Source organism: Paenibacillus sp. GXUN7292, from assembly GCF_050864975.1.
Taxonomy (GTDB): domain Bacteria; phylum Bacillota; class Bacilli; order Paenibacillales; family Paenibacillaceae; genus Pristimantibacillus.
On sequence record NZ_JBOZWO010000008.1, the window covers coordinates 57,672 to 115,342 of the forward strand.

At 45.7% G+C, this 57,671-nt stretch carries 40 protein-coding genes and 1 riboswitch (2 of these 41 cut by a window edge); of the genes, 35 read left to right on the forward strand and 5 right to left on the reverse strand.

Annotated elements, in window-relative coordinates; genetic code table 11:
- The 10 genes from ACRRU2_RS09505 to ACRRU2_RS09550 all read left to right on the forward strand — a co-directional run.
- Window positions 1–208, forward strand: the 3' end of a protein-coding gene (locus tag ACRRU2_RS09505; protein WP_432501035.1) for a LacI family DNA-binding transcriptional regulator. The gene continues 833 nt to the left of window position 1, outside the view; 208 of the gene's 1,041 nt are visible here — the last part of the coding sequence; its start codon lies off the left edge, out of view; its stop codon occupies window positions 206–208.
- A gap of 274 nt (window positions 209–482) precedes the next feature.
- Entirely contained in the window at window positions 483–1,838 is a 1,356-nt protein-coding gene (locus tag ACRRU2_RS09510) for an ABC transporter substrate-binding protein (protein WP_331700118.1), read from the forward strand.
- A 78-nt stretch (window positions 1,839–1,916) separates the two neighbouring features.
- A complete protein-coding gene (locus ACRRU2_RS09515; RefSeq protein ID WP_331700119.1) occupies window positions 1,917–2,798 on the forward strand; it encodes a carbohydrate ABC transporter permease in 882 nt (293 codons plus the stop codon).
- Entirely contained in the window at window positions 2,791–3,621 is an 831-nt protein-coding gene (locus tag ACRRU2_RS09520; RefSeq protein ID WP_331700121.1) for a carbohydrate ABC transporter permease, read from the forward strand. The genes ACRRU2_RS09515 and ACRRU2_RS09520 overlap by 8 nt, the downstream gene beginning before the upstream one ends.
- Window positions 3,622–3,639: 18 nt before the next feature.
- Window positions 3,640–4,869, forward strand: a complete 1,230-nt coding sequence (locus ACRRU2_RS09525) for a Gfo/Idh/MocA family protein (protein ID WP_432501038.1) — start codon at window positions 3,640–3,642, stop codon at window positions 4,867–4,869.
- A gap of 18 nt (window positions 4,870–4,887) precedes the next feature.
- Window positions 4,888–6,870 carry an alpha/beta hydrolase family protein gene (locus ACRRU2_RS09530; RefSeq protein ID WP_432501040.1) on the forward strand — a complete coding sequence of 661 codons (1,983 nt, stop codon included), beginning with the start codon at window positions 4,888–4,890 and terminating at the stop codon, window positions 6,868–6,870.
- Window positions 6,871–6,895: 25 nt separating this feature from the next.
- The gene (locus ACRRU2_RS09535) at window positions 6,896–8,188 is read left to right on the forward strand and encodes a Gfo/Idh/MocA family protein (RefSeq protein WP_331700124.1); all 1,293 of its coding nucleotides are present in this window, start codon (window positions 6,896–6,898) and stop codon (window positions 8,186–8,188) included.
- The gene (locus ACRRU2_RS09540) at window positions 8,169–8,906 is read left to right on the forward strand and encodes a glucosamine-6-phosphate deaminase (protein WP_432501043.1); all 738 of its coding nucleotides are present in this window, start codon (window positions 8,169–8,171) and stop codon (window positions 8,904–8,906) included. Before ACRRU2_RS09535 ends, ACRRU2_RS09540 begins: the two co-directional genes overlap by 20 nt.
- A 115-nt stretch (window positions 8,907–9,021) precedes the next feature.
- Entirely contained in the window at window positions 9,022–10,203 is a 1,182-nt protein-coding gene (gene nagA, locus ACRRU2_RS09545; protein ID WP_432501045.1) for an N-acetylglucosamine-6-phosphate deacetylase, read from the forward strand.
- A 714-nt stretch (window positions 10,204–10,917) separates the two neighbouring features.
- Window positions 10,918–15,585, forward strand: a complete 4,668-nt coding sequence (locus tag ACRRU2_RS09550; protein WP_432501047.1) for a DUF4838 domain-containing protein — start codon at window positions 10,918–10,920, stop codon at window positions 15,583–15,585.
- Between the two features lie 342 nt (window positions 15,586–15,927).
- On the opposite strand, the gene ACRRU2_RS09555 is transcribed toward ACRRU2_RS09550, so the two are convergent.
- Window positions 15,928–16,695 (reverse strand): class I SAM-dependent methyltransferase, encoded by a 768-nt coding sequence (locus ACRRU2_RS09555; protein ID WP_432501049.1) that lies wholly within the window; start codon window positions 16,693–16,695, stop codon window positions 15,928–15,930.
- Window positions 16,696–17,117: 422 nt separating this feature from the next.
- On the opposite strand from ACRRU2_RS09555, the gene ACRRU2_RS09560 reads away from it, so the two are divergent.
- Window positions 17,118–18,212 carry an alcohol dehydrogenase catalytic domain-containing protein gene (locus ACRRU2_RS09560; RefSeq protein ID WP_432501052.1) on the forward strand — a complete coding sequence of 365 codons (1,095 nt, stop codon included), beginning with the start codon at window positions 17,118–17,120 and terminating at the stop codon, window positions 18,210–18,212.
- Between the two features lie 82 nt (window positions 18,213–18,294).
- Here ACRRU2_RS09560 and ACRRU2_RS09565 read toward each other — a convergent pair whose 3' ends face one another.
- Together ACRRU2_RS09565 and ACRRU2_RS09570 are read right to left on the reverse strand one after the other, a co-directional pair.
- Window positions 18,295–18,930 carry a cyclodeaminase/cyclohydrolase family protein gene (locus tag ACRRU2_RS09565; protein ID WP_432501054.1) on the reverse strand — a complete coding sequence of 212 codons (636 nt, stop codon included), beginning with the start codon at window positions 18,928–18,930 and terminating at the stop codon, window positions 18,295–18,297.
- Window positions 18,923–19,786, reverse strand: coding sequence for a bifunctional 5,10-methylenetetrahydrofolate dehydrogenase/5,10-methenyltetrahydrofolate cyclohydrolase (locus tag ACRRU2_RS09570; RefSeq protein WP_432501056.1), 864 nt, complete (start codon window positions 19,784–19,786; stop codon window positions 18,923–18,925). The genes ACRRU2_RS09565 and ACRRU2_RS09570 overlap by 8 nt, the downstream gene beginning before the upstream one ends.
- A gap of 74 nt (window positions 19,787–19,860) precedes the next feature.
- Window positions 19,861–19,944: riboswitch (ZMP/ZTP riboswitch) on the reverse strand.
- 757 nt (window positions 19,945–20,701) lie between these two features.
- On the opposite strand from ACRRU2_RS09570, the gene ACRRU2_RS09575 reads away from it, so the two are divergent.
- From ACRRU2_RS09575 to ACRRU2_RS09690, 24 genes are all read left to right on the forward strand, one after another.
- Window positions 20,702–21,463: a DeoR/GlpR family DNA-binding transcription regulator gene (locus tag ACRRU2_RS09575; RefSeq protein ID WP_331700132.1), complete on the forward strand. Its 762-nt coding sequence runs from the start codon at window positions 20,702–20,704 to the stop codon at window positions 21,461–21,463.
- Between the two features lie 137 nt (window positions 21,464–21,600).
- Window positions 21,601–22,695: an alcohol dehydrogenase catalytic domain-containing protein gene (locus ACRRU2_RS09580; RefSeq protein WP_432501058.1), complete on the forward strand. Its 1,095-nt coding sequence runs from the start codon at window positions 21,601–21,603 to the stop codon at window positions 22,693–22,695.
- Between the two features lie 360 nt (window positions 22,696–23,055).
- Window positions 23,056–24,108, forward strand: a complete 1,053-nt coding sequence (locus ACRRU2_RS09585) for an ABC transporter ATP-binding protein (protein ID WP_432501062.1) — start codon at window positions 23,056–23,058, stop codon at window positions 24,106–24,108.
- 34 nt (window positions 24,109–24,142) lie between these two features.
- Complete coding sequence (locus tag ACRRU2_RS09590; protein ID WP_432501202.1) at window positions 24,143–24,979, forward strand: carbohydrate ABC transporter permease; 837 nt, start codon at window positions 24,143–24,145, stop codon at window positions 24,977–24,979.
- 17 nt (window positions 24,980–24,996) lie between these two features.
- Window positions 24,997–25,818: a carbohydrate ABC transporter permease gene (locus tag ACRRU2_RS09595; protein ID WP_432501064.1), complete on the forward strand. Its 822-nt coding sequence runs from the start codon at window positions 24,997–24,999 to the stop codon at window positions 25,816–25,818.
- A 45-nt stretch (window positions 25,819–25,863) separates the two neighbouring features.
- Window positions 25,864–27,183, forward strand: coding sequence for an ABC transporter substrate-binding protein (locus ACRRU2_RS09600; protein WP_331698078.1), 1,320 nt, complete (start codon window positions 25,864–25,866; stop codon window positions 27,181–27,183).
- A gap of 18 nt (window positions 27,184–27,201) precedes the next feature.
- Window positions 27,202–27,963: a glycerophosphodiester phosphodiesterase family protein gene (locus ACRRU2_RS09605; protein WP_331698077.1), complete on the forward strand. Its 762-nt coding sequence runs from the start codon at window positions 27,202–27,204 to the stop codon at window positions 27,961–27,963.
- Window positions 27,964–28,199: 236 nt separating this feature from the next.
- Window positions 28,200–30,962, forward strand: coding sequence for an FG-GAP-like repeat-containing protein (locus tag ACRRU2_RS09610; RefSeq protein ID WP_432501067.1), 2,763 nt, complete (start codon window positions 28,200–28,202; stop codon window positions 30,960–30,962).
- A complete protein-coding gene (locus tag ACRRU2_RS09615; RefSeq protein WP_432501069.1) occupies window positions 30,959–31,948 on the forward strand; it encodes an ABC transporter permease in 990 nt (329 codons plus the stop codon). Before ACRRU2_RS09610 ends, ACRRU2_RS09615 begins: the two co-directional genes overlap by 4 nt.
- Before the next feature lie 15 nt (window positions 31,949–31,963).
- Complete coding sequence (locus ACRRU2_RS09620; protein ID WP_432501071.1) at window positions 31,964–32,854, forward strand: carbohydrate ABC transporter permease; 891 nt, start codon at window positions 31,964–31,966, stop codon at window positions 32,852–32,854.
- 56 nt (window positions 32,855–32,910) lie between these two features.
- Window positions 32,911–34,602 (forward strand): extracellular solute-binding protein, encoded by a 1,692-nt coding sequence (locus tag ACRRU2_RS09625; protein ID WP_432501073.1) that lies wholly within the window; start codon window positions 32,911–32,913, stop codon window positions 34,600–34,602.
- Between the two features lie 23 nt (window positions 34,603–34,625).
- Window positions 34,626–36,401, forward strand: a complete 1,776-nt coding sequence (locus ACRRU2_RS09630) for a sensor histidine kinase (protein WP_432501075.1) — start codon at window positions 34,626–34,628, stop codon at window positions 36,399–36,401.
- A 5-nt stretch (window positions 36,402–36,406) separates the two neighbouring features.
- Window positions 36,407–37,993 (forward strand): response regulator, encoded by a 1,587-nt coding sequence (locus tag ACRRU2_RS09635; protein WP_432501077.1) that lies wholly within the window; start codon window positions 36,407–36,409, stop codon window positions 37,991–37,993.
- 104 nt (window positions 37,994–38,097) lie between these two features.
- Window positions 38,098–42,486 carry a DUF2341 domain-containing protein gene (locus ACRRU2_RS09640; RefSeq protein WP_432501079.1) on the forward strand — a complete coding sequence of 1,463 codons (4,389 nt, stop codon included), beginning with the start codon at window positions 38,098–38,100 and terminating at the stop codon, window positions 42,484–42,486.
- Between the two features lie 178 nt (window positions 42,487–42,664).
- Window positions 42,665–43,465: an SDR family NAD(P)-dependent oxidoreductase gene (locus tag ACRRU2_RS09645; RefSeq protein ID WP_432501081.1), complete on the forward strand. Its 801-nt coding sequence runs from the start codon at window positions 42,665–42,667 to the stop codon at window positions 43,463–43,465.
- A gap of 19 nt (window positions 43,466–43,484) precedes the next feature.
- Window positions 43,485–44,429: an aldo/keto reductase gene (locus ACRRU2_RS09650; RefSeq protein ID WP_331698071.1), complete on the forward strand. Its 945-nt coding sequence runs from the start codon at window positions 43,485–43,487 to the stop codon at window positions 44,427–44,429.
- Window positions 44,430–44,486: 57 nt separating this feature from the next.
- Window positions 44,487–45,146, forward strand: coding sequence for an SGNH/GDSL hydrolase family protein (locus ACRRU2_RS09655; protein WP_432501085.1), 660 nt, complete (start codon window positions 44,487–44,489; stop codon window positions 45,144–45,146).
- A 35-nt stretch (window positions 45,147–45,181) separates the two neighbouring features.
- Window positions 45,182–45,631, forward strand: coding sequence for a YhcH/YjgK/YiaL family protein (locus ACRRU2_RS09660; RefSeq protein WP_432501087.1), 450 nt, complete (start codon window positions 45,182–45,184; stop codon window positions 45,629–45,631).
- Between the two features lie 372 nt (window positions 45,632–46,003).
- Window positions 46,004–47,179 (forward strand): transposase, encoded by a 1,176-nt coding sequence (locus ACRRU2_RS09665; protein WP_432501089.1) that lies wholly within the window; start codon window positions 46,004–46,006, stop codon window positions 47,177–47,179.
- A 540-nt stretch (window positions 47,180–47,719) separates the two neighbouring features.
- Window positions 47,720–50,005 (forward strand): helix-turn-helix domain-containing protein, encoded by a 2,286-nt coding sequence (locus tag ACRRU2_RS09670; RefSeq protein WP_432501091.1) that lies wholly within the window; start codon window positions 47,720–47,722, stop codon window positions 50,003–50,005.
- Between the two features lie 122 nt (window positions 50,006–50,127).
- A complete protein-coding gene (locus tag ACRRU2_RS09675) occupies window positions 50,128–51,555 on the forward strand; it encodes an ABC transporter substrate-binding protein (RefSeq protein ID WP_432501094.1) in 1,428 nt (475 codons plus the stop codon).
- Window positions 51,556–51,589: 34 nt separating this feature from the next.
- Window positions 51,590–52,471 (forward strand): carbohydrate ABC transporter permease, encoded by an 882-nt coding sequence (locus ACRRU2_RS09680; RefSeq protein WP_432501096.1) that lies wholly within the window; start codon window positions 51,590–51,592, stop codon window positions 52,469–52,471.
- Window positions 52,472–52,483: 12 nt separating this feature from the next.
- On the forward strand, window positions 52,484–53,308 hold the full coding sequence (locus ACRRU2_RS09685; RefSeq protein WP_432501098.1) for a carbohydrate ABC transporter permease: 825 nt from the start codon (window positions 52,484–52,486) through the stop codon (window positions 53,306–53,308).
- Between the two features lie 193 nt (window positions 53,309–53,501).
- Window positions 53,502–56,198: an FG-GAP repeat domain-containing protein gene (locus tag ACRRU2_RS09690; RefSeq protein ID WP_432501100.1), complete on the forward strand. Its 2,697-nt coding sequence runs from the start codon at window positions 53,502–53,504 to the stop codon at window positions 56,196–56,198.
- A gap of 75 nt (window positions 56,199–56,273) precedes the next feature.
- Here the strand turns inward: ACRRU2_RS09690 and ACRRU2_RS09695 are convergent, their stop codons facing one another.
- Both ACRRU2_RS09695 and ACRRU2_RS09700 read right to left on the reverse strand, forming a co-directional pair.
- Window positions 56,274–56,957 (reverse strand): FadR/GntR family transcriptional regulator, encoded by a 684-nt coding sequence (locus tag ACRRU2_RS09695; RefSeq protein ID WP_432501102.1) that lies wholly within the window; start codon window positions 56,955–56,957, stop codon window positions 56,274–56,276.
- A 59-nt stretch (window positions 56,958–57,016) separates the two neighbouring features.
- Window positions 57,017–57,671 carry the 3' portion of a FadR/GntR family transcriptional regulator gene (locus tag ACRRU2_RS09700; protein WP_432501104.1) on the reverse strand. Its footprint extends 32 nt past the window's final position, so the window shows 655 of its 687 coding nt (coding positions 33–687); its start codon lies off the right edge, out of view — the gene reads right to left on this strand; the stop codon is at window positions 57,017–57,019.

A 57,671-nucleotide genomic window follows, 5' to 3' on the forward strand; every position in this document is an offset into this window, starting at 1 on the left:
AATGGGTTTTGACGGAATCGACTTTGGCCAGATGATGAATCCGCAGCTGACAACAATTAAACAACCGGATTATGAGATGGGAAAGCTGGCTTGTAAAATGTTGCTTGATAAAATGAATGAAGCAGACGTTCCGTCGTTTGATATTATTCTTCAGCCTGAGTTGGTAGAACGAAGTTCTGTTGCAGAGTGCCAGTTGCAGTTAACTTAAGAATATGAGGATGATAGCGATTTAAAAGCTAAAGTCCCGTACTAAAAAGTACTCGATTACAGTATTTTGTAATAAAAAATCGAATAAAAGAAGAAAATCAGCAGATAAACCTTGAATAATTAATAAGTTATTGCCGTGTAAGGGGTTTCATGTTATAATTTTTATAGAAATCGATTACCAACAACGTATTCTTAAAGCGCTCCTAAGTTGTAACGATTTCTGAATGAATTTTGAATGAAAAAGCAATTAATTCAAAAAAGGGAGTTGGTATGTTTTGAAAAAAAGATCTGGTTTATGGATTATGATGTTGGCTTTGGTTCTGGTCTTCACAGCTTGTTCGTCTGGCGGCGGTGGCTCCAACAATACACCATCTACTTCGCCGTCGAGCGCTCCTTCGTCAGGAACTGAATCTGCTGCACCGTCAGAGAAGCCCCCTAAGCAATTGTCACTGACGATTGGTTTGCCGGGCAGTTATGAAGTTACAAAGAAAGAAATCATTGACAAGTTCATAGAAACTCATCCGCATATTACGGTAAAGATTGAAGATGCTCCTTGGGGTGATTTCACGTCCAAGATCGCAACGCAAATTGCGGGAAACACGATGCCTGATGTGTGGTTCCAGGAGAATGCCACCATTCTTGGCTATGGCAAACGCGGCGTCGCTGAAGATTTGAAACCTTACATTGAGCGCGATCTGAATGCTTCGGATTATGTCGATGCTCTATTCTCGGCACAGACGTCTGATGGCAAGGTGTGGGGGATTCCTCATGGCATTAACTCCGTAGCATTGGCCTACAATAAGAGTGCGTTCGAAGCGGCCGATGTTGATTTGCCGACAGATGATTGGACATATGCTGATTTGATAGAAGCGGCGAAGAAGCTGACGATTAAAGAAGGCAATAATGTGAAGCAATTCGGTTTTATTGGAACGGCTTCTATTACAACTGGCTGGTTCCCTTGGATAAAGCAAGCAGGTGGTATGGTTCTTGACGATACAAAAACCAAGTCGATGCTAGATGATCCGAAAACACTTGAAGGCTTGAGCCAATTGCGCCAAGGTATTGAAGAAGGTTATTTCACAAATAACGATTTTTTGAAAGCCAATGGCGGCGCACTGGAAGTGTTCGCAACAGGCAAATCAGCAATGTATATGATGCAATATAGCGAGCAAGTGTCTATGAATTCGAATTTCCCAGATGCGGATTGGGATATAGTGAAAGCGCCGAAAGCTGTAGATGGCAAACGTTATGTGCCGTTTGTTACGAATTCCTGGCTGGTTTCATCCAGAGCATCGGATGACAGCAAGGAAGCGGCATGGCAGTTCTTGAAGTTCTATCTGGGGGATGAAGCGCAAACTATTCTTGCTGAAAGTGGCTCATCACTGCCAGTAAAACAATCCGCTTATACTATTTTTGACAACAGCACGACTAAACCGTTGAATAAGAAAGGCTTCACCGAAGGTGTAGCCGAGGGCGGTGTAACACTGGATGAGAACGCTAGCTGGGCAGAGTGGAGATTGCTTGTTCAGCAAGAGGTGAATGAGGCGATTGTACAAGGAAATAAAAGTGTAGCAGATGCTTTGGCGGCCGCTCATAAAGGTGTGCAGCAAGTATTGGATGAAAATCAATAATTAATAGTTCATATCATGTTGAAAGGTGCGGCCTCGCTGGGACCAGCACCTTTCAATGCATAGAAAGGCAGGTCTTTCATGCGTAAGCAAAATTACTGGGGTTATATATTTACACTGCCATTTGTCATTAATGTTGTTGTATTTCTGATATTCCCTGTTGTTTTCTCCGCCTATATTTCGTTTACGCAGTATGATTTATTCAACGCTCCCAAGTGGACGGGGTTAACGAACTGGATCAATATGTTCAAAAAAGATGAATTTTGGATTTCCATGCGAAATGTTTTCGCATTTGCGCTTATATTCGTTCCTTTACAAACGTTATTTGCTTTTTTGATCGCCTTCCTGCTAAACCAGGCGCTTCGTGCCAAATCTTTGTTTCGACTATTATATTTCATGCCGGTCGTGACGCCGTGGCTTGCGGGCGGGGTTGTTTGGGCCTGGATGTTTAACCATCAATATGGTGTTATAAACTGGTTTCTTGGACTGTTAAATATTGATCCGGTGCGCTGGATAGATAATAAATCATGGATCGTCGTTATGGCCAGCATTGCAATTGTGAATGTGTGGAAAGGCGTGGGACAATCGATGATTATACTGCTGGCGGGCATGCAGAATGTTCCGAAGGAAGTGCTGGAAGCAGGTCAGATTGACGGTGCCTCCGGCTGGAAGCAGCTTACTCATATCGTCTTCCCGATTGTGACGCCAATGGTTTATATGGTTGTGATTCTATCTACGATATCTGCATTTCAAGCGTTTGATATATTTCTTGGTTTATTCGGGGGCATTCAGGCGGGCATTCCGCAACAGAGTGTGGTGCCAAATCTGGTTGTTTATCGAGACTCGTTCGTACTATTCAAGATGGGTCCTGCATCAGCGATGGCCTGGATATTATTCTTTGTTATTCTTGTTGTGACGCTGTTCCAACGTTACTTTGAGAAAAGGTGGGTGCATTATGACTAAGTCGACTCCCCTGCCGATTAAAATAATCATTTATCTGTTTTTAATAGTTGGTGCTGTCGCCATGTTTTTTCCGTTCCTCTGGATGATTTCAACATCACTCAAGACAAGCGGTGCAGTGGCAGCGATGCCGCCGCAGCTTATACCCAATCCTATTGATTTTGGGAATTTTGCGGAAGTATGGAATAAAGTTAATTTTGCTCGTTACACGTTTAACAGCTTCTTTATTGTAACCTTGGATATGATTGGGGCATTATTGTCCTGTGCGGTTGTGGCTTTCGGTTTAGCCATGTTCGAGTTCAAGGGGCGCGCTACTATTTTCATTATAATGTTGGCGACTTTGATGATCCCGGGTCAAGTAACAATGATTCCGACTTATTTTATCTGGAAACAGTTTGGTATGCTGAACACTTATTCTCCGCTTATTATTCCAAGCTTCCTGGCGGGCGCGTTCGGAATTTTCCTGATGCATCAGTTCATCAAGTCGTTGCCCAAGGAGCTTTACGAATCTGCGGTCATAGACGGCTGCAGTCCTCCGGGCATTTTCGCAAGAATTTATTTGCCGCTATGCAAACCGGCACTTGCAGCGCTTGGTGTATTTACCTTTATGGGCGCCTGGAATAATACGCTGGGACCGCTTATTTATTTGCAATCGAATCATTTATATACGCTGCCGCTGGGGATGTTGTATTTGAAATCAGAAAATGTTAATCAGGCACTGCTTATGGCTGGTGCGGTGATTACGACAATGCCGGTAGTAGCTGTGTATCTTATTGCGCAGAAGCAGTTCGTGCAAGGAATCGCATCTACAGGTATGAAGGGTTAGGACAAGGAGAGAGCAACCATGACAAAGAAAAAGTATGTAATTGTCGGTGCCGGCGGAAGATCGCTATACATGTTCGCCAAACCGATGGCGACAGAATTGCAGGATTATGTAGATTTCAGAGGCGTGTTTGATACGAATCAGACGCGAGCGAAGTTGCTTAGTGAAGAATGCGGGCAGGTGCCGGTGTATGCTGATTTTCATCAAATGCTTGCTGAGGTGCAGCCGGATGTGGTTGTAGTCGCCAGTACGGACTATACCCATCATTTCTATATTATTGAATCGCTTGAGGCAGGATGTGATGTCATATCCGAGAAGCCGATGACGATTGACGAAGAAAAGACACGAGCCATTCTTGAAGCTGAGCGGAAAAGCGGCAAGAAAGTAACCGTGACATTTAACTTGCGGTTTGCTCCTTATTTTGCCAAGGTAAAAGAATTAATTCAATCCGGAGCAATTGGCGACGTTTATCATATTCAGTTTGAATGGTTTCTTGACCGTGACCATGGCGCGGATTATTTCAGAAGATGGCATGCGGAGATGAAGAACAGCGGCGGGTTGCTAGTGCATAAATCGACCCATCATTTTGACATTATTAATTGGTGGCTGGCTAGCAGACCTAAGCAATTGCAGGCATTCGGCGCCCGGCGAGTATATGGCGATCAAGGCCAGCCCAAAGGCGAGCGCTGCATGACTTGCGAATATACAACAACTTGCGAGTTCTATAAGGATATTACGCAAGACCCGTTCATGGATCAATATTATGTGGGCGCTGAGCATGAAGACGGTTATTGGAGAGACCGGTGTGTGTTCGACGAGCGAATTGATATTTATGACACGATGAGTGTCAATCTGGAATACACGAGTGGGGCATTGCTCAATTATTCTTTAGTTGCCTATAGTCCGTATGAAGGCTGGAAAGCTGTTATTAATGGAAGCAACGGAAGGCTGGAGGTTGGTAATGTGCATCGCAGCGCTGATATGAGTGCGATCGAGGCTAGCACAATTACGCACCATAGGCTGGATGGTACTACAGAGCTTATTCAAGTATCCACACAAATGGGCGGACATGGCGGCGGTGACGAAAAGCTGCGCAAGGCAATATTCATAGGTGATGTCGAGGATCCTCTTGGTCAACAGGCAAACAGTTTGGCGGGAGCGGACTCTTGCTTGATCGGGGCAACAGCCAACCGTTCGATTGCAGAAGGGAAATTGCTGCAAGTGCCTGATTTGCGGTCATTATGCCAATAATGAGGAGTGGAATTTGGGATGATGGAACGTATCAAGGAACTTGAACATTATATATGTACGTTATATGAGACGAAGGATCAATTGCGACGGCACATCTACAAACGCGCTGATCAAGCTTTCGAAGCCGGCGATGAGCAGCGGGATCGGATCGATAACTGCGAGCTGTTGGAAGAACGCCGCCAAGCGATGAAGCGGGCGTTTGTCAAGTCGATTGGCGGCTTGCCGCCGAGTGATACACCTTTGAATGCTGCCGTTGTGAATGTGGTAGCTGCTGAAGGCTATAGGATAGAGAACATTGTTTTCGAATCCAGACCCGGGGAATATGTGACAGGCAATCTATATTTGCCTAGGCAGCTAGTGGAAGTTGCGCCTGCTGTCTTGTTTCTTAGCGGTCACGACGCGCAAGCCAAGCACAGCATTCGTTATCATGAAGTGTGTTTGCGCATGGTACAGGCGGGGCTGGTCGTTTTCGCTATTGACCCAATCGGTCAAGGAGAGCGGTTATCGCTGCTGCGTAATAGCGAAGGAGAAGAAGTATGGGGGACGGCGGAGCATCAGCGTCTGGGTATTCAGTGTCATGCGCTTGGACAAAGCGTTGCCCGATATTTTGTCCACGATGCCATGCGGGCGGTAGATTATTTGGCAATGCGTCCGGAGGTCGATCCTACTCGCATCGGAGTAACAGGCAATTCCGGCGGCGGGACGCAGACGGCTATGATGATGGTTTGCGATGATCGGATCGCTGCTGCCGCGCCTGCCACTTTCATTATGAATAGACAACAGTATATGCATGCTGGCGGTGTGCAGGATGCGGAGCAAATATGGCCGGGATTGAGCGGGCTTGGCTTTGATCATGAGGATTTGTTGCTGGCATTTGCGCCCAAACCGTTGCTCGTTTGCGCTGTGAAATACGATTTTTTCCCAATCGAAGCGACACGCCGCACTGTTCAGCGCTGCCGCCGATTCTGGGAAATGTCTGGGCAGGGTGAAGGCTTGCGCTTGGTCGAAGATGAATTCACACATAGCTATACGGATGTGCTGGCAATCGCGGCGGCGGATTTCTTCACTGAGCATTTGCTGGAGCAGGGAGATGCGGAGCGGGATGCTTATCGGAGCAAGGCGCAGCGAAGCAAGCTTGCGCCGCTTGCATCTGAACAATTGCAATGTACAAGAAGCGGGCAAGTTATGAGGGAATATGCAGATGCTAAAGCGCCAAGCGATACATTCAGTATTCTGGCTGCCGAGCTTGCAGAAGCTCGTACTGCTGCCAGGGATGAGCAGTCCGCTGCCGCGAGTGAGTGGTTGAAGCGAATCGTGCTGACGGATCGTGAACGCTGTGAGTTGAATCCGCGTTTCATCCAGATGCCATCGCTCGCTGGTCTTAATATCAAGTATGCGCTGTGGTGGTCGCAGCCTGAAGTGATGAACAGCGGATACTTGTTCAGCCCAGACTGTGGCACAGACGATGCGAGCGGCAGTGATCTTTCACGGGCAACGATAGCAATCGCGCTTTGGCAGGACGGTACAAAAAATTTGGTGCAGTGGTGGAACTGGATTCAGTCGATGTGCGCTTCTGGTCGCACAGTGCTTGTGCTGAATGTTTCCGCTGTTGGACCGCATGAACCGCATTTGCTATACGGCAAGCCAAATGATCGTTTCTTCGGGATGACGCATAAGCTTGCTGATGAATTGATATGGCTTGGCGACAGCTTGGCTGCGCTGCGCATCTACGATGTGCTGCGGGCAGCGGATTTTGCAGCGTCTTTGTGTAAACCGGATGATTGTCAAATAGAGTTGTATGCTGCGGGTTTATTTCGGATTTATGCTGAACTGGCCATTAAATTGGACGAAAGATTACAGGCGGGAAAGTTGCCGGGCGATGCAGGATCTATCCGCTTGTCAGAGTGGCTGGCGCAAGGCGTTGCTGATGAGCGCGATGTGATGAGCGTAATTATACCGGGAATATTGCAATATTACGATTTACAAATAGACAAGAGATAAGCAGGATAGGGAAGGTGAAATTGTGATGAAGCCAATTACAATTGCATTAATCGGCGCAGGTCTTAGAGGGATGAGATATAGTGAGTATGCCAGCAAGCGACCGCGAGAGATGAAAATTGTAGCTGTCGCGGAACCGAATGATTTCAAGCGGGAGCGTGCCAAAGCGGCATTTAATATTCCCGAGGAGAAATGTTTCAAAAGCTGGGATGAGTTGTTTGCCGCCGGCAAGCAAGCTGATGCTGTATTTGTTTGTACGCAGGATCGGGATCATTATGTGCCGGCTATGAAAGCGATGGAAGCCGGTTATCATGTGATGCTGGAGAAGCCAATGTCGCCAAGCTGGAAAGAATGTATCGAGCTTGAGAGGACGGCGGAAAAGCATAATCGCATTCTGACGATTTGTCATGTGCTGCGCTACGCTCCTTTCTTCCAGACTATTAAACAATTGCTGGATGATGGGAGAATCGGCCGCTTGATGTCCATTCAGCATAATGAGAATGTCGGCTACTGGCATCAGGCGCACAGCTTCGTTCGCGGCTATTTTAACAATACGGAGAAGTCCAGTCCGATGATTCTGGCGAAGTCCTGCCATGACATGGATATTATTCAATGGTTCGCAGGTGGAAAGTGTACGAACGTTTCGTCTTATGGACATTTGTCTTATTTTAACATGCAGAACGCACCTGAGGGAGCGCCCAAATACTGTCTCGATGGCTGTCCGGTTGAAGACTCTTGCGTATATTATGCGCCAAATACGTATTTGATCGAGAACGGCGGATGGAAAGCTGAGGCGGCGAGTGCCGATCCCAGCTATGAAGCTCGATATAAGGCGATAAAAGAAGGTCCGTTCGGTCGTTGTGTGTTCCAATGTGACAATGATGTGGTTGATCATCAAGTAGTGGCGATGGATTTCGACAATGAAGTTACAGTGGCGTTTACAATGAGCGCATTTACAGAGAAAACTAGCCGAACGCTCAGATTAATGGGGACGATCGGTGAAATTCGCGCCACAATGGAGACGAATGAAATTGAAATTCGTACTTTTGGTGCGGGACGAAGCGAAGTGATCAAGTTAGAAGAAGCTGCGGGGCATGAAGGTCATGGAGGCGGTGATAGCCGCCTTGTGCAGGACTTTGCGCGAACTGTTCGTGCCTGGGAGTTGGGACAAGGTGTGAAAGTGAGTCAAACATCAGCCAAAGAATCGGTGCAGAGTCATCTTATGGCATTTGCTGCTGAACGTTCCAGAGTCGAAAAAAGAATGATACAACTAGAGGAATTCTATAAGGAGGGCAATTATTATGAAAATTCATATATTTGAGTCAGCAGATCAATCGGGTTTAGAGGCAGCCAGAGAGAGTGCAAGATTAATAAATGAAGCCATATCCGTTAATGGAACAGCCAGGATTGTGCTTTCGACAGGCGCTTCGCAATTTGAATTTCTGGAGCATTTCGTCAAGATGGATATAGCATGGGAAAAGGTAGAGATGTTCCACCTTGATGAATATATCGCCTTGTCAGAGGAGCATCCCGCCAGTTTCCGCAAATATTTGAAAGAGCGCTTCTTGCAACATGTCAATGTGGGGAAGTATTGGCTAGTGGATGGTGAAGGCGATACCGCAGCGGTGCTCGATAACTTGAATCAGGAGATCAGCAAGTCCCCGATTGACTTGGCGCTGATAGGAATAGGAGAAAATGCGCATATTGCGTTCAATGATCCGCCTGCAGATTTTAATGATGATCGCCCATTCAAGGTTGTTGATTTGTCAGAGACTTGTAAAATGCAGCAGGTTGGCGAAGGTTGGTTTGCTACGATGGAAGATGTGCCTAAGCAAGCGATTTCGATGTCTGTGCAGCAAATATTGAAAAGCCGCAATATTATATCGGTTGTTCCACGTCAATCGAAAGCTCGTGCGATTAAAGATACTTTACAGAATGGGATCGACGCCAATATCCCGGCTACAATTATGAAAACACACGCCAATTGGAGCTTGTATTTGGATAAACAATCTTCTTCGCTTATCTACGAGTGGTGCTAGTTTTATGCCATTGAAGTAACCGATTACCAAGTTGAAGGTAAACAAGACCGCTGATTCGTCGGACGGTCTTGTACTTGTGTTGCATGGAGAGAAGTTCGTTATAGAGGTGATGAAGATGAAATGGCAAGGGAAGCTGATAACAACAGGCGAAGCTGTGCAGATTGAGGGGGAGAACGGCGTTATTACGGGGGTTTCTCCATTAGCGCTGCTCTCGTCTGTGGCTGCCGGCAATCAGACTTTGGGCACGTCTTTGCCTTGGATATCGGCAGGGTGGACAGATTTGCAAGTAAATGGTTTTGGGGGTTATGATCTGAATGCAGAGCAGACGACTGTCGAGGATGTTGAAGGAGTAACTCGAACGCTGCATGTCAAGGGTGTAACAAGCTATTTGCCTACCGTAATTACCGGAAGTTTTGAACGGATGCGTCAAGCGATGTCAGTTATTGCTGACTACTGCCAAACGAATCAATATGCCGCTGCTTCTATAAGAGGCATTCACATGGAAGGGCCGTATTTATCGAGCGAGGACGGAAGCCGGGGAGCGCATCCGCGAGTTCATACCAGGGACCCGAACTGGGAGGAGTTCATGCGTCTGCAAGATGCTGCCGAAGGGCGAATTCGCATGGTGACGTTGGCGCCGGAACGCGATGGAGCTATAGCGTTCATCGAACGCTTGGCGGAATCAGGCGTAGTGGTAGCTATCGGACATACGGCGGCAACGGCTGAGCAACTGGATGATGCTGTTCGAGCCGGTGCTACGTTATGTACGCATCTGGGCAACGGATCTCATCCTATGTTGCCGCGTCATCCTAACTACATCTGGCATCAACTGGCGGATGATCGTCTATGGGCGGCCTTTATTCCGGATGGCCATCATTTGGCTCCGCCGGTGCTAAAGGCAATGCTTAGAGCCAAACGAGACAAAAGCATTCTAGTTAGTGATACAACGCAGTTTGGAGGCATGCCTCCTGGAGAGTACAGCAGCCTGATTGGCGGCAAAGTTGTACTGCATGAAGACGGCTGGTTGCATACAGCCGAGAATCCAGACATACTGGCAGGCTCTGCCGCATCTCTCGACACGGGCATTGCCAATGCAATTCGCTATACGGATATGGATTTAGCGGAGGCGGTCGAAGCTGTGACGTTACGACCGGCGAAGGTAATGCGGGACGAGCGGGCAGGGCGGTTGCAAGTTGGCAGCCCGGCAGACTTAACGTTGTTCGATTATGACGCGCAGAGAGGTATGATTTCAGTTAGGGAGACAGTTGTGACCGGGCAATCTGTGTATAAGTCATAAACAGTTGTGTGTAAGTCATAAATATATGTGCATAAGTTATGGATAAACTGTTGGTAAAGTGGAGCTCAGGCGATGAAGCATGAAAAAACGTTGGCTTACTTGGCGATTATAGGAAAAGCGCTCTTTGTACTAGCAGGATCCATTTGTATCATGGTATAATGGTTGCCAAGAGTCACCTATAGAAGCATAATCTGTCGACCGTTCATTGTTGAGCGGAAGTGACGACGAACGTGAAGCACACATTGTGAGCGCCTTGAGCGCTTGCGGGTGTGCTTTTTTTGTAATGCCGGAAAGATGAATGGACAGCCTTACAGCTATGAATTAATTGATAAATTGACCCAAAAAATAAAAAAGTGTGTACAAAAAAGCGTTTTCATGATAATATATTCCAGAAATCGATTACTATATTCTGTGTCATTTCTAACCTTAATGTGGTCAAAAAGACTTATAGCTGAGTACTTGCTGTTTGATGAGCATGTGTTGATTTAAAAATGAGATATTAAGCTATCAAACTGGAGTGTTTAGCGGGTTGAGAGAGACATCAAAAGTAATTATTTTATAATACAAGAAATAGAAATCGACTTCTTTTTTTATAGACAAATTATCAATCCAACAACACGACTGTGTAAAGGAGGGGAAGGAAAACTATCTGACTTGAGAAAATCATATTGGCGATTTGAGAGTAAACGATATTGTATTACAGGGAGGAAAAAGATGATGAACTTGAAGAGAGTATTAGAGAAGCCTGCTATCATACTATTTTTCTTTGTATCTTTAATCATAATTATGTTAACGCTTACAATTATGGACCGTTCACATGCGAATGCAGGAGAGATGGCAGGGACGGCGATTATTGGTGACGGTGAAGCTCATGCTGTTATTCTGATTGCGGACGATGCTGATGCCGTAACGCAAGATGCTGCTGACACTTTGATCGAATATTTATTTAAGTCAACCGGGGTATCGTTGCCCGTGCAGAAGCTAGGTCAATTTGATGAGTTGGCTTATGATGAGTCCGTTGTTCGTATTCAAATTGGCGCCGGCTCTTATCCGGCAGATCAGCATATTGCCGACGGATTGGAAAATTTGCATCCGGACGGTTTTTTCATCCACCCGGACAGTGATTCCCTTACGATTGTGGGTCCGACATCAATTGGAACACGCAACGGCGTAGTTGACTTTCTTGAACGTTATGTGGGAGTAACCTGGTTGATGCCCACTGAAGATTGGGAAGATGTGCCGCATTTAAATGAAGTGTTGCTTCCCGAGCAAGATGTACGAGATGAACCGACTTTCATGACTTTGCGCCGTACGATAAATATGGGCAGTACAAGCAAGTATGGCGATGTTCGCAAGAAGTGGTTGGAACGGAATAGGACGGTATCGGAACAACCAATTGCATTGGGGCATAATCTGTATGCTTTGTTTCCGGTAGAAATCTATGGACAAACCAACCCGGAGTTTTATCCCAACAATACTCCTCCCGCACCGGGAGCGATACACAGCTGGCAGCCTTGCTTTACTGTGCCGGCAACGGTGGACGTAGCTGTAGAGAGAATTAACGCTTATTTTGATCGAAATCCTGAAGCCACCTCGTATTCTTTGGCCGTCAATGACAAACAAGGTTATTGTGAAGATGTACCCGGTCATCCGGACAGACCTGACCGGATAAATTCTTACGGCAGAACCCATATGTCTGAAATCTATTATAAATGGGTTAATGACGTGGTTGAGCGAGTGCTTGTGGAACATCCGGATAAATGGTTTGGCGTTTACGCTTACGATCAAGTTGCGGAGCCACCTCAATTTGAATTGAATGAACGGGTAATTCCGGTTATCACGAAAGACCGTCTTGCCTGGATGGATGATGAGATCAGACAAAAAGAGCAGGACCTAATGGATCAGTGGAGCGAGGTTGCTTCGCAACTGGGTTGGTATGATTATATGTTAAGTTACCACTACCCATTGCCTCGTGTGTATCCGCATTTGCTGGCTGATTTATATGAATATGCGGAGGAAAACAATGTTCTGGTGCATCATTGGGATATGCATCCTATACTTGGGGATGGACCTCAGCCATGGATTATTGCAAAATTGCAATGGAATCGGGATCAAGATGTAGATGAACTTTTACAACATTGGTATGAACGCGCTGTTGGTGAGGAAGCTGCTGCCGATCTGAAGGAATATTTTGAAATATGGGAAACATTTTGGTATGAGAAAGCGGTAAACACAGGTTGGTTCCAAATATCCAAGGACTATATTTATTTATCGTTTAATGAGAATGGATACCTTGCACTAGCGAAAGATGAGATTCGGAGAAGCAGGGAGTTACTGGACTCGGTGCTCGCCAAAGCCGAAACGGAACAGCAAAAATTACGGGCGGAGCAGTTGCTTCATCAGTTTGAATACTATGAAATTTCAGTTTTAAGTTATCCAGGCAAAATAGACCAGCCGACAACAGAGCAGGAAGCTTTGGACATATTGGATGAGTTGGAGCAGACGTTGGAATTCCGATTGAATGTGGTTCAACGGCGCAATGAATTGCTTGCAGAATACGAGGAGATCCCTGCATTGCGATATCCTGCTACTCCGGTTGGAGAGAGCTGGTCGGGTTGGAATGCGTATGAGTTCTGGAACTTGGTGAAATATATTGAGCAATATGAGCCTGAGGGCGGGACGATAACAAATAAGCTGCAATCCTTATTGCAAAGTTATGAAGCGCCTAAACTGAGAGAGTTTTCAAGACTGCTGCTGTCACTTGACTCAGTGACATCGCTGTCGATTAATCCATCGTTTGAATTAGGGGACGACAAGCCTGATTCCTGGAATATTTGGAACCCGCATCAATCTGCACAAATTACGAGGGTGACGGATGAGCAGGGAAATAGCAGTATGCTTTTTGAGAATACGCTGGCCGGCGGCGTGTATCAGACGATTCCGGTCACGCCGGGATTATTGGCGTCTTCGGTTCGTTATTATACTCCTGAGGGGTCGGAGAGCGGCGGAACACTGCAAGTTGTTATTGAGGCCTATAACACTGCCGGAAAAAAGCTTGTCTATAGATCGGATAGAGTCGCTTTTGCAGATACAGCCGGAACATGGGCAACTGTAAATTTCCTGGAAGAATTGCCGGAGCATTTTAATGGCGGCGACCTTACCAGTATTTTGATCAATACACAGATTAGCAGTACGGAAGACGTTCCTGTGTATTTGGATGATGTAGTTGTGTATCAATCCGCATCTTCTGTGGGAGATTTGAGACCGCTCGTTAATCTGTTGGCTGAAGATGAAGAGGTACTTGCATCCGCCCTGCTGCAGCATCTGGATCTGGCGGAAAGGCATTATGATCAAAATGAACCGGCCTCTTATATACAACTATTAGGTCAATTCCTGGCTCTATTGGAACAGCGGATAGAAGAGGGTCAGCCGAGCGAGCTTGTCGATGTCCTCTATAATGATGGCAATAAAATATTGAACCAATCCCTTACCGTGCAATTGGATTCGAATGATATACGTGTGAGTGTCAGGGGAACGCATCCGATTGCGATTACCATGCACAACAAAGAAACGCAGCCGCTTGAGCTCTCATTGGAAGGCATAGTGCCGGAAGGGATGCAGTTGGCTTTTAACAACCCGATTCAGATCCCTGCCGGTGAAAAAATTACCGTTGCAGGCAATCTGACCATTACTCCGGGACTGGAAGAAGATCGGTATGATGCTGCATTAACAGTCAACATAGGCGGTGTGTTGGTAAAAGCTTTTGATTTTCAAGTAGATTATACCAGCAACCTGATTGGAAATCCGGGTTTTGAGAACGGGATGCCCGATAACCCGGCAATTCCGACAGAGTGGAGAATAAGCAGTAATGACGTGGGACGTGTTGATGACAAAGCTCATGACGGAAATTATTCTTTCAAGTTTGTGCCAGGTTCTGCGGTGAAGCAAAGTCGATCCAACGATGTTGCGGTTATTCCGGGCAAGACGTATCTTCTTAGTGGCTGGATCTACAGTCCGTCAGGTGATGTGGATTTTGGACTAAGGGAAACGAACAATGCGGGAGCGACCATAAGCTACAAGTGGGCAAGCGGGATTCAAGGTGTGGTAGATTGGGTTTATTACGAAATGGAGCTGACTCCGCGAAGCCAGACCGAGATTTTACAAGTATATGTGCGCATACCTGCAAACGCAGGCTCACCGATATGGTTTGATGATATCCGACTGGAAATAGTCTCTGAAGAGGAAGAGCCAACACTGCAAAGCATTCAAATCGTCGGCGCTCTTGCTTCGATGGAAGTCAATGAGACGGTGCAACTGCAAGTGACGGCTGCGTACAGCGATGACAGCAGTGAAGAAGTGACAGCTGCTGATGGAGTTGCGTACACAAGCAGCAATCCAGAGGTGGCAGAGGTGAGCGCTAGTGGTGTTGTAACGGCGAAGACGTCAGGTACAACGACGATAACTGCAACCTATGAGGGAATGACAGCTTCATATGAATTGGTTGTATCGAATACAAATGAAGGACCGCAGTTGCTTCGTCTGGAGTTGAACGGCCTGGATTTGTCCGCATCGGCAGGCGGTTCGGGACAGGTAACGGTTCATGCTGTTTACAGTGACGGCACACATGAAAATGTAAGCACAGAGGTTGTGTATTCAAGTTCAGATAACACAGTTGCTGAAGTGCTGTCTGATGGCATTGTACTGTATAAAACAGCAGGTACAGCAGTCATTGGCGCAGCCTATGGCACGTACGCAGCAGAGGGAGCTTTGGTTGAAATTGTCGGCGCCGCGGCAAGCAATGCTGCTCCGGGCAAGCCGACATTGTCCGATAATAATGGTCATGATACTGGCCTTCGCGATGGCGATTATACCATTACCATGAATATGTGGTGGGGAAACAATGGTTCTGTTTACCGTTTGTATGAGAACGATGTATTAATAGAAACAAAATTACTGAGCGATCAGTCGCCGGGAGCGCAAACGACGGCAACCGCTATTAGCGGACGAGCGAACGGTGTCTATGTGTATCGCGCAGAACTGATCAACGGTTTTGGAGTGACGACCAGTAATACATTGACTGTCACGGTGACTGATGCAGCGCCGGGTGTTCCGGTTCTCTCTGATGACAACTGGGATGGAGACGGCAATTACACGATAACAATGAATATGTGGTGGGGAACAAACGGAAGCATGTATCGTTTGTACGAGAACGGAGTACTGATCAATGAGCAGTCTCTTGTTGCGGCAACGCCAGGCGTACAGACAGCACAGACACAGATCAATGGCAAGCCAGCCGGTACGTATGAGTATCGCGTGGAGCTTATCAATGATGCGGGTGTGACTTCCAGTGCAGTGAGAAGCGTAACAGTGAAGAAGGATTGATAATGCGATGAATAATAGAGTAGATACGTAACGAAAACGCAGAAACATATCAACAATAAAGAAGGGGCTGCCCAGAAAGTCAGTGTATACTGACTACTGGGCAGCCCCATTTGGTTGCGTATGCGGCGGGAATGGCGGCGGGAGAGCGGTGAAATGGGGAGAGGGCGAGGTTTCAATAAAACTAAAAGCATAAAATCCATTTAGAATCGTTTTTTTTGATAAAAAAGGGGAAACTAGATGCACAAAATGTATTTACTTAGTGTTAGTTGTGGCAAGACATTACGTCGACTGAATACAAATGAAGAAGAGCAAGGCGCTGAACCGCCTTGCTCTTCCTCGTGATTATGGCTTTACAGCCTCATAAACAAAGCATTCGCTATTCGAATCAGGCGTTTTGCCGTATTCAAAATCGGCGGAAATAACGATATCTTGAAACCCGATATGCTCAAGTAAGAGTTTAAATTCTTCTACACCGTACCAGCGAAGGGCGAAGCGCTGCAGCTCTGTTTGAATAAGCGCGCCTTCGCGCCATTTTTCATACTTCAAGTAAGAGACCTTATATTGGTGGAAGAAGCTTGTCTCCACTAATGTGCTTTCCATCGTAATCATATCGCCGTCCGGCATGTGATAGGTTGAGATCGGGCTTGTTTGTCCAGCTTCAAATTGATTGTCAGGCAGGAACAAGTCCAGGATGAGCCGTCCTCCGGGCAGAAGGTGATCATATAGCCGCTTAAGGGCTTGAAGTGATTGCTCGCGGTCTTCTATTAGAAGAAAAGAGCCAGCAGGTATAATAATGGCCGCGTATTTATGCGGTAAAGACAGCTTCTGCAAATCGGCTTCATATAGATTAGCATGCAGGCCGCGCTCGGCTAAGCGATTACGGCAAGATGCAAGCATTTGGGAAGAGTAATCGGTTCCTTCAATATTAAGTCCCTTTTCAAGCAGCGGGATAGTGACACGCCCGGAGCCTGCCATAACTTCTAAAATCTTTCCCTCTGTTTGTTTAAGTCTACTATAGTAGTATTCCAAATCACCATTAATAGATTGACCGACCTTCTTGGTTAGATCATACACTTCTGTACAAAGCTCGCCATAAAAACTGAATGACATGGTATAACCTCCTTGGATGTGTGCGCAAATGCCATTCTAGCGCAACATCGTATTGCTTGTATTCAATAATGAATATAACTATAATCCAGAATTTGGTCAATTGCTGTACCGGTCTAGCCGTAATGAGATAGAGTTATAGTTGAACAAAAATGAGCATGGATTATATTAATTTTATTAACATTTGAGCAGTATATTGGGACGTACGTGAAAAATCAAGGCGAAAACTTTGCCTTAAATATATCTTGACAGAAACAACCTCTACTTTTATCCTTTATTTAAGCAGCAATTGAACTTTATTGAGCAATAATGAGCACAAAGTGAACAATTATAATTGCCCAGCAATATTTAATCCGGTGAATCTCTCGGATCTTTCTTCGAGATTTCATATAAATAGCTTGGTACAACTTCAGGAGGTGTCCGGTATGAGTAATGAATCTGATTCAAAAGTTATGTCAAAAGTATTTCGATTAATTAAACCCGGAGAAATTACTGAGGTTTCTATAGAAAGAGAGGTGAAGGACAAACAGGTTGTAATTCAACCGGATGTAACTAGCATATGCCACGCGGATTTGCGTTATTTTACAGGCCAAAGACGGCCGGAGGCGCTCGCCAAAAAGCTTCCGATGGCTCTTCTTCATGAAGGGATCGGCCGAGTAGTTGAGAGTCGTTCTTCAAAGGTGGAGGCTGGCGATCGTGTCGTTATCGTTCCTAACCTGCCGGCCTATGCCAGAGAAGGAATTCCGAAAGAGGAATGCTGCTCTGCTTGCCGCTCTGGATTAAGCGACAATTATTGCTTGAATGGCGGATTTTTGGGCAGTGGAATAGATGGTATGGCTCAAAACAGACTCGTTATGCCAGAACAAAATGTGATTCGCATCCCTTCCAGCATCCCTGACCGTATTGCGGTTTTGGCAGAGCTTTGCAGCGTATCCTATCATGCGCTCGCTATTGTTAAAGAGCAATTGGCTAAGGGCCGTGCTGTAGTATTTGGCGATGGACCGGTTGGTTATATGACTGCAGCAATGGTTCATCACTGCTTCGGCCTTGAACAGAATCGCCTTACTGTATTTGGCGCTATGGAGGAGAAGCTTGCAAACTTTGATTTTGCTAATCGCGAAATGGTGCAAACCTTTGACTTTGAAAACGCTGAAAAGGTTGATGTTGCAATCGAATGCACGGGCGGCAAGTTCAGCGAAAGTGCAATTAATCAAGCGATCGATATGCTGGCGCCGGGCGGACATCTTATATTGCTTGGTGTAACAGAAGACCGTGTGCCAATCAATACAAGAGATATTCTCGAAAAAGGAATTACTGTGCACGGCAGCAGCAGAAGCACCTCATATGATTTTGAACAAGTTATTCAAGCAATGGAATCGCCAGCTTATCAAAAAACGCTGGACAAAATTGTTCCTGAAAACTTTGAATATGTCAGCACTGCAGACCAACTCGCCAAAGTTATGGAAGCTGCAGCAGCACACAGAAGCTGGGAAAAGACGATTATTCATTTTGAATGGTAACAGTCCTAATAATTAACCTTACTAATAGTACAAAGAAGCAGATGGCGATATCTGCTTCTTTGCGTTTGGCTCATAGGCTGGATCAGTTTGCTATACGCTGGCGAGCAGCCTGAATAACGTTATGCTTCAAAGCTGAGATTTCTTGCATGAGGGAGGAGGCTTGAAGCGCATACTGATCTTTAAGCGCGTTATCCTTTAAGGCTTGGATATTGATCTCGACGGTCAGAAGTGCGGATTGTGCAGCTGCCTCCAGCAAAATAGCGCCGATTCCCAGATCGGAGATAACGTTTCGGTTAGCCTGCGCAGTGATGCTGCTCGTTAGCTGAAGTCCGTCCTTGCAGGCTTCAATAAGATGGAGAGGGACGAGCAGCGCTTGTATGGTTGCTTCCTGCAAAGCTTGTTTTCTTGCAAGCTTTTCTTCAGCAGAATAGCATTTTAGCTGCAAAATGTTCATGTAGGCGTTAAAACAGGCGATATCCTTTGCCAGCAATTTCTCGCTTTCCTGGATTAAGCTGTACATGCCTTGAATCGCTGCAGTAATTTCGGGCTCATAAGCAGCAAATTTTTCTCCTTGTGACAAATTGCCAACCATAGCTGTCATTGATGCACCAAGAGCCGCGACTAATGCTGCAACGCTCCCGCCGCCTGGAGTCGGCTTTGCGCTGGCGGCGTCGGCAACAAACTGGCGAATGGATTGCTCCCAAATGCGATTACTCATTGGACTCCGCCTCCTGTAGCTGAAGCATAACCGCTTGCATTAAATTATTGAACAATATGGCGGTTGTTAATGTTCCGACACCGCCTGGAACAGGGGACATCGCTTCTACGCAATCCGCCGTTTCTTTAGCAACGTCGCCGGCCATCTTGCCATCGCTGTCTTCATTAATGCCCGCATCGATAATAACAAGCTTAGAATGTACGAACGCAGGCACAATCATGCGCGCTTTGCCGACTGCGACAAAGGCGATATCAGCCTGTGCTAAGTGTGAAGCGAGATCGGCGGTATGGGAATGACATACTGTAACGGTTGCATTTTCACGCTGCAGCATATGAAATAAGGGCATGCCAACCGTTTGGCCGCGTCCGACCAAGGTGACATTTTTGCCATACAAGGAATAGCCATAATGCTTAAGCAGCATAATGCATGCTTGCGGGGTTGCAGGATATAATCCGGGAGCGCCTGTCATTGTCGCAAGTTTATTAGCTGGTGTGACACCGTCAATATCCTTCATGGGAGCGATAGCAGCTTCTACAGCGGCTGTTGAAATTTGCTTTGGAAGCGGCAGCTCGACCATAATGCCATGCACATTTGTATCCATGTTAAGCTCATGAATAAATTGGAGCAATGCTGCCTCGGCGGTATTTGCTGCCAGGGTGTGCAAAGTAAACTGTACCCCTAGCTTCGAAGCGAGCTTATGCTTGGCCTGCGCATAGTAAAGGGAGGCGGGATCGCCTTCTACAAGAATAACTGCCATTTGCGGATTTATATTCTCCCTTTGCAATTGCTCAACTTGCGTTTTCATTCGTTCATACATTTGTTCTGCCGCATCTTTTGCCTTCATTAATAACGTCATCAATCTGCCTCCTTCATAATGAAATACAAAAAAAAGCATCATCGAGCACACAGCAAGCGCGTGGCATCGATTGACACTTTTCCCCAGGCGAACGGTATATTTATGCTGCATGCTCCCTTGTGGTCAATTCCACTGCTTCGCCAGTTACATACAGCCTGCTTTAATTCTAATATGCTTATCGTATCAAAATTGCAAGAAAAAGCAAATAAGAATGAGTTATGAATATAGTGCTTCTTTACAAAAAATATAAAATGGAGCGGCTTAATAAGCATAATGAGCAAAAAAAAGCGTATATAAAATTAAATAATGTACTAATAAAACGAGTGGATGTATTGTCAAAATAACGACAAACATCAAAAAACAATAAAAATATTGGATTGGATATTAAAAGAGACCATGTTTCCATTAAACTGTTCCACTTCTATTTCATTACACTGAGTGTAATTGATATAGGTTAATGGATTGAATTCGTCAAACAGGAATTGCAGCAACGTGCACTAGCATTCATTTTAATAGTCGAAAGCAAAGGATTATGGAATGAAGTGGAAATAGAGTGGAGAAAAGTATCCCTATGAATTCTGCGAATTTAGTTTTGTTAAGCAATTGTTAATGCGAATGTTTTATTTTTTGATGTTTGATATTGATTTTTGTTATTTAATGATGTTTAATTGTAATAACGAGTGTAAGTTGCGAATATTAAACAATGTAACCCTTTACAATTTATTAATAATTCTTATATTCAACAATTGGCGAAAACAAACGATAGAGGCATTGGTTGTAATTAACAATCAAAAAAAGTTTGTAGAATGTTCTTGACAGATCTATTGCGTGAATTTATTCTTTAATTAAGCAAAAGAAAGCTTAAATGAACATTTATGAACATTTTGTAAATCCGTTTGTAAAGGAGGGGTATTGGTGTTAGCAGTTGAAAGAAAAGCGCGAATCGTAGAATATGTGCGGAAAAACAGAGTCGCTACGATATCTGAACTGGCTAATGAATTTTCTGTTCATGACGCAACGATACGCAGAGATTTGTCGGAGATCGAACAAGAAGGTCTGCTTAAACGAACGCACGGAGGTGTGACGATCGATGAGTGGGCTAACGTCGAGGCTTCCTTCAACGATCGCTTCAACGATCAGCTTGATCAGAAGATGCGCATCGGCAAGCGTGCAGCAGAGCTTGTTAAAGACGGCGAGCATATCATTATTGATTCGGGCACTACGACGCTTCATATCGCCAAAAATTTAGTTCACCGCACGAATCTTACTGTTGTAACTAACGATATGAACGTTGCTGCTGAACTGCGAGATTCGCCGGGCATTAAAGTAATTCTAACAGGCGGCGATCTATATCCCTCAAGTTATATGCTTAACGGCATGTTTACAGATCGAGTGCTGGAATCGCTTCACGTACACAAGGCATTTATCGGGATTCCGGTCCTTCATTCCAAATTGGGCTTAATGCATCCGGAGGCTCAGCTAGTCCCAACCAAAATTGGCATGATTAAAGCGGCTCAACAAACAATTGTTGTAGCGGATTCAAGCAAAATTGGGAAGGTGTCGCTGCATTCGGTAGCGCCTAATAGCGCTATCCATACTTTGATTACCGGGAATGAAGCTTCAGAGTTCGATATAAAACAATTTAACGAGCATGGCGTAGATGTTATTACGGTTTAATGCTTGCTTGCGGTGGTTCTAAAAATGGTGAGTCTCTTGGTTAAGATTGCTTTAGGCATGAACTGCGATTACAATCTGATGCAGTCTTTCCGAGGTTTCATATACATCTTGCAGATCACATAAGGGAGGTGCATCAGGTGAGCAGTTCGATAGGAGTGAACGTTACATCTAAGGTGTTTCGTTTGAATCAACCAGGTGAAATCTCAGAAATCACAATCGAAAGAGAGGTGAGCGAAGGGGAGGTTGTAGTAGAGCCGGAGATAACAAGTATCTGCCATGCGGATTTGCGTTATTTCACCGGGCAAAGACGACCAGAAGCATTAGCAAAAAAATTGCCCATGGCACTATTGCATGAAGGGATTGGCCGGGTTATTGAAAGTCGAGCTGATCATTTACAGGTTGGGCAAAGAGTGGTTATCGTGCCTAATCTTCCAGGTTTTGTAACTCGAAGAATTCCGAAAGAGGAGTGCTGCTCGGTATGTCGAGCGGGGGGCGGCGAGAATTATTGCTTGAACGGCGGATTTCTAGCCAGCGGCATTGACGGAATGGCGCAAAGCAGGCTAGTAGTGCCGCATGAGAATGTCATCCCTATACCGGACAATATTCCTGATGAGATCGCAGTACTTGCTGAGCTATGCTCCGTATCGCATCAAGCACTTGAAATGGTGAGTGGAAAGCTTGCAGCCGGAAGCGCAGTCGTGTTCGGCGATGGACCGGTTGGCTATTTGACAGCAGCAATGGTTCATCATTGCTTTGGTCTCGGCAAGGATCGGCTTACTGTATTCGGAGCAATAGAAGATAAGCTTTCGAACTTCGATTTTGCAAACCGTGAAATGGTACAGACTTTCAAATTTGAACAGGCTGAAAAGGTCGATATTGCGATTGAATGTACTGGGGGTAAATTTAGCGAAAGTGCAATTAATCAAGCAATCGATATGCTTGCTCCAGGCGGACATCTCATCCTAATGGGGGTTACGGAGGAGCTCGTTCCAATCAACACACGCGATATTCTTGAAAAAGGAATTACTGTGCATGGAAGCAGCAGAAGCACATCACATGATTTCCGGCAGGTTATTCGTGCAATGGAGTCTCCTGACTATCAAAATACGTTGCGCAAAATTGTTCCAAAAAGCTATGAGAAAGTGAGTACAGCAGACCAACTCGCCAAAGTTATGGAATCTGCTGCAGCTCACAGAAGCTGGGAAAAAACGATTATTGAATTCCAATGGTAATTGAAATAATCTAATCGCAATTCCTTATTTACATCATACACGAAAAAAATAAACATTGGAATGCAAGTATTTGTCAATGTTATGCAGGAGAACTGTGGCGCGCACAACGCAAAACAAATGAGCAATGAATAGCGCGTCATTAGCAAGGAGGAAAAAACGATGGCGAAGAGATATCTTATGAATCGAAGTCATCAACGTTATCAATATAAAGAAATTGTAAACGTTTTAGAATTTGTTTAAGCTAAGGCACATCATCAATTACTAACATCAATAAGAACCTAGGCACAGCTCGTACTGGAATTATCATTGAACTTAAGTAAGATATATAAGCGCGGCTGGATAGCTAAGGAGGCTGAAATAATGGCATCAATTGAACTGAAAAATGTAACAAAAACGTTTGATAAGCACAATGTCATCGAAAATCTCAATCTGACGATTGAGGACGGTAAGTTTACCGTTTTGGTTGGCCCTTCCGGATGCGGCAAAACAACGCTGCTGCGCATGATTGCAGGGCTTGATCCGCAAACCTCCGGTTCTGTGCTGATTGACGGCAAAGATGTTTCGCAAACGGCGCCCGGCAAGCGCGGGCTCGCAATGGTGTTCCAAAACTATGCGATTTATCCCACCATGTCCGTGCGCGACAACATTGAGTTTGGCCTTCGCAACAATGGCGTGCCGAAAGCGCAAAGGACAGAATTGGTGGAATCCATCAGTGAAACCGTAGGTCTCAAGGATTATTTGGACCGCAAGCCGTCGACGCTTTCCGGCGGACAAAGACAGCGCGTTGCGCTAGCTCGCGCCATGGTGAAAAAGCCAGGTGTGTTTCTGATGGATGAGCCGCTTTCCAATCTGGATGCGAAGCTGCGCGTACAAATGCGCATCGAGCTGATCGAGCTTCATAAGAAGCTGGGCTCCACCTTCGTCTATGTTACGCATGACCAGGTGGAAGCGATGTCCATGGCGGATAAAATCGTGCTTATGAACAAAGGGGAAATTCAGCAAGAAGCGCCTCCTGCTGTGATGTACCGCAAGCCAAGCAACCAATTTACGGCACAGTTCATCGGCGTTCCTCCGATGAATATCGGCTCCATGGCCAATGCCAATGCACAGTTCGGCTTCAGGCCTGAAAGTGCCGTTCTGTCTACGGCTCCTGTTGAAGAAGCCTTCAAATCGAAAGGCAGAATCATTACGAGAGAGATGCTTGGATCGGAAACGATCTATCAAATTAAAAACGATACCCACACTTTTATGATGAAAAGCACAAATGATCAATATGATGCAGGGCAAGAAGTTTATTACGGAGTAGCCGAAAAGCATCTGCATTTCTTTGACCAAAACGAGAAACGCTATGATGATACAGGGAGCGAGCATCAACAATTATTAGAGAAGTTGAGAGGGCTCAGCCGTGCATAAGGTCAAACTAGGAGAACGGCTGCGTCCCTATATTATGATCGCTCCCGCGATGATCGGTATTTTTGTATTCGTTGTTTATCCGATTTTATATTTGATCTATCTAAGCCTGTATGATTACAACCTGATGAACAAAGCAAAGAGCAAGTTTATCGGCTTGGATAACTTTAAAGAAATTTTAGGCCGTGAGGATTTCTACAAGTCTCTGTACAATACGGTCATTTATACCGGCGGAGTCGTTATCGCGACACTGGTCATTTCGGTTGCGCTAGCGGTTTGGCTTAAAAAAAATACGAAGTTCAACCAATTTGTACAAGCGGGTATTTTTATGCCGCATATCGTATCCATTGTGTCGATCGCCCTCGTATGGCTATGGATGATGGATCCAAGCATCGGCTTCCTGAACTACATCCTTAAGACGCTTGGGCTGCCGACCTCACAATGGCTGCAGAGCTCGAAAACAGCCTTGTTTTCCATTATCATCGTGTCGGTATGGCAAGGTATCGGATATTACGTGCTCATTATCGTGGCAGCGCTGCAAGGCATTTCGCCGAATATTTATGAAGCGGCTGAGCTGGATAACGCCAGCAAGTTCAAGGTGTTCTACAAGATCACGTTGCCGATGATTTCGCCGCAGCTGTTCTTCGTCCTGATTATTATGACGATCGGCTCGTTCAAGGTTTTTGATACCGTTCGAGTCATGACCTCTGGCGGTCCGAACAATGCGACGAACACACTCGTGTACTACATTTTTAATAATCGTACAACCAATATCGGATATGCTTCCGCAACAGGTATTGTCCTTCTAGTCATTATCTCGATACTGACATTTGTGTATTTCCGCTTGCTTGCACGCAAGGTCCATTATCAATAAGGGGGAGAGAAGACAAAATGGCACAACATTTTCGCACAGCAATAGGCTATATCGTCAAATCGGTTTTGGTTCTTATCTTTGTCTTTCCTTTCCTTTGGATGATATCGACCTCATTGCAAACTTTTCGGGAAACACTCGCTTTTCCGCCTACGATTATCCCATCGGTGCCGCAGTTTATTAACTACGTCGATGCGATGCAGGCCGGGCCGTTTCTGACCTATTTTAAAAACTCGGTCGTCATTACGCTGAGCATTATCGTCATTCAGATGATCGTGATGATTCCGGCCGCTTATGCGTTTGCCAAGTACAAGTTTTGGGGCAGCGGAATTTTGTTCAGCCTCGTGCTGCTTGCCTTTATGATCCCTGGCCAGGTTACATTTATTCCCGTATACCTGATGATGTCGGATTGGGGCATTATGAAAACGTTATTGCCGCAGATTATTCCGTTCATGTCCAATGCCTTCGGTATCTTCCTGCTTCGCCAGTACTTTATGCAAATTCAGGACGAAATCGTGGAGGCGGCCCGCTTGGATAACGCGTCCGAGCTTAGCATTATGACTCGCATCATGCTGCCCATGTCCTTGCCTGCTCTAGCTACAGTAGGCTTGTTCAGCTTCGTCAGCCACTGGAATGATTATTTCTGGCCGCTCGTGATGACCGATTCCGCAGCTGTTAGACCGCTGACCATTGGTATTTCCATGCTGCGTGAAACAGAAGGCATCAGCAACTGGCATATTATCATGGCAGGCAACGTGGTGCTCGTACTGCCGATCCTGATTGTGTACTTGTTCAGCTCCAAACAAATCGTAAAAGCGTTTGTTTACTCAGGTATTAAGTAATTATTACTAATACATCCTAGAAACATAAAAATGGAGGGTTAAAAAATGAAAAAGTTTTCTGTAATCCTTATTATGCTGACGCTGGTCGCGAGCATGCTAGCTGCGTGCGGCCAATCTTCCACAGGCGGAAACAACCCGACAGATCCATCCAAAGCACCGTCTAACACGGCCGACAATGGCGGCAGTAAAGGTAAGAAAACCGTTCACTTCTGGCATTCGCTTGGCGGAGGAAACGGTGAACGCATCGACGAAATGATTAAACGTTTTAACGATTCTCAAGACAAAATCGAAGTAGTCGGCACTTTTCAAGGTAACTATAAAGAAACAGTTACCAAGCTGCAGCAAGCGATTGCTGCCAAGTCCGCTCCTGAAGTCGCGATGATTGAGCGTGCTTATATTCAAATGTTCTCGGATTCAGACGTACTGGAAGATCTCACACCTTATGTTGCAAAAACGAACCTGGATCTTAACGATTTCAGCGAAGGTCTAATGGGCCACTCTAACTTCAATGACAAGCTGGTATCGTTGCCGCTTAACCGTTCTACTCCAATCCTTCATGTTAACAAAACGATGCTTGATGAGCTAAACCTTGCCATCCCGACAACTTGGGAAGAAATGGCGGACGTAGCTTCCAAGTTAGCGATTAAGGAAGGTAATGAATACAAGCGCTATGGCCTCTCTATGCCGTATGACACTTGGTATCCAATGGCGATGATTACGCAAGCTGGCGGCAGATTCTTTAACGAAGAAGGCACGGGTCTAGGCTTTATTGACAACGGTATTGGCGTAAAAGTTTTCGAAGAGCTTAAAAAGCTGCAATCCAATGGTGGCCTATACTACCCGCCTGCAACAGACTCTGGTAACATCGTAGGTTCTATGTTCAAAGAAGGTAAAGTAGGCATGCTTTATCAATCAACAGGTACAATCGGCGGTTTTCTGTCTTCTGTTGAGTTCGAATACGTAACAGCTTTCTTGCCGAAAGAGCAAGTTCACGCTAACCCAACTGGCGGCGCTAACGTATCTATGTTAAACAGCGGAACTAACAAGGACGAAGCTTGGGAATTCATTAACTGGATGATGACGAATGAGCAAGGCGCTCTGCAGTTCATTATTGATACTGGTTACCTTCCATTCACGAAGTCGATGACGGAGTCCAAAGCGATCCAAGATCTATGGGCAAAAGAGCCCATCCGTAAAACGGCTTACGAGCAATTGCAATACGCGATTGACACTAACAAAGCTGTAGCTTGGACTGAAGTAGAGCAAGAATTCTTCTCTGCAATTGAAGCTATTATGTACGACAGCAAAGATATCGCAGCAACGCTTGATACATTAAAGAAAAACACAGATCGTTCATTCAAGTAAAAAACGGGAGCTATTGATATGATAGAGAAAATCCAAGACATTCAGACCATTGTCATATCAGGACATCGCGGTTACAAGACCGCTTACCCGGAAAACACACTGCTTGCCTTTCATGAAGCGATTCAAAGAGGCGTCGATATGCTCGAATTTGATTTGCGATTGTCAAAGGACCAGCAGGTAGTTGTTATTCATGACGAGACAGTAGATCGGACAACAAATGCGACAGGTGCTGTTCGAGACTTTACATTAGCTGAGCTGCAGCAAATGGATGCAGGCGGCTGGCTTGATCCAATGTTCGCCGGGCTGCAAATTCCTACACTTAAACAGCTTTGTGATTTTTTACAACCCTACCCTGAATTGCTGTTTAATGTGGAGATAAAGCCAAGTCCCGATGCGATACAAGTAGTCGATCAAACGATGAAACTGCTAGAGCAGTACGGCATGCTTCCACGATGCGTATTTACTAGCTTTGATGCATCCGTGCTTGCCTACATGCATGATGAGTACGGTGTGAAAACACAGGGCTTCATAGGTTCGATTATGAGTAATTTTGTTGAAGGCGCGGACGGTACCTATTCTAAAATGTGGGCCATCGGCATAGAGCTGAAGCTGCTTACCCCTCAAACAGTGGCCAGCTTTAAGGAAATGGGCTTGCAGGTTTGGAGCTACTGTCCGGACACAGAACAAAAAGTCTACTACTCTATCGGCTGCGGAGCTACCGTCATGACATGCAATGATCCGATGCCTGCTTTGAAGGTTAGAGGTCTATTGTCTAAATAAAACAAGAGAGCGATCAGGAGAAATCCTGATCGCTTTTTTGTTTTATTTATAACAGTTTATAAGTTTTGCACACTTATTCGTTACTAACATTTCGCTACTATTTGGATCAGCATATTTTGGCTCGTCAATAATCATTTACTGCAAATACCCCTGTCATGAACTGAATGTTCCCATGGTTTTTGATCGAAATCAAGATTATATAATTAATTCAGCTGGATAGAAGGAGTTGTTGGAATGTGATTAGCGGAGTGCTTAAGGAAAAAGGCTTTGATACGTTTAGCAAAGGGAAATTCGGGAATGCGGGACAGAACATATACGTGTCACAAAAAGGCGTTATTCAGCGGATTCACCTGTTTGATGTAAATGGGGATGGCTTTATCGATTTGCCGTTTGCTAATTCCCATGATGACGCCTTAAGGGTGCCTGCGTATGTGTATGTTAACCCGCTTGAAGGAGAAGACAGGATTGAAATTCCGACAGAGGGAGCTTATACGGGGGCTGTAGGTGATTTAAACAATGATGGATACGACGATCTTGTTATCGGCAATCAGTATAATGGCGCATCCAATTACACGTATGCTCAAATTTATTATGGCTCCCCAGAAGGCTACAGTACAAAACGGATGCTTAATCTATGGGCGCCATCGTGCAAGAGTACTGCGATTGGAGATTTTAATGGGGATGGACGAAAGGACATCGCATTTGTCAGCTTTGAGAAGCTGCGTTTGTTTTTTCAAGGTGAGCGAGGCTTTAAAACGAAAGGATACATCGATGTTGAGCTGGATCATTCCATAGATACGATCGCTTCGGCTGACCTGGATGGGGATGGTTTCGATGATCTGATTGTTCGGACGAATAATAGCGAGATCGTTATTTATTGGGGGGGAACTGATGGCATTCAGGCAGAATGCCGTACATGGCTGGACCCTGCTTTGACAGGAAATGATGTAATTGAAGCAAGCATCGACAGTGCGGCAAGCGGTGCCGGCGCCGGAAGCCTGTATGTTTACAGTGTATCCCAAGCTTCGCGGCTTAAAGTGCTGCAATTGAGAGGTGTTCCGCATATCTTCGTATGTCGCGGGAAACAATCCGTATTCATTCCCATTCATAAGAACCGGAACGTTGGCCAGCCGCTGGTGCTCGATAGCGGCGAAGTGATAAGTGCAGCGATCGGAGATGTAAGAGGAACCGGCAGTGAGGATATTATACTGGCCTCGCGGCAGCAGGAAGCGGACGGCCTGGAGAAATCTTGGATTTACTGGGATTCGGAGAAGAGCTATACCAATGACAACCGGACCTCTTTCACGACGAAAAGTGCTTATGATATTGAAGTAGCGGACTTGAACGGCAATGGTTATGACGATGTCATCGTATGCCAGGATAAGACGGAAACGATGTATACGTATGAATCACTTATTTACCGAGGGTCAACAGATGGCTTGGAGGCGCCGCCGTTGCGGCTTGAAACACATTGCGCCGTGGGTGTATTTATTGCTCGAACGATGGACAGCGCGAATCCGCAGGTTATTTTCCTTAATCACATGACTAATCGAATTTTGGGAGATGTGCCAACAGCTATTTACTTGGGCGGACCGGACGGCTTCTCTTCTGAGCGAAGACTTGAACTGACCGGCTGGGCAGCGACAGAGCTGCGAATTTGCGACTTTAATGATGATGGATTTGCGGATGTGTTCATGACCAACAGTAATGAGAACGCGCTGCATATGGATAACGGCTCATTCGTTTTCTACAATGGTCCTGATGGATTTTGTCAGGAGCAAAAAGTGGAGCTTCCGACGAAAAATTCGATGAGCAGTTGCTGTGCGGATCTTAATCGGGACGGGTGGCTTGATCTTATTGTTGTCGGCCACAACAACGACGAATTGTTAATCTTTTACGGCTCAGAGAATGGGTTTGTTGACGAACCGGTGCGCATTCAATTAGTTATTGACGGCGTTGCCTACAGACAGCCGAGATTCATGACTCTGGCGGACTTGAATAATGACGGCTGGCTGGATCTCGTTATACCAGATTGCGGAGCAACCGATGATTTGCTCATTTTGTGGGGCGGGCCGGATGGATTTGATTTGAATCGGCGCACCTTACTGCCGGAAGGAGCGGGAATCAGCTCACGCGCGGCGGATTTAAATGGCAATGGCTGGCTTGACTTAATTGTAGGCGGTTACAAAGGAGCAGACGTCGGCGATCCTTACGGCACTTTTGTTTATATTTACTGGGGTGGCCCTGAAGGGTATTCCAATGACAGAAGGACGGAGCTGCCGGCGCACTTCGCCGCGGATCTTGCAATTGCTGATTTTAACAATGACGGTATTCTTGACATATTTGTTGCTTGCTATCATGGAACTCGAACCCGCGATATCGACTCGTATATTTATTGGGGTGAGCCGGACGGAACTTATTCAGTGGACAAGCGGACGCGACTATTCGGTCATTCCGTCGCCGGTGTGCTGGCCGCTGATTTTAATGAGGACGGATATGTCGATTTGGCGATGGCCAACCATAAGACCTTTGGGAATCATCCGGGCATGTCCTTCGTGTGGTGGAACGGTCCGAAAGGATTTAATGAACACAACCGGACAGAATTGCCTACGACAGGACCACACGGAATGACGCATTCGGACATCGGCAACATTATGGACCGCGGTCCTGATGAGTTCTATGAATCACGCCCTGTTGAGCTGCCGGAAGGCTGCGTCATAACCGGAATCGATTGGCTTGCAACCGTACCGGTGAAAACGTGGGTTAAAGCACAAATCCGAACCGCCGCGAATGAAGAAGCGCTGATGGAGGCGAACTGGTCTGGCATCGATGGAGAGGGAAGCTGGTTCGAGAAGGGCGGCAAGTGGTCCGCAGGCAAGTATACGGGCAACTGGGTACAATATCGATTAGCTCTTGGAGCTGTCAATAGCGGCGGAACTCCCCGTATTAATGAAGTGATCCTTGATTATGAATCGCAGGCGCAAATATCAGAACAATGATGAATGAGGAGGGGATCAACATCGAACAAACTGCGAGTGCGATCAAAACGGATGCCGGTCTGAAGAGGAACCTCCGCCAAAAGAAGTGGAAAACATTAGCTCAGCAATATCAGTTAATTCTTATGTCTGTGCCGTTTGTCGGCATATTGGCCCTATTTAGTTATTTGCCCTTATGGGGCTGGATTATGGCATTTCAGAAATATTCCGTAGTAAAGGGCATATTCGGAAGCGAATTTGTCGGGCTCGATCAGTTTATAAAACTGTTCAGCGATGACTGGTTTTATATCGTTCTTCGAAATACGCTGGCGATGAGTTTGATGCATCTGATTACGAGCTTCGCAGGAGCAATTGGTTTGGCGCTGCTTCTTAATGAAGTAAGGTCGAGATTGTTCAAACGAACGATTCAAACGATTACGTATATTCCACATTTCGTCTCCTGGGTTGTGATTGCCAGCATCGTTACACTTGTTCTGTCTCCGGATTTCGGGCCGCTGAATGAGCTGCTGATCTGGCTTGGCATTGTGGATGAGCCAGTATTTTTTCTATCCAGGGAAAAATGGTTTTGGGTCATTCATACGATGGCCGGCTTCTGGAAGGAGCTGGGCTGGAGCACAATTATTTATTTGGCGGTGCTGGCCGGAGTGGACCCGGCGCTCTATGAAGCCGCCGATGTGGATGGAGCGGGACGTTTCCGCAAAATGATTCATATATCTTTGCCTGGACTTATGCCGACTGCCAGCATTCTACTAATCTTGAACACGGGTTACTTGATCGCGACCGGCTATGAATCACAGATGCTGCTCGGCAACAATCTGGTTATGGAGTATTCGCAGGTGCTTGACTTGTATGCGCTTAACTACTCCATGCAAATCGGGGATTACTCCTATGGCGTCGCTATTAGCATGTTCAAATCAGTGGTGAGCATCGTACTGGTGTTGTTCGTCAATTCGTGGGCCAAGCGGGTAGGCCAGTCTACCGTTCTGTAGAGAAGGAGGCACAAAATGAGAATTAAAACTAAATTCGGGGACGGCATATTTCATATTTGTAATATTACGCTGCTGCTGCTGCTGGGCATAGCGACACTGTATCCTTTTCTGAATCTATTAGCTGTCTCCTTGAATCAGTCACTCGATACGATGCGTGGTGGAATTTATTTGTGGCCGCGAGCGTTTACGCTCGACAATTATCGGCTTATATTCAGCAATGACCGATTCTTCAATTCCGCCGCTCTCTCCGTATTGCGAACATTAATTGGAACCGGATTGTCAGTAATATGCACAATTATGGTTGCTTATGCATTAAGCCGCAGAGAGTATATTCTTCGCAAAATGCTCAATACGATCATTGTAGTCAGTATGTATGTGAACGGCGGGATTATTCCAATCTATTTGATGATCAAAAATTTGGGATTGACCAATACGTTCGCGGTTTATATTATTCCCGGTCTGATCGGCGCGTTTAACGTGATGATTATGCGGAGCTACTTTGACCAGTTGCCTGATGGGCTTGTTGAATCAGCCAAGCTGGATGGAGCGAACGAATGGCAAACCTTATTCCGGGTCGTTATGCCGATCAGTCTTCCTGTCATTGCTACTATTACTTTGTTTATATCTGTTGGTCATTGGAATTCCTGGACGGATAATTTCTTGTACAACAGCAAAGAAAGCTTGACGCTGCTGCAATATCAACTCATGCAGATTCTAATGCAGACAACCGAGCAAGTTTCCGGCAGTATCGGGTCTGGAGCCGACGACGCTATATTGAATTTTACAACGCCGCAGTCGATCAGGGCTACGATGTCGATGGTTGTCACACTTCCCATATTGTTTGTATATCCATTCTTACAGAAGTATTTCATCAAAGGCATGACGCTTGGCGCTATGAAGGAATGAATGATATCTTTGGGGGAAACCCGATGATATAATAAAAAACTAGAAAGGGTGTTATCATGAACAACATGTTCAGATTGCTCGTCATCGTACTTATATTTGCAGTGGCTGTCGGCTGCAGCGGCGGGAACAAAGGAGGAAACAGTACAGAAGCTCCGACGAATAAACCGGAAGAAACGAATGCCGGGAAACAATCGGCTGCGCCTCAAGAGCCCGTTGTGATCGAGATGGCAAGCTTATATCCGAATCTAGATGCGAACAACCCAGTTATGACAGAACTCAGCAAAAAGTCTGGATTTGAATTTGACTTGGTTACGGTTACAGGTGATCGCAATCAAAAATTCGATTTATGGCTCGCATCCGGCGATTACCCGGCTGATACGGTAATTTTAAAGCCGGATTATATTGCAAAATATGCAGATGCCGGCGCTATTATCCCGCTGGAGGATTTGATAGAAGAGCATGGCCCTAATATTAAGAAGCATTTCGGAGAGTACTTCGATCTGTTGAAAGATGAGAACGGACATATCTGGTCATTGTATGTTAGTAACATAACTGACGAACCTGCTCCTACTTTGCAGTCGGAATTTTCTGTCAGCTACAAGGTATTGGCAGAAGCGGGATATCCGGAACTCAAGACATTGGATGACTTGTTCAATTTGTTGAAGAACTACTACGAGAAGCACCCACAAACAAACGGACAGCCAACGATTCCTTTCTCAGGCTTCAGCTATAATGAAGGCGTCAATGAAAATGTGATAGGTCCAATCTTCTCTTCCAGCGGATTAGAACATCAAGGGAACTTTACCATTGACGAGAACGATAACGTTAAATTGATCTTTATGTCGGATGAGGCGAAGCAGTATCTCGCATTTTTAAATAAACTTCATATCGCCGGCATGCTGGACAAAGAATTTTTCACTCTAAAAAACGATACGATGACGCAAAGGCTGACGGAAGGCCGAGTGTTGGCGGGCTCTTTCCCCGGCTGGTACATGCAGCCAGAAGTTGAGCCGGTTATCCGAGCGGCAGGCAACTTTGATGATCTTTACGCTTACTTCCCGCTTGTGTTTGATACGAATAAGCCAAATAAAAACTTTACGGCTGCGGCAACGCGTTCCAACTGGAACTGGGCGATTACCGCAAAGTCCAAGCATCCTGAAGATGTTATTAAGATGCTTGATTACATGTTTACCGATGAAGCGCAAATTCTGATCAACTGGGGGATTGAAGGTCAACATTATGAAGTGGTAAACGGTAAACGTACAATTAAGGAAGAATATAAACAAGGAGTAGCTGCTAACCCGGACTTAATCTGGAGCGAGATAGTCACTCCATTCTACGGTACTTCCATGTACTTCGCACATGGCACGAAGCTGGCTGACGGAGATTACGCCACACCAACAACGAGACAGAGTGTCAGAGAAAAATATGATGAAAGAACGAAAGAGGTATTGTCTGAATACGGCAAGGAAGTATGGGCGGACTTCGTTCCCGAGGTGAATTTCATTCTTCATGGACTTGGTCAATTGGGTGATGTGGAAGAAGTGCGTGCTGAGGTGGCGCGGCTCAAGCAAATTTGGGATCGTGATACGGCCAAAATTGTATTCTCTTCATCCCAAGAGGAATTTGAGAAGCTGTGGAATAATACAGTAACTGCTTTGGAGAAGGCAGGAGCTTCAAAAGTAGAGGAAGCGTATACAAAATTGTGGAAAGAAGCCACAGAGCGGTATAGTCATATAAAGAAATAGAATCATAGGGAAGGGGGAGCGTGATGAGTATTCGCACTAAGCTTTTTTTGTCGAATGGTGCAGTAGTCATTATGCTGCTCGCTTCCCTTACTTTTATTTTTGAGCATTATAGCAGACAAATGATACTTGAAAAAATGATGGAGAACAATAGCAACTCATTCTCGCAAATGACGGAAAATGTGGACAGCTTATTAAAAACCTATGAACAGACCGCCGATTTATTGTATATGGATGATTCACTTCAGTCTACTCTATTGCAAGAAATTGATTCTTTGGCATTGCAGCATACGGAATACATCGAATCGATTGTCCCGCTTATGGAATCAATTCGTTCCACGAAAGATATTGTCAATTTCCATCTGTTCACAAATAATGAAACGTTTCAATTGGGGGTCATCAGGCCGTTGTCGGAAGCTCCAGAGTTGGCTGAGAGAAGCGGGTGCAACACTTCAACGCCAAGCAATCGTTCGTTACGTTCCTGGACGTTGCAGGAGGAACCGGATAAAGAGGGTTTGATTCGCTTATCGCAGAGGCTTAATCACCTGGATATGAAAGCGTGTCTGTTCGTTTCCGTTGATGTGGATATTAATGTGTTGAAGAACTTTGTAAAGACGAAGGACCAACAGAATCAAATCATATTTAGTTTACCGGATAGCAAAGTAGTATTCGACACTGCTTCCGAAAATGCAGGAGCGACGAGACTAGAGGATTATTGGTTCTTTGACGAGATTCGTACAAATGAAGAGAGCCGGCTCATAAGTATGGAGGATCAGGATTATCTACTTATCCATCGCGTCCTGGAGTCGCGCAATAGCGTGAGCGGCATACAAATTTTCTCTCTCACGCAGCTGGATGCACTGGCTGTCGGCACGAATGCGATTCGGACTACGGCGCTCGTTCTGTTTGTCGCTACACTCGCCATATTTGTTGTTGCAAACTATGTAATGTCATCCAGATTAACGAAAAGACTGGTGGAGTTGTCTGTAAAGATGCGGAAGACTAATCTCGAAAACTTGCAGCCTATCCAGTCCATTAAAGGAAATGATGAGGTAAGCAAGCTCGGCTTCAGGTTCAACGAGATGGTGCAGCGCATGCAGCGGCTCATTCGTGAGGTGTACGAGTCGGAACTGGGGCGCAAGGAGCTGGAGCTGAAGACGAAGGAGTCAGAGTTGTACGCCTTGCAGACACAAGTGAATCCTCATTATTTGTTTAATACTTTAAATGCGCTTCGCGGTAATCTCCTTATGAAGGGAGATCGTGAAAATGCGACAATTGTTAATTTATTGGCTAAATCCTTTCGCAATGTGCTGGGCAAAAGCGGCCGAATGATTACAGTAGCGGAAGAATTGGACATTATCCAGACTTACTTGAATATTCAAGCTTTCCGCTTCTCTGACCGGCTTCGCTTCCGAATTGACATTCCGAAGCGACTGTATGATATCGCTATACCGAAGCTTTCGCTGCAGACATTGGTGGAAAATACGATTGTCCATGCGCTCGAGCCAAGCGCTGACGGAACAATGATCGTCATTCGGGCGGATTATGATGAGCAGCAATGCAGACTTATTGTAGAGGACAACGGTCCAGGCATTCCGTGCGATCACTTGACGGCAATAAGACAAAGGCTCGAAACTGCAGATCAGAAGAAGGACGACTCGCTGCATATTGGCCTGCGCAACGTTCACCAAAGATTGCGTCAGAGCTTCGGTCCGAACTTCGGTATGATCATTGAAAGCAAGCAAGGAGAAGGCACAAGGATTATCATTAATCTGCCGTTAGACATCAAGCCGCAAACTTAAGGAGGTTGGGGGCCATCTATAACGTACTTCTTGTAGATGATGAGCCGGGGGCACTGCTTTCACTGAAATATTTGCTGGATTGGGAACAGCTTGGTTTCACGATCGCGGCTGAAGCGACGAATGGCCAGCAGGCGCTCGATCTTTTTCATGACGGCCATTACGCCCTGGTCATCACGGATATGAAGATGCCGGTATTGAGCGGTTTGGATTTAATCGCGCAGCTGCGCGCATTATCCGATGTCCCGATTATCATCATGAGTGGTTATGAGGACTTCACATTCGCACAGAAAGGTTTGCAACTGGGCGTTAAGGATTATTTACTGAAGCCGGTTGAGGAAGATGACTTGGTGCGTTTATTGAAATCCGTGGCAGCCGAGCTGGAGAATGAACGGATGCTGGACAAAAAGCTGCATTTTGGCTTGTCTGCAACGAAGGAGCGCATTGCCAGAGATTGGGCTAACGGCTTCATGAATGCGGAAGAAGTGACGGAAAGGTTTAAGCTGATAGATATTCATGTTAGAGAAGGTTCAGGGATTTGCTGCATTGCGGCGGAGCTGGACTCAGAATCCTGGAATGACTCCTCTATGACGGATAATGATCTGCAAATAAAACGGTTTGCCGCGCGTAATGTTATGGAGGATATTGTTGGGTTAAGCGGCTGTTTATTCGAAGAATCGGATATGAAATACGGAATAGTTTTGTGTTCGGATTTAGACGAGGTGGAACGCGCGGATGTTATTACAAGAGTCAACCTGATGAGCCAACATGTGCAGCAATACGCAAAAATCGGGATAACATTCGGCATAGGCAAGCTGGTTCATGCGATGAATGAAGCCGTAAAATCCTATGAGGAAGCGAAACGAATGCTGGACAAGCAATTCTTTTTCGGCAAGCAAAGCGTTATTTCAGAAGAAAGGCTGCTCTCAAAAGAGGAGAATGATGATGAACAGAACTGGCTCCATGCCAACGAGCTTATTGATCAGCTTAACAAGCTGGACAGTGAGCAGCTAAAAGAACTGCTTGCGCGCAGATGGGAGTTATTGGCGAAAAACCAAGTGCATTCGAATCTGATTAAAACAATGATCCTGGAGCTGTTCATTGCGATGTTTCGGCTTGTCCGGGAACAGGGGATTGATTATGAGCAGCTGTTCAATCCGAGACAACTCGATTACGAACGAATTATGGGGGCAGGATCTTTGACGGATCTGTTCGAAATTACATGGACCAAAGTGAAGGAAACAGCTGAACTGATCAAGTCCCATCGCGAGCTGTCATCGGAAAATGCGGTCAAAATTGCCAAGCGACTAGTGAATGAACGCTATGCCGACAACATCAGTATGAAAAATATAGCTTCTCAAGTGTATATGAATGCCGCCTATTTAGGGCAGCTATTTAAAGCGGAAACAGGTATTGGCTTTAACGACTATTTGTTTCAGGTTCGTATGGAAAACGCAAAAAAAATATTGAGCTCTACTGATATGAAGGTCTACGAGGTGGCCAATGCAGTCGGTTATAACGATTTGGATTGGTTTTATAAAAAATTCAAGCAGCATACAGGCTTAAGCGCAAGCGAATACAGGCAAGAACAATAAATTCTCCCGCTATAATATGAAGGTTAAGGGGTTCATCGGATGATGAACCCCTTTTATAATCAGAAAGGAAGCGGTTACAAAATAAGCATTAGGAGGAACAATGAATGAGAAGTGAGCAGTTGCTTCGCAAAGGATTTCGCAAGCTCCAGTTTTACGTTTGCATAGGGATGATTCTGGCCTTGGCTATACCGCAATTGGCTATGGCAAATGGGCAGCAGGAAGAAGCTGATATTTATAGCGGTTATGGGTCAGGCTTGATTGCATCAACGACGGGGTTTGCGAATAGGGATGCCAATCCGGAGCTAGGACAGCTAAGCGGCTTCGGCAATAGCGGGAGAATGGAGCTGGACTACCAGTATCGCAGCATCGGTGTTGATTTTGGAGCAATCGCGGCTGTGAACACGATTGAGCTTGCAGCGGCGAATGCATCGAACAGAGTGGAGAAGGGCGATCTGTCGCTATACGTCAGTATGGATAATGTGACGTACAGCAAAGTAAAGGATTGGGATTTCGTTAAAGTGGACAATCGTGTCATTTTGTACAATTTTTCGGAATCAGCACGTTATGTAAAGGTGCATAATCATTTTGACGATGCGAAAGGCACTTTTTATAATGACAGCCTGCAGGAGATGATTAAGGCGTATCAACTGCCGCAAGGACGCTGGACGGCCGGAAATGGACAAGGCTGGTTGTATCAAAAGCCGGTGACTGTCTCCAATCCGAATGCCGGGAAGATTAATGATCGGGCGGTTTATCTGACTAAGGAGGATCTGGGGACCTCGCAATTGATTGCCGATGGAAAGCTGCAAGCCGATTATCGCGATATTCGCTTTGCGGCGGGTGGCCAAGAACTGCACTTCTATATGGATGATGCAGGCTTCTACGTGCGAATTCCTGAAATGCAGCCTGAGGAAACGAAGCAAATTTATATGTATTACGGCAACCCGGCTGCCTCCTTCCGCGGCGGAGCACAGGAAGCGCTGCAAATTGAGTACGGCAACAAAACAATTGTGGAACAGTCGGGGGAATTGAAGCCGGTGCGTTTGAAGGATGGTACGCTGATGACAGTGGCGGGCTCGAATGACGTGGGCATACTGGCCAATTACTCCTTTGACGGCGGCAAGACATGGACGGATCAGGAAACGATTATTCAGCCTGTTTCGGCAGCAGGCTCCGACCTGTATGAGTTTCCTACAGGGACATATGTAGATGCCGACACAGGCGAGGTTTATTTATTCTTTGCCGTCCATCATTATTTTGGCGTATGGAGCGGCGGCAATACTTGTTTATCTATCGATGTGTGTCGCAATGATATGTATGTCGTCAAATCAACCGGATTTAACGGACAAAAGCCGGTATTCGGGACACCCGTGCAAATAACCGGTCTTCAAATGGCGTCCGGCGCGACGATACATTATATGATCTCTTATACGAATCCGATTCGTCATAGCTCCGGGCGAATTATAGCGCCATTCTCCCATGTCATCGGAGATGACGGCACCTTTGGCGTCAGCTTCCTGTACTCGGACGATAATGGGGACACTTGGCAGAAGAGCGTTTCTGAGCTGACGATTCCATCCATCGGTGGGGAAGGCGGAGTGACTGAGGTTGCCATTATCGAATTGGACAACAGCAGCTTGAAAACCTATTTTCGTCAGCAAAGATCGGATATCTATTATTTTGGAACAAGCTCATCATTGGATGAAGGATTGACATGGTCTCCGGTCGCGGACAGCGAAATGATGAGCACTAATACGTTCCCCGCCATGCAGCGGGATGACAACGGGAATATATTACTGACATGGTCAGGGCATAATGCGGAAGGCATGGGCAGCTATTATCGCAATAATCTTACCATTGCATACAGCGATGATGAGACGCTCACCTGGCAGGGTTATACTGATCTGGTTGGACGTACTCGCCTGTCTACGCCGGGCTGGATTTCCGAGAATGAGAAGCGCAACGTCGTTCAGGCGGATGGAGTAAAGGCAGGTGATGATGCGTGGCTGTTCACCTGGCCTGGACTGACGGGGTCCTTCTCTATGCTGGTAGAGGATTTTGATCGTTATTTGCGCTACAGCCATGGCGTATTGGATAGCTTCGAGTATGAGCATAGCGGAATTTCACCCGATAATGGGACGACTTTGGCGAATGATTACTGGTGGAAGACGGCTAATTCCGGAGTCGTTACTACAAGTGACGCTGTTGCGAGGCAAGGTGATCGATCGCTTTATATTCACGACAATATTGATGACCAGCGGGTGACGGGCGGATCAAGGCTGTTCCCGGCAACCCGGAAAGCGAGCGTGCAGCTTTCGATCTATGGAGAGAGCTTCGACAATGATCTGTTTATTTCTTTGCAGGAAGGATACTCGCAGCATTGGAATGCGCTCGGTGCCGGTTTCATCCTGCAGCTAGATTCTGACGGATCGTTGAAATATACAGATACAGAAGTAAATTCTTCAACCGGGACGGTCAAAGTAGGATTTGTGAATCCGGACAGCAACCCGCTGACTGGCAACTTGTCCAATTTCTCGGACGCTTTCCCGTTCGCGTTTGATTACAAGGATCGCAGCGTAGGCGTGGATCTTGGCAGGGCTGCCAAGCTGCGTAAAATCCATTTGATTGACAGCAAGCAATATAATAAACCGCAGCCGCCAGACAACCTGCCGGGGAATCGGATACAGCAGCAGAACCTAGAAGTGTATGTCAGCGATATGAATAATGGGGATTGGACACTTGTAGAAGGTTGGAGCTTCGAGAAGGAAGACGGCAATATAACGATTGGACTAGATGGTTTGGAAATCGAAGCGCGCTATGTAAAAGTCCACCAAAACTACTCTGACACGGCCTTTACTTTCGGAGCGCCACAGCAAGAGATTATGCGGGTGATCACAGAGTATGACCAGCCGATCGAGTTCCAAGAGCTGGCGACACCAACAAGCTTGGCGTTTAATGAATGGCATAAAATTCGTCTTGACTTTGATCTGGACAGTGGACTGGCCGACGTCTATGTGGATGATGCATTCAAGGGCACGATAGAGGCTGCTCATCCGGGTAAAGTCATTAACCATCTGATGATCTCATCCGGTGCTTCCGGACTTGGGACGGAAGTCTATGTGGATGAAGTGATTATTCAGGATCTATCTGTGGCGCTGCCGCAAGCCGGACTAATAGGAGATGAGGGGCTGGCAGCTGAAGAAGAGGATACGACTGCTCCGGCGATCGCATTCTCCCCAGACGGTAGTGAAACCATACTGTATGAAGCTTCTGTCCAAGCGGCGGTAACAGATGATTGGAGCCGTATCGACGCCGATCAGCTTAAGTATGTTTGGGCACAGAGTGAAACAGCTCCGGATACAGGCTGGAAAGCATTCAGCTTAAGCGATGCGATGACTTTGTCGAACGTGTCAGGCGATTGGTATTTGCATATTCGAGCAGCTGATTTAAGCGGTAATACAGCGGAAGCCCACTCTAACCGTTTCCGTATGCAGCTAAGGAATTCATCGGGGCCGACGTCGCCTTCAACCGGTGGCAATACCGGCAATGCATGGAACGTTGCTGCCGGGGAAGGCGGGACGTTTGGAAGCAATAATGAAATAGAATTGACGATTCCGGAAGGAGCCTCGGATAAGGCAATGCGTATTGCCATCTCAAAGCTTCAGGAAGCCGACGTTCCCCAGCATATGGAATGGAGCCGGTTAAGCCGGTTAAGTCCTGCCTTTAATGTATCGAAAAATATAGCTGGAAGCTTGAAGAAGCCGGCAACGATTAAGCTGAAGTTTGATCGGGATAAGCTTGAAGATAATCAACAGCCTGTTATTGCTTACTATGATGAAGTGAAAAAAGTTTGGGTTGAAATCGGAGGAAAGGTTGAAGGTGATTTTATTTCGGCGGAAACAGATCGCTTAGCAACATTCGTGGTCTTCGCCAAGCCGCTTGGATCGACTGAGCCTGTCGTGTCGTTTAGCGATTTGGAAGGACATTGGAGTGATTCTGCAGTTTATGAGGCGGTAAGGTTAGGGATTGTCAATGGCTATTCGGATGGCATGTTCAAGCCGGATAAAGCGGTGACAAGGGCTGAGTTCATCGTTATGCTTGCCCGCGCGCTGGAGCTGGAGGCCGATGAAGAAGCGTTGCCATTGTCGTTTGCCGATAGCGAGCAAATCCCGAACTGGGCTTTGCTGTCTGTAGCGCAGGCGCTGAAAGCGAGTATTATACATGGCTATGATGACGGCACCTTCCGTCCGGATGCGAGGATCACTCGCATAGAAATGATTGCAATGACAGTGCGTGCGCTAAAACTCCCAATCGGCGAAGAGACTGCTACGAGCTTTGCAGACGATGCGAATATTCCGGCTTGGGCAAAATCATTAGTTGTTGAAGCAGTTGCCAAGGGACTTGTCAAAGGGCGCGGCGGCAACCGTTTTGCTCCAGGCGAAACATCGACTCGAGCAGAAGCGGTGACGATTTTACTGAGAGCTATTCAATAAGAGATTAGGGAGTATGCGGTGGTATACTCCCTCTCTATTTGGAGCAAGGCTAGATGGCTGTAAAGCAAATATAACCGTATTGTTAAGGAAAAACCCAGATTTCTATAGGGCGTGAAAAAGTAGTCTATGCTATTCTGATGCAAATATGGGTACCGAATTATTAGAAAGTGGGTATGTTATGTCGACGATGGATATGTTTCAATTGAAGGGTCAGGTTGCGATTGTTACAGGTGGATCGGGTTTGTACGGTGAACATATTTCAACCGCTCTTTGTGAGGCAGGAGCGCATGTCATTATCGCTTCCCGCAACGAGGGGAAGTGTCAAGCTCTCGCAGATCGCTTCAATGAACGAGGATACAAAGCATCAGGCATGAAGCTGGATCTGAGCGATGAGCAAAGTATTATCGCATTTATCGCAGAGGTGTCCGACAGATACGGGCGAATTGATATTCTCGTCAATAACTCTGTCTCACGCTATGGTTTAAACAATGTTGAAGAGACGACTGCCGAAGGATGGAATACAGCGCAGCAGGTGAATGGAACGGGGCTGATGCTTATCTCGAGAGAAGCCGTTAAGCTGATGCGTGCCGCCGGCAAAGGAAATATTATTAACATAGCCTCCATTCAAGGAGCGCAGGCGCCTCATTTCCCTGTATATGGAGACACGGGTATGACTAGCGGTATCGAGTATACGTTCGCGAAGTGGGGGATGATTGGAATGACGAAATGGATGGCCAGCTATTACGGACCTTATAATATTCGCGTCAATGCGATTAGTCCCGGCGGTTATTACGAAGGAGACAATCAGCATGAGGAGAATTCGAATACATTTGTGAAAAATTACAAGTCCATGACTCCGTTAGGCAGATTAGCTGAAGATGACGATATTAAGGGGCCGATCGTTTTCCTTGCCTCCGAAGCTTCACGTTACATCACGGGCCATAATCTGTTATTGGATGGAGGCTGGACAATCTGGTAAAAGAAAGGGGGAAATGTCCGTGAATAAACTTACAGTATCCAAAATGACGCTCGGCACTGTACAACTAGGGATGAATTACGGGTTTATCGGCAACAGTCAAAAGCCTGATGTTCAAGCGAGTTATCGTATTTTGCAAGCAGCATGGCAAGGCGGAGTGTCGACCTATGATACGGCTGCGACGTACGGAGAATCTGAGCAAATACTGGGCCATTTTTCGGGGAAGTTGCAATCTGGAGAAGCTCCGACAATCATTACCAAAATTTATGTGCAGCCGGAGGATGGCTGGAGTCCTGCACGAATAAAAGATGAGATTTATCGCCAGACGAGGGCGTCGCTTGAGAGGCTTGGTGTTGAGCAAGTGTCTGCTATGATGCTGCATAACGTCGGTGCGATGCGAGCTCATGGAGACATCATTGCTCAAGTATTCGACGAACTTGTACGGGATGGCTTAGTGAAACAGGCGGGTATTTCATTCTCGTCCAATACAGAAGAGGAATATGCAATGTTGCATCCGTATTTGGAAGACTCCGTTTTCGGCGCTGTACAGCTTCCATTAAATTTGTTCGATCATCGACCGCTAAATAACGGGTGTCTGGAGATGTTGAGATCCGCCGGCAAAACCGTGTTTGTCCGCAGCGTATTTCTGCAAGGACTTCTCTATGCAAATGAAGCGGAGCTGCCATCTCAACTGCCCGAAGCTATTGAGCCGATCCGCCAGCTTCGCGAGCTTGCAAATAGTTGTGGCTTAACTCCTGCTGGGCTGGCTGTTTCCTATATTCGCGATATGCCGGGTGTAGATAGTTTGGTTATCGGCGTGCAGACAGTTGAGCAACTGGAGGAAAATTTGCGGCTAATGGAAGGACCTGCTGTGCCAGAGTCAATTTGTAAAGAAATAAGAGAGAGATTCCGGAATCTTCCCGAGCGGCTCCTTTCACCAGGCATGTGGAGCAGGACATACTCATGATGGTTTTTGTGTTATGGATATCTCTCAGAATAAGTAGGTGAAATGTTGAGGCTCAGGGTGTTAGATCAATTGCAGCGTGGTGAACAAGCTTTTATCGTTTGCATAGGCGATTCCATTACAGAACAGAATTATCATCTTGAGGGCAAGCTTAATTATGTGGGTCTGCTTACAGAACGGTTAATGGAACGGTACAATCGCAAGTCGTATGTGCTCAACGCTGGAAAGAGCGGTGATACTTCACAAGGGATACTGAATCGACTGGATGAAGACGCCTTGCGATTCAGAGCGGATTTGATAACAGTGATGATCGGCATGAATGATTCTGTACAAGGAGAAGCGGGTATTGCCCAATTTAAAAGGAATTTGGAACAGATTGTCACTAGGGTTATAGGTTCTGGATCAGAGGTGCTGCTTTTAACTCAGAATTTGCTTGATTTTAATATTCATGAGCAAGCGGTCTTATCTAGAATTGCCTATCCAAAGTACGCTGCAGGGGTGCAGGAAGTGGCGGCTGCAACGGGTACTCCATTGTGTGATATTTACAGCCATTGGTGTGAACAGGTGCAAGAATCGACCAATTGTCACTTGATGCTTATGCATGATAGTATTCATCCCGGTGCCCGTGGTCATGCTTTCATAGCTGAGCAAATCTATCGATATCTGAATATTTTGCCTAGTGCGGAAGAATTGTCGAACAAATTGTATTTGCAACAGTAATACATATTCATCCAAATGACAGGAGAGGTTTCATAATGATTAGAGATGCTTTGCAAAATTTCAAGCTGTATACAGGCTTTCATCCCCGGTTAGAGCAAGCAGCACAATTTATAACTAACGAGGAATGGAAAACTCTTGAGCCTGGAAAATATGAGATTGACGGAGACAATATCTTTGCACTCGTTCAGCATTATGAAACGAAACCGCGAGAGCAAGGACTTTGGGAAGCGCATGAGCGGTACATGGACATTCAATTTATGGCTGAAGGCGAGGAGAGCTTTGGTTACGCGCCTATCGGGCAAGCGGTTGTAACACAACCTTACGATACCGATTCCGACTATGCGTTATACGATGCGGCAGGTGATTTCTTCATACTGCGTCAAGGTCACTTTATATTGGCAGCGCCACAAGATGTTCATATGCCTTGTTTGGCGGTTGACACTCCACAGCCGGTTAAAAAAATAGTGATCAAGGTAAAGGTTTAATCAACCACAAGAATAAACGACTATCGCCGTCCTTTGGGTAAATGTGTTTACCGACGAAATATAGAACAGGTATAAGTTTTTAGGGGGAACCGAAGGGTTCCCCTCTTTTGCTTATCGTTGGCGATAGGTGTTTTATTCAGTGTTTTATTCGGTATCCCCTCTACTCAGTTACATATCCAACGAAAAAGAATGATCGAACATAGGGAATGACATAGGAACTTTACATTGGATAGAGAACATGTGTTCTGTATAATATAATTATGAAAGTCAAATGCACGAATAAAAAAATTGCGGTTCAAAGGCTCGACCTAACTGGCTAACCGATACCGATTCATGATTCAAATATTAAATTTCTTTTGACGGAGGGCGATCATGGTTTGCGACGAGAAGACAATAGTCAAGACATTATTGCGGCTGCCGTATTTGCGCGGTCGTGATGGCCATAGCGATCAGGGACAGAAAGTAAAGCTTGTAAAAGCATGGCGGGCATTTCAGAAACGGTTTGCCTCGGAATCAGCCTGCTATGACTATTTGTTCTATTTGAAATGGCCAAATGGCTATTTGTGCCCGCGCTGCAGCCACGACCGGGCCGTTGTAATTACTACTCGCAGAATGCCGCTATACCAATGTCGTTGCTGCCACCATCAAACAACATTGACAGCTGGGACGATCATGGAGGGAAGCCGCACACCGCTGCGCAAGTGGCTGTCAGCGTTCTTTTTTCTTTCATTTGCCGAAATAGGGGTTAATGCACTGCAAATGCAAACCTTGCTCCAGGTGACTTATAAGACGGCCTGGTCAATTTGCCAGAAAATTCGCCAGGCCATCAGCCAATTAGATGCCGATCAGCCATTAAGCGGCCTTGTTACAAAGGAGAATTTTCGAGCATCAGCATCCGTATCTGCTCCTGTACCGATATCCATTTCCGATTCCGCATCAGCTGTATCGACTGCTATGTTTGCGTCTAATTACGACTTGGCTTCTTCAACATCTGTACTTCATTTCGATCCTGTTTTTAGTTTTGAATCTAAGTCCGATCCAAGCATGGCCGTTAATCATTTATCCGTACGGGATCTTTGCGCTGCCCGATTGCTTATGCCGGCATCCGCGCTTCTGGTTAATCCAGAGCCTCCTCTTTCACTTATTCCTGCTGTCTTACTCGAACGTGATTCTCAAGAGAGGTCGTTTCTTGTTGGCGCTTCTTTGGGCAACTCGGGGAAGCCTGAGTATGTCAAAATCAAGCTAATTGCTAAAGAACATATAGAAGGAAGGCGATTGTTGCCTTTGGGGATACGTTTGTTTGAGGAAAGGCATGTGAAAAAGGGAACATCTGTCGAGCATTCTACCGGCATGCCATATCGCAAGCGACGCTGCCTGCAGAACATATATGACAACAGTATGGGACGGTTGAAACGAACATATGGTAGTTTGGGACCAAAGTATTTGCAAACTTATCTGGACGAGTGTTGTTACTATTACAATATAAAAGCCAAGGGACGCTTGATTTTTGAAGGGTTGTCTCAACTAAGTATGGCTTCAGTAAAATGAATTTTCTTCGTTATAGTTGATTCGCCTAAAAAGTTTATGAAATTGCTCTAAGGGCTGGATCGCCTCATAAATATTCTTCGAAAAAGCTGGATACTCATGTAAGCTTGATTTCTAAGTATGGACTGCAGAGTTCAAGTTCTAAAAGCGAGGTTTGCATATTGAATAATGTGCGGGATAAGGTCAATAGAAAAGTCTGGATTTAATAGGCTTCTTTTTCGCTTATAAGTATATGAGTATATGAGTATATGGACCTGCTAGTCGGTTACTCTCCACTCGCTCAATTATTGCTCACCGCCTGTAACTGAACGAAGGGGATACCGTTTAAATGAATAAAAAAACGTTTGCTGCAATCACATGTACTACTGCAACATAATTCCTGCTTGAAGTTAATTAACCTTATTTTTAAGGAAAAACCCAGATTTCTATAGGGGCATGAAAGAATCGTTTATGTTATTCTGAAGAAATAAAAAGGGATAAGCGAATGGGTGCAATGATGTCATTAATGAAATATGAAAGCGCTTGCTAAAAAGGGGGAGTACGATGAGTGAGCATTATGAAGACGATAAAAGCAGAGCGGCTAAAGCCGGCTTTTATCACGCTTATTTTTCATTGAAAAATATATTGATCGGTTCGTATATTGTGCTATCGATTCTTGTTATTTCTATTTTTGCTGTAGTAACAAGCAAGGTGACTGAACAAATCATTACGGAGAAAGAAAATCGCGCTGTCATTAACTCACTTCGCAATATAGATGACCGCATTACGCTCAAACTGGACAATTACGGCACTGTAATGAATTCACTTGCCTATAGCGATTCGACGCAAACACTGCTAAAACAAGCTAGCGAGCTTTCCAATCAGAGGCAGCTCGAGCTTGTCAATGAAGTGTATTACAAAATGAATGAGGTCAATGTGACCAATACGGAGATAAACGCCATTCAAATAATAGATCTAAGCGGGAAGAAGTATATGCTTAATAATGGAAATTATTATTTGGAAGGACTGATGGACAACTACTTTGAATCGCCGTTATACGATCAGGTCCGTTCTTTGAACGGCGGATTGTTTATCGATTACTCGGGAGCATACTCTCGAGATACGAATAACTTGACATTGTATCGGACGATTAACGAATTGCGGGGAACCAAGCCGATTGGCGTTATTGCTATGAGCATTAAGAAGCAAGCGTTGGGAAGCATTTTATTTCAGGATTCCGATCTGCCATTAACAAGTCTCATTGATATATCGGGGATTACTGTGATCGATGCTCAAAAGGAACTGCAGGGCACGGAAAGTGCCATTTCTTTTAACAGTTTTACAGATATAGCTTCTTCGTTCGAAACTCCACTTTATGGCGACAATTACTTCATTACTTATTTGAAAAATAAGCACTACGACTATACATTGGTCAATCGCGCTCCTATCGGTTCGATCTATCAAGATGTAGCTTTTATTAAAAAGGTTAATTTTTATTTAATATTGTTTAATTTGCTCGTCGTAGTCATTATCGCTGTGTTTCTTTCCAGGACGCTGGTGAAGCCGATCAATGAACTGATCGGATTAATGAATCGGGTTAGACAAGGCAACCTCAATATAAAAATGACAAATCCGCCGCTTAACGAAATCGGCATACTAGCTAACAATTTCAATGAAATGGTAATGACGCTGCGCAATAGCGTTCCGCTGCGCAAGGAGCAATTGATCGGCAAGCTGCTGCTGGGTAGAACGGCAGATAGCGGCCTTTTGCAGCAGGCGAAGGAATTGGGGCTTCCTGCGTTTGACTCCGCCCATGGCGTCGCAGTTATGGAAATTAACGATCGTTCGAACATAGATGCTTCCGCAGTCTCGATTGACGATGTGGAGATACTGCTCCAATCAGAACTTGCAGCTATTCACTCCAGCGCGTTATTGCATATTCTTGATTCCAGGCGCGTCATTATGATTGTGCATGGAGAGGATGAGGATATCGTTCCCTACTTGCACAAGATGTTGAATGAACAAAAGAACATTCCAGTGACGATTGGCGTTGGCCGCTTTTACGCGAGTGCTGAACATATCCATGAGTCTTATTTGGAAGCGCTGGATGCACTTAATTACAAGCATCTGTTTGATCGGAATGGAATGATTTATATAAACGATATTCAAGCATATGTTTATAGCTACGAGCAGTTGGACGTCTTGGAGGATGGCATTGTCCATGCGGTCAAGTATATGAAAGAGGAAGAGCTGCTCTCAATGATCGACAAGCTGTTTATAACCTTCAAGGAGCAATTTGTAAGCAAGGAAGCGATGAATCGAACGATTGTGAATACGTATTTAAAAATATTCAAATTAATGAGCGATAGAGGGATTGACTTGTTTGGGAGCGAGCAGTCGAATATTCAGGTTCCTTCTATTAACAATATCCATCTTCATGCCGGCGCGCATGAGCTCAAACGAGAATTTGCCGCATTCCTGCAATCGGCAACCCGATTAATAGAAGAACGCCGTGAGAAACGAATGAACGAAACGATTGCAGTAGCAATTGAGATCATCCAAAGCCGCTATGCAGATAATGATTTATCCGCTGGCAATATTGCCAAGGAGCTTCACATTAGCGAGAATTACTTCTCCAAGCTGTTCAAGCATGAGACAGGAGTTAACTTTTCGCAATATGTTACAACAGTGCGAATGGAAGCTGCTGAGAAACTGCTGCGGCAAACCGGTAATAAGATTGGTGAGATCGCCTTGCAGGTCGGTTATAACGACGCCAATTATTTTAGCCTATGCTTTAAGGGGGCTTTCGGGGTTTCTCCGGGCAAATACAGGGAGAAGCAAGGTAACTAACCACATTTTTTATGGTTTTACCCAGATTATTATATGGGCAGAGTAACAGTTTTTCGTATACCTTGAGAAATGAAAGCGATTTATTTAGTGCTTTCAACTACACAATTTGGAGGGGCTATCCTATGGTAAAGGTAAAGCGAAAGTACGGAACGATTAGTCTGGCTGTGCTTGTTCTAATTGTGGCAATCCTCAGCGGATGCGGCAAGAGCAATGAAACAGTACCGGCAAGTGGTTCATCCACGCCGGGAGGAGTTGTCAGCAGCGAGCAGCCGAAAGCTGAAACAAAGGATGATGAGAACGTCGAGCTTGTATTCTGGACTTATCCCGTTCTCGATTTGCCGGGACAGAAGCCGGGTGAATACAATAACGTGCTGATTGAGAAGTTTCAAAACAAGTATCCGAATGTAAAGATCAAATTGGAGATTATCCCATATGAAGGCGGCGATCAGAAGGTTAATGTGGCGCTCGCCTCCAATACCGCACCGGACATCTTCAATGATTATCCGGGCCGTACGACAGGCTATGCTCAGCGGGGCTATACCGTTCCGCTCAACGATATGTTCACGGATGAACAGTTGAAGCAAATTCCAGAGGATCTTCTTCGAATGGTATCGTTGTCCGACGGAACGATCTTCAGCTACCCAACCGGTCTTGGAGCAACGATGCTTGTCATTAATAAGACACTGGTTGAAGCAGCGGGAGCATCCGAGTTTTTGCCAAAGGGCGAGATGCGCACGTGGACGACAGAGCAATTCGAGCAGTTGCTGAAGGCAGTGAAGGATTACCAGAAGAATGACTCTTATCCTATGACGCTGTTTGCTTTGAATGAGCAGGGGGATATGCTTTATCACAGCTTTATGGCAGGCTTCGGCGGCAAGAAATTTGCGGAGGATCGTATTACCAGTGTAATGAACTCAGCAGCAAATGTGCAGTCGCTTGAATGGGTGAAGTCACTCGTCGAGAAAGGGCTTGTTTTCCCGAATCCGGAGACAAGACCAGCCTCGATGAGCAATGACTATTTTGTGCAAGGAAAGACAGCGGTGGCGCTTGGTTCCTTGAATACGTTTAATCTCGTGAAAAAAGCGAAAGAGGATGGTACCATTCCCGAAGAATTTGAAATGATGCTGGCTCCTTTCCCTAGCTCGAAGGAAGATCATGGCGTTATCGTGCCTGGTGGCGGCGTATTTGTCTTATTCAATAATGGCGACGAGAAAAAGATTGAGTATGCCAAGAAGTTTGTTGATTTCGCTGTCAACGAAGATCCGGATTTCTTCAAGGCAGCAAAGACATTCGATGTTTTCGGCAAGCATATGATGGTGGATGAGCTTAGCCCCGAACAGCTATATATGTCTAAAGCGATATCGGAAACGGAGAAAATTTCCCGTATTGACTTATCCTATGATGTCGATGGTTATACACAGACGAGAGCCGTATTTTTCCCGGAAATGCAAGCCATATTTATTGGAGCGAAGACGCCTCAGCAAGCAATGGATGATTTTGTGAAAAAATCAAATGAAATTGTTAAGGCAGCCTCAGCCTCCAAAAAATAAACTAATTTCGGATGGAACAGGAGTGTGGAGTGCAATGCTGAAAAAACAACTTGTCCTCTTGCATAAGGAAAGATACGGCTATATGTTTGTGGCTCCGGCGCTGCTGTTCTTTGCCTTGTTTTATCTATATCCCATATTGGACGCGATCAAAACAAGTCTTTATTCCTATACGGTGTATTCCTCTGGCTGGGCCGGCCTGGGGAATTACCGGCATCTTCTGGAGGATGAAGTGTTTCGCAAATCGGTCCAAAACACTTTGCTTATTGCGTTGATGCTTGTCCCGGCGAAATTGCTGCTCAGCCTAACCTTATCGGTTATTATTAGCCAATTCAAATCGAAGGGACAAAGTTTTTTTAAAGCAGTGTTCTATATTCCTGCAGTTACATCCGTCGTTAGCATCACGTTAATGTGGCAATATATTTTGAACTATGATTACGGATTGCTGAACTATGTTATCGGCTTGTTCGGTATGGATAAAGTCAATGTGCTGAGCTATGATATGGCGCTAATCACGACGACTGCTATCGTTCTCACAATGGGACTGGGACAACCAATCGTAATATTAACAGCTGCACTTGGCGGTATCCCTCCCAGCTATTACGAAGCTGCCGAAATCGATGGCGCATCTTTATTTCGCAAGCATGCAAGCATCACGCTGCCGATGCTCAAGCCGGCCATTCTGTTTGTCGTCGTGACGGCTACAATCGGAGCCTTTCAAGTATTTGCGATTATTCTGTTATTCACTGCGGGTGGGCCGCATTACGCGACATCTACCATATTGTTATTGCTTTACCAGGAAGCGTTCGTTAACGGCGATTATGGCCGAGGAAGTGCGATGGCCGTTATATTAAGCATTATTATTGTAGCGATAGCCTGGATTCAATTTAAACTTCTGAAAACAGAAATTGAGTATTAAGGGGAATGAGTGATGCTATCTAATGAAAAGCTGGTCACCGCCGGTTCCAAACTATTAATCGTCATCATTGCCTTGCTGTTTCTATTTCCGTTTTATTGGATGCTTTCATCATCGTTTAAGGAAATGTCGGTTGCCTATCAGATTCCGCCACAGCTATTTCCTGCCAAGCCAATCATATCAAACTATATGCAGTTGCTGGAGACACAAGCGGCAAGATGGATGATGAACAGTATTGCCGTAAGTTTGGTTACGACCTTTCTGGTTGTCATTATATCTTCTATGGCTGCCTATGCACTAGCCAAAGTACCGTTTCGGGCAGGGAAATATATATTCGCTTTATTCGTCGGCTCTATGACGCTTCCGTCTGCGGCGCTCTTAATTCCGCAATTCAAAATGGCGATTGGATTGCAATTGGTCAACACATACGGAGGATTAATTATTCCTGCGTTGGCCGCGCCTTATATGATCTTCCTGCTTAAACAATTCATGATGACTATTCCGAAAGAAATGCTTGAATCGGCAAAAATCGACGGCTGCAGCGAGCCGGGTATCTATTGGCGAATTATGATGCCTCTGGCTAAACCTGGGCTTGGAGCGATCGCGATCTTTACGTTTGTATCCAGTTGGAATGATTACATTTGGCAATTGCTTATTATTAAAGATTCCACGATGATGACTTTGCCGCTAGGCGTCAAGTCGCTCATCAATGTGGAAGCAGTCAATTGGGGGCTCATCATGGCAGGCTCCGTGCTGGCTTCCATGCCAGTGCTAATTGTTTTTATTTCGTTTCAAAAATATTTTGTGCAAGGCTTAACGGTTGGGGCAGTGAAAGGATAGAAGAAAGCTGGCTGGAATGCCTTCCTGTAAATTCGGCCGTTAGCGCAAACGCCTTGCTACAAACAACGCTATCTCTGAGGTTGTCCTTAACGACAGCCTCTTCTTTCTTAGCAGAAAAAATTGAAGAGTTGTCTATAAAGGTGTAAGTTCAGCGAGATTGTAGAGATCATTTGCTATAAGGAGAGAAGCCGAAATGAACATAGAACATAAAGGATTAGAGCAGTTTCTTAAAGGGACTTTCGGAAATGGCGGGGACAATTTGTTCGTTGACGCCGCCGGAACAATTCGCCGGATTATGGATAACGATCTGAACAATAACGGTCTGTTCGATATCGTATTGCCTAACACCCATGGCTATATCGAACGTGCTCCCACTTATATCTATACAGAGAAGGAGGGAGACTGGGAGAAATTCCAGCTTCCCCATGACAGCGGATGGCTGCCGAAGGCAATAGATGTAGATGGAGACGGATATTTGGATCTCATTATTGCCAATAGCGAGAACGGAGTTACCTCCGAGCTGAAATCGTACATTTATTGGGGAGGGCCAAACGGACTTACCGGCGAGTGTACGGAGCTTGATACGATCGGTGCTTACGATGTGGCGGTGTTCGATATTAATGGCGACGGATTGAATGATCTAATATTTACGACCGCATGGTATGATCATCATAACGCGGGTGTTCCATTGCATCAGAAGGTATACGTCCAGACAGCGCCAAGGCAATTTGCCGATGTGACGGAGAAGTACAAGATTCCCGGCCTTGCCACCGTTTCGCTTATTTGCGAGGACTTGAATGGCGACGGCTATCCCGATCTGGCGCTTGTCAATTTGCGAGATCAATACAATTACGACATCGAGTCGGTCGTTTATTGGGGAACGCCCAAAGGATTCGACACGGACAATCCCGTACGTCTGCCTACCCGGCATGCCGGACAGGTGCTGACCGCCGATTTGAACGGAGATGGAAGGAAGGAGCTTCTGTTTGCCGGCGGAAATCAGCTTATCATCTATTGGAATGACAACGGCTCATTCAGTGCCGAAAATCGGCTCGTACTTGATATTGCCGGAATGACTGGTCAATTCGTCAAAGGGATGCTCACTACCGATATCGCTGATATCGATAACGACGGCATTCCCGAGCTTGTGATCGCCACGCTTGAAGGAGTGGAAATTCGCAAAGCCAATGATTTGGAACATGTGTGGATGAAGCTGCCTTGCTATGGCTGCTCCTGGGTGAAAGCGGCTGATATTCGCAATACCGGACGTATCGATATTATAGCTTCGCACTACTGTTCATCAACTGCTTATGACACGGTGTCGCTAGTATTCTGGAACAGCGAGGACGGTTACAGCCTTGACAATGTCACGAGCTTCGAGACCCATGGGCCGATGGGCTGTATGGCCGCCGATTTGGACAACGACGGAGTGAAGGAAATTATTTTTTGCAACACGATGAAGGGGCCTTCGCAATTTGATCCGAATTTCCCGGTGTTTGTTTATTACGGAACGCACGATCATCAATATAAGGCTGAGAATCGCAAAGATTATCCGGTTAATATGATGTGCCACACTTACGCGGCAGCGGATGTTGACAATGATGGATTTGTCGAGTTGATTGTAACGACGGTAGAAGGCATTCGTATTTTTCAAGGAACTGCAGACGGACCTGATTCATCTAATTACTACGATGTCATCCACCCCGCTTGTGAAAAGTATGGCTTAAGCCATATTGTAGGCGGAGTAATGGTGGGTGATTTTAATCGCGACGGCTGGCTGGATTTAATTGTGGTGCCATGGGTCATGAGGAATACGGAGGAGGAACTGAGCCACTCGGTTGTCGTCTATTACGGGGGTCCGAACGGTTATTCCAATGACAGACGCATGATTTTGCCCGCATACACAAGAATCTCACAGGCCATTCTGCTCGCTGATATTAATAATGACGGCTATATCGATTTCTTGTACGGAGACGGAGAAGGCTCTATAGGCGTGTACTATGGAGGCACGGAAGGATTTAATAAGGAACGTTATGGCAAGATCCGGCTTAAGGATTATAATGGCGCGCTGATTATGGGGCTGGCGACAGCCGACATCGACAAGGATGGCTGGCTGGAACTCATCGTAACGACAGCAGGACATTATACCCGTTTGTCGAGCCATGTGTACGTATTGCGGAATGGAAATGAAGGTTTTCCTGAGGAGAGTACGTTCATGTTCGAGACAGGGGGGACGACGGGATTCCCGGCCTTAGCCGATATGACTGGCAGCGGCAATCTGGATTTGCTTCTTCCGTTCTATTCGACAACCGAAACAAGGGAGCTTCCTGCCCGCATCTTTCGCGGGGATGGCAAAGGCAATTTCGATTGGGAGCGTCCAGAGATGATCGATTGCTTGTCATCAATCGCGTTTACCCCGGTCGATCTTAACGGTAATGGATATCCGGATTTGTTCATTTGCTGTCATCGCAATGACCTGGGACATATCGTCAATTCCAAGCTTATTATGAATGGCCCCGACGGTATTGATATAGAGAATGCTCAAGACATACTTGGATATGGCCCGCATAACTTTACGGCGAAGAATCAAGGCAATGCGATGGATCGGAGCGATAACGAGCATTATATATCCCCATTGTTCGCATGTGATAGGCCGCAAAGGATTGAATGGCAAGGCGAGACGCCATTCAAGACATCATTATCGTTCCATGTGCGCTTCGGCCACAGTGAAGAGGAAGTGAAGGGCTCTGTCTGGAGCGAGAGCATCGTCGACAGTGGCAGTGCCTTGCACGCTCCGCAAAACGCCAAGTACATGCAGTACAAAGTTGAATTCCGCGCGCCCGGATTGGTAAGCTCTCCAAAGCTTACTTCGGTTACGATTAAATCTTAGAGGATTACAAGCTGTCTCTGAAGGTAACTATAACTTTCCAGGGACAGCTTTTTGGTATATGGTCCCGGGGCATTCCTATCGTTCAAACAGCCATTTCCAGACGGATAAATGATGTTCCAGCCACGTTTTTGCTGCGGCTATATTTTTTTTTGCAATAGCTTTCGTAATTTCCTCATGGTCGCGAAGTGTAATATAGCCGGACTCTTTATCCAGAAGCTGGTCGCGCCAATCGTGAAAAAATGCGCTTATAACCTCACTTAACTCCTGAAAGGTTGCGTTGCCGGTCAGCTGAAAAAGTGAACGGTGAAAAGCGATATCCAGTTCGATGATCGATTCGTCATTCTCGATAGCGGCGGCCATCTGTGCATTAATACGGTCTAACGTGTCTAATGCGATTAGCTGTGACCGTGAAAGGATCAGCTCAAGCGCGGCTTTCTCCAGCATGATTCTCGTTTCGAGCAGCTCATGCATACGCGCAGGGTTTTGTGTCCAGCCGAAGGACACTTGATCTACAATATGGCTAATCGAAGCTTCCGATACATAGATGCCGTCACCTGGTTTAATTTGGAGAAGTCCAATTGTTTCCAGCGACTGAAGAGCTTCTCTTATAACCGTTCGGCTCATTTGCAGCCGCTCTATCAGTTCCTTCTCGCTGTAGAAGCGATGTCCCGCACTAAAGCTTCCGTCTGTAATAAATTCGCGGATTTTGGCGATTGCTTGTTCTTTTAGACTAGTGCGTACTATAGGCTCAAGTGACATAATTCCGCTTTCTCCTATTCAGCATAAATTGGTGAAGCGATACTGCGATAAAGTTGATATTAGAAGTGAGAGTAACTGAGCAGCAGATGCTCCTCAAGCAGTTCAATCGCCTTGCCCTTTTGTCCTTGCTCTATGAAATCAAGTAATTGACGATGCTGTCCAATGGACTGGTTGCGTTCTTCTATAGAAAGTGCCTTGTCACGGAGTGGTTGTTCGATGAGCGCAAAAAAATTATCAATCACAGTGGTCAATTCAACTAAATATGGATTGGTTGAAAGCTGGATAAGCCGGCGATGCAATTCATGATCCAGTCTTACAAACTCTGAATCGCTGATATTGTCTTCAGATTGCTCTATGATCTTGTATAAAGGCTGAAGCTGCTCCTTCTGAATATGGTTCATAATATGGCTAAGAGCAGCTTGTTCAATCATAAAGCGAAATTCAACCAACTGTTTAAAGGCCTGTTTGTCATGATTGGGGGGGAGCATTTCTTGGAATAGACGAGATAAATTTTGCTCTTTGACAAATAATCCCCGTCCTTGATGCTTCTCGATTAATCCGAGTGTTTCCAGATGGCTGAGCGCTTCTCTGACGACAGGACGACTTACTGCCAAAGCTTCAGACAGTGCGCGTTCCGGAGGCAGCCGGTCGCCAGGCTTCAACTGCTGATCCATCATATATTGTTTAATGCGGTCGCTTACGATCCAGCTTAAT

Excerpts from the sequence above, each read along its gene's own strand:
- ACRRU2_RS09515 (WP_331700119.1), top strand. The coding sequence starts at position 1,917 with ATGCGTAAGCAAAATTACTGGGGTTATATATTTACACTGCCATTTGTC.
- ACRRU2_RS09520 (WP_331700121.1), top strand. The coding sequence starts at position 2,791 with ATGACTAAGTCGACTCCCCTGCCGATTAAAATAATCATTTATCTGTTT.
- ACRRU2_RS09525 (WP_432501038.1), top strand. The coding sequence starts at position 3,640 with ATGACAAAGAAAAAGTATGTAATTGTCGGTGCCGGCGGAAGATCGCTA.
- ACRRU2_RS09530 (WP_432501040.1), top strand. The coding sequence starts at position 4,888 with ATGATGGAACGTATCAAGGAACTTGAACATTATATATGTACGTTATAT.
- ACRRU2_RS09535 (WP_331700124.1), top strand. The coding sequence starts at position 6,896 with ATGAAGCCAATTACAATTGCATTAATCGGCGCAGGTCTTAGAGGGATG.
- ACRRU2_RS09540 (WP_432501043.1), top strand. The coding sequence starts at position 8,169 with ATGAAAATTCATATATTTGAGTCAGCAGATCAATCGGGTTTAGAGGCA.
- nagA (WP_432501045.1), top strand. The coding sequence starts at position 9,022 with ATGAAATGGCAAGGGAAGCTGATAACAACAGGCGAAGCTGTGCAGATT.
- ACRRU2_RS09550 (WP_432501047.1), top strand. The coding sequence starts at position 10,918 with ATGATGAACTTGAAGAGAGTATTAGAGAAGCCTGCTATCATACTATTT.
- ACRRU2_RS09555 (WP_432501049.1), bottom strand. The coding sequence starts at position 16,695 with ATGTCATTCAGTTTTTATGGCGAGCTTTGTACAGAAGTGTATGATCTA.
- ACRRU2_RS09560 (WP_432501052.1), top strand. The coding sequence starts at position 17,118 with ATGAGTAATGAATCTGATTCAAAAGTTATGTCAAAAGTATTTCGATTA.
- ACRRU2_RS09565 (WP_432501054.1), bottom strand. The coding sequence starts at position 18,930 with ATGAGTAATCGCATTTGGGAGCAATCCATTCGCCAGTTTGTTGCCGAC.
- ACRRU2_RS09570 (WP_432501056.1), bottom strand. The coding sequence starts at position 19,786 with ATGACGTTATTAATGAAGGCAAAAGATGCGGCAGAACAAATGTATGAA.
- ACRRU2_RS09585 (WP_432501062.1), top strand. The coding sequence starts at position 23,056 with ATGGCATCAATTGAACTGAAAAATGTAACAAAAACGTTTGATAAGCAC.
- ACRRU2_RS09590 (WP_432501202.1), top strand. The coding sequence starts at position 24,143 with ATGATCGCTCCCGCGATGATCGGTATTTTTGTATTCGTTGTTTATCCG.
- ACRRU2_RS09595 (WP_432501064.1), top strand. The coding sequence starts at position 24,997 with ATGGCACAACATTTTCGCACAGCAATAGGCTATATCGTCAAATCGGTT.
- ACRRU2_RS09600 (WP_331698078.1), top strand. The coding sequence starts at position 25,864 with ATGAAAAAGTTTTCTGTAATCCTTATTATGCTGACGCTGGTCGCGAGC.
- ACRRU2_RS09605 (WP_331698077.1), top strand. The coding sequence starts at position 27,202 with ATGATAGAGAAAATCCAAGACATTCAGACCATTGTCATATCAGGACAT.
- ACRRU2_RS09615 (WP_432501069.1), top strand. The coding sequence starts at position 30,959 with ATGATGAATGAGGAGGGGATCAACATCGAACAAACTGCGAGTGCGATC.
- ACRRU2_RS09620 (WP_432501071.1), top strand. The coding sequence starts at position 31,964 with ATGAGAATTAAAACTAAATTCGGGGACGGCATATTTCATATTTGTAAT.
- ACRRU2_RS09625 (WP_432501073.1), top strand. The coding sequence starts at position 32,911 with ATGAACAACATGTTCAGATTGCTCGTCATCGTACTTATATTTGCAGTG.
- ACRRU2_RS09630 (WP_432501075.1), top strand. The coding sequence starts at position 34,626 with ATGAGTATTCGCACTAAGCTTTTTTTGTCGAATGGTGCAGTAGTCATT.
- ACRRU2_RS09640 (WP_432501079.1), top strand. The coding sequence starts at position 38,098 with ATGAGAAGTGAGCAGTTGCTTCGCAAAGGATTTCGCAAGCTCCAGTTT.
- ACRRU2_RS09645 (WP_432501081.1), top strand. The coding sequence starts at position 42,665 with ATGTCGACGATGGATATGTTTCAATTGAAGGGTCAGGTTGCGATTGTT.
- ACRRU2_RS09660 (WP_432501087.1), top strand. The coding sequence starts at position 45,182 with ATGATTAGAGATGCTTTGCAAAATTTCAAGCTGTATACAGGCTTTCAT.
- ACRRU2_RS09665 (WP_432501089.1), top strand. The coding sequence starts at position 46,004 with ATGGTTTGCGACGAGAAGACAATAGTCAAGACATTATTGCGGCTGCCG.
- ACRRU2_RS09670 (WP_432501091.1), top strand. The coding sequence starts at position 47,720 with ATGAGTGAGCATTATGAAGACGATAAAAGCAGAGCGGCTAAAGCCGGC.
- ACRRU2_RS09675 (WP_432501094.1), top strand. The coding sequence starts at position 50,128 with ATGGTAAAGGTAAAGCGAAAGTACGGAACGATTAGTCTGGCTGTGCTT.
- ACRRU2_RS09680 (WP_432501096.1), top strand. The coding sequence starts at position 51,590 with ATGCTGAAAAAACAACTTGTCCTCTTGCATAAGGAAAGATACGGCTAT.
- ACRRU2_RS09685 (WP_432501098.1), top strand. The coding sequence starts at position 52,484 with ATGCTATCTAATGAAAAGCTGGTCACCGCCGGTTCCAAACTATTAATC.
- ACRRU2_RS09690 (WP_432501100.1), top strand. The coding sequence starts at position 53,502 with ATGAACATAGAACATAAAGGATTAGAGCAGTTTCTTAAAGGGACTTTC.
- ACRRU2_RS09695 (WP_432501102.1), bottom strand. The coding sequence starts at position 56,957 with ATGTCACTTGAGCCTATAGTACGCACTAGTCTAAAAGAACAAGCAATC.